The organism is Ancylobacter defluvii, assembly GCF_018390605.1.
GTDB classification, from domain to species: domain Bacteria; phylum Pseudomonadota; class Alphaproteobacteria; order Rhizobiales; family Xanthobacteraceae; genus Ancylobacter; species Ancylobacter defluvii.
Genome location: NZ_JAHBGD010000024.1, coordinates 905,609 through 951,910 on the forward strand (window position 1 = coordinate 905,609; position 46,302 = coordinate 951,910).

Consider the following 46,302-nt stretch of genomic DNA (forward strand, 5'->3'; position numbering starts at 1 on the left):
CGGCATCCCCCACATCGAGCCGGGCGGCCCGCCATCGTCGGCCAGGTCGAGCCGCACCAGGCCGAGCGGCGCCAGCACCGCGTCGTAGAAAACCGTCAGGCGCGGCAGGTCGCGCGCGCCGAGAATAATATGGGTGAACATGCCGCCTCCTCGTCGCCGGGGCCGATCATCGCACCCATCGAGACCGCAGATCCGGCCTGCGCAAGGCGCAGCACGGAAATGTCACGGACTTCTCGACAGCGGCGGCGATGCGCAGTAAACCCCGCCGCAGAGAATTACATGGCTTCCGGTTTGTTTGGAAGTTTTCACAAGAACGGTTCGTAAATGAGCAACCTGCATCACGAGCGCGTCCTGTCGGTGCACCACTGGACCGACAACCTGTTCACCTTCACCACCACGCGCGATCCGGCGCTGCGCTTCAAGAACGGCCAGTTCGTGATGATCGGCCTGCCGGTGAACGGCAAGCCGCTGCTGCGTGCCTATTCCATCGCCAGCGCCAATTACGAGGAGACGCTGGAGTTCTTCTCGATCAAGGTGCCGAACGGCCCGCTCACCTCGCGGCTGAAGGACCTGAAGATCGGCGACGAGGTCATCGTCGGCCGCAAGCCGACCGGCACGCTGCTGGTGGATTATCTGGTGCCCGGCCGCCGGCTCTATCTGCTGTCCACCGGCACCGGCCTCGCGCCGTTCATGAGCCTGATCAAGGACCCGGATACCTACGAGAACTACGACAAGGTGATCCTGGTGCACGGCGTGCGCACGGTGGCCGAGCTCGCCTATCAGGACTTCATCGAGAAGGAGCTGCCGGACAACGAGTATTTCGGCGAGCTGGTGCGCGAGAAGCTGGTCTACTACCCGACGGTGACGCGCGAGCCCTATCGCAACCAGGGCCGCATCACCGACCTGATCACCTCCGGCAAGCTGTTCGAGGAGCTCGGCCTGCCGACGCTCGACAAGGAGGACGACCGCGTCATGCTGTGCGGCAGCCCGCAGCTGCTCGACGACATGCGCGTCATCCTCAAGGATCGCGGTTTCGAGGAGGGTTCGACGACCGAGCCCGGTGATTTCGTGATCGAGAAGGCTTTTGTCGAGAAGTAAGGGCCTTGATCAGCAGCTCGATGAGCTGCAATCCGGCACGAACCAGCGCTCCGACCATTCCCATTCCCGTCCCTCAGCGTAGCCGGCCGGGATCGCGATTGATGTCGCGGTCCCGCGCGGCTTCCTCGGGCGAGAGTACACGATACTCGGCATCGATCACCGTGGTATCGGCGGCGGAGCGGCGCGGTTTGACGCCGAACAGCTTGTAGGCGAGGCCGGCGATCAGCAGGACCGGCGCCACGACGAGGAACACGCTTGCCGCCACCAGCGCCAGAGCCGTGCCGACCGCCAGCGCTACGGCGACGACGATCGCCACCTGCCACCAGCTTACCCGCCGCACGCTAAACCGCATCTGGCCGAACGGATCGTTCGCGTTCATTCCTGTCCCTTCCCTGGCTCACGGTCGCCCCGTGCCCCGGTGATATGGGATGAAACCGCGTCGGTTCCAGACGAGTGCGCGCGAATTTCCCGCCGGCGCGACATTGCGCGCCGGGGCGAAGCCGCGATAGACCGTCGGCGGTGGCGCCGTGCCCGGCCGTGGATCGCGGCGCCGGAAGTGAAGGAATCTTCATGCTGCTTCGCCATGCGGAGGAGCGCGACCTTGTCGGCATCCTCGACATATATAATCGCGCCGTCCTCACCTCGACCGCCATCTGGAACGACACCCTCGTCGACCTCGCCAACCGCCGCGCCTGGCTCGCCGACCGCATCTCCAAGCGTTATCCAGTGATGGTGGCGGTGGAGGAGGACGAGGACGGCGCGGTGCTCGGCTATGCCAGCTTCGGCGATTTCCGTCCCTTCGACGGCTACCGCATCAGCGTCGAGCATTCGGTCTATGTGGCAGAGGACGCGCGGGGCCGCGGCATTGGCGGCCAGCTGGTCGGCACGCTGTTCGAGCCGGCGCGCGCGCTCGGCAAGAAAGTGATGATCGGCGGCATCACCGCCGGCAACGCCGCCTCCATCGCCCTGCACAGGAAGCTCGGCTTCGAGGAGAGCGGCCATATGCGCGGCATCGGCATCAAGTTCGGCCAGCGGCTCGATCTGGTGCTGATGCAGAAGGAACTCTGACCGCGGGCGAAGTGCAGGGCCTCCTGCGGCGCGTGCCATCGGAACGTCGTCCTCCTGAGGTGCCCGGCTGATAGTGGCGGGCATGCGCGATGAAGACGCTCTTCTTCTCCCTCTCCGCGTCGGGGAGAGGGGCTGGGGTGAGGGGTCTTCGATGCCTCGCAATGGTGGCGCCCCTCACCGACCCGCCGCGCGGGCCACCTCTCCCCAGACGGCAGAGGAAACTGCGGGTCAGGGCTCTCGGCATGGCGGGCTCACGAAAGAAGGTAGGCGCCCCACCCGGCTGGCAGTCACGCCGTCGCCCCACACCGGCCGCTCCGCAAGACCGCGACGCAGCGAAACGACAATGGCCGGGACGAGCCCGGCCATTGCGCATTTGGTTCCGAGCCGGCGCCGCGCGGCGCCTTGGCTCAATAGCGGTAGTGATCCGCCTTGAACGGCCCGTCGACGGTCACGCCGATATAGTCGGCCTGCTCGGGGGAGAGCTTGGTCAGCTTCACGCCCAGCTTTTCGAGATGCAGCGCCGCCACCTTCTCGTCGAGCACCTTCGGCAGCGTGTAGACCTTGTTGTCGTACTTGCCGGGGTTCACCCACAGGTCGATCTGCGCCAGCGTCTGGTTGGAGAACGACGACGACATCACGAAGGACGGGTGGCCCATGGCGTTGCCGAGGTTCACCAGCCGGCCTTCCGACAGCAGGATGATGCGGTTGCCGGACGGGAACTCGATCTCGTCGACCTGCGGCTTGATGTTGGTCCACTTGAAGTTGCGCAGGCCGGCGACCTGGATCTCGTTGTCGAAGTGGCCGATGTTGCAGACGATGGCCCGGTCCTTCATCTGCCGCATGTGGTCGACGGTGATGATGTCCTTGTTGCCGGTGCAGGTGACGTAGATGTCGGCGCGCGAGAAGGCGTCCTCGATGGTCGCCACCTCATAGCCTTCCATCGAGGCCTGCAGCGCGCAGATCGGGTCGACTTCCGAGACGATGACGCGGGCGCCGGCCTGGCGCAGCGAGGCGGCCGAGCCCTTGCCGACATCGCCGAAGCCGGCGACGAAGGCGACCTTGCCGGCCAGCATCACGTCGGTGCCGCGGCGGATGGCATCGACCAGCGATTCACGGCAGCCATAGAGGTTGTCGAACTTCGACTTGGTGACCGAGTCGTTGACGTTGATCGCCGGGAACAGCAGCTTGCCCTGCTCGGCCAGCTTGTAGAGGCGGTGCACGCCCGTCGTGGTCTCTTCCGACACGCCCTTGATCGACTTGGCGACCTCGGCGAACCAGCCCTTCGGCTTCTCGGCGAGCAGCTTCTTGATCAGCGCGAAGAAGATTTCCTCTTCCTCGGAGCCGGGGGTGTCGAGGAAGCCGGTGTCGCCCTGCTCGGCCTTGAGGCCGTAATGCACCAGCATGGTGGCGTCGCCGCCATCGTCGAGGATCAGGTTGGGCACCAGAATCTCGCCGTCCTTCTCGCCGTGCCAGTCGAACAGCTTGGCGGTGTAGTCCCAGTACTCGGTCAGCGTCTCGCCCTTATAGGCGAACACCGGTACGCCGGCCTGCGCGATGGCGGCGGCGGCGTGGTCCTGCGTCGAGAAGATGTTGCACGACACCCAGCGGACGTCGGCGCCGAGCGCGACCAGCGTCTCGATCAGCACCGCGGTCTGGATGGTCATGTGCAGCGAGCCGGCGATGCGCGCGCCCTTCAGCGGCTGCGACGGACCGTATTCGGCGCGGATGGCCATCAGGCCGGGCATTTCGGTCTCGGCGAGATCGATCTCCTTGCGGCCGAAGCCGGCAAGGCCGATGTCCTTGACGATGTAGTCGCTGGCGAGGGCCATGGTCGGGTTCCTTGTGCCTGAGGGGCCGCCCGTCGTCCCGTGTCAGCGGACAGGGGGCGGGGCGGCCCCGGTCCGATGGATCGAAGCTCGCCGGGTTGATAGCAGCCCCAGCCACAGGTTTCAATAACGATATAAAGATGTCTTTATATGAATGGATCTGGCTAGCATACAATTAAAAATTGTATCATCATAAAAACTCTACCCAAGAGGGACATAGCCATGATGAAACGTGCCAAAGCGTGCGCAGTGTGGACCGTGCCTCTCCTGCTGATCGGATCATCGGCTTTCGCGCAGACCGCGGTGCCGTCCTGGAGCGTGCCCGGAACCGGTGGCAATGTGGTGTTGAATCCGGTGACGCCACCGGCGGGCAATCCGGGAAACGCCACCACCATCTCGCCCGGGTGGGTTGGCCCGGCACCGAATCCCGGCGCCAGCAACCCCAGTCAGGCCTCGCCGCCGCAATCGCCGGGCGTGTTCGTGACCATCCCGATACCCTGATCTATTCGCACGCCGATCTATTCGCCCTCGCCGAAGCGGTCGCCCACCAGCGCCGACAGCGCTTCCAGCGCCGCCTCCGCCTCCCGGCCCTCCGTCTCCACCAGGATTGAGGTGCCGGGGGCGGCGGCAAGCATCATCAGCCCCATGATCGAGGTGCCGCTCACGGTCTCGCCGCAGCGCGTCACCCGCACCTCGGCGTCGAAGCGCTCCACCGTCTGCACGAATTTGGCCGAGGCGCGGGCATGCAGGCCGCGCTTGTTCAGGATGGGAAGCTCGCGCCGCAGCGTCGCGGAGGTGCCGGCGGCGCTCATTTCCCTGCGAGGACCCGGCTGGCGATGTTGATGTATTTGCGCCCGGCCTCCTGCGCCTGGGCGACCGCGACATCCATCGGCACCTCGCCGCGCACGGTGGCGAGCTTCACCAGCATCGGCAGATTGATGCCGGCGACCACCTCGATGTCCGGCTCGGTCATCACCGAAATGGCGAGATTGGACGGCGTGCCGCCGAACATGTCGGTGAGGATCACCACGCCCTGGCCGGAATTCACCGCCTTCACCGACGCGACAATGTCGAGGCGGCGCTGCTCGATGTCGTCATCGGGGCCGATGGTGACGGCCTCGATCTGGGACTGCGGCCCCATCACATGTTCCAACGCGGCACGGAACTCGCTGGCGAGGCGTCCGTGGGTGACGAGTACAAGCCCTATCATTCTGCTCCGCCGTGCGGCTGGCCGGCACGAACCCCGGCGCGTCGGTCCGACGTCGCCCAAGGCTTCCGAGGCAAGCGGGTTCGCCCGCTCCCGTGGGGGAAACATCATCGTTGCGCTGCACACAAATGGCAAGTACGCCGCGCGAAAGCCTGGGGATGACCGCGCGGCCACCGGCGCAGCGCTCCGCATCGGCTAAGCAACAGAAAATGCAGGAGATTCAGCAAATCTGCGCGTGAATTCCCGGCGAGGCGCCGGTAATTTCCGTCGAATATGCTTTAACTTTCCTGAAGTCCGGCCTGGGTCGAGAGCATCGCCAGCACCTGATGCACCGCATCACCGCGGTCATAGACCGGCAGGCGGGCGAGCGCGACGCCGCCGATCGCGATGCGGCAATCCTCCCGGCGCGGCAGCCGGGCGCCGTCGGCGCTGGCGAGATCGACCACCAGCGCCACCTCGGCTTCCTCGACATGCGGCACCCGGCGCAGGCCGGCGCCGCGCACCTCGATGAGGCCGGCGAGCACCGGCACCGGGGCGGCGATCAGCCGCTCCCCGCGCCGCTCCAGCACCAGGCGGTCGTCGCCGACCAGCACGGTCTCGGGGATCAGGCCGGTGCGTCCGGCAAGGATCAGCGCGAAGGCGAGATGCGATTTGCCGGCGCCGGAGGGGCCGCGGATCAGCACCCCCGCCTCGCCCACCCGCACGCAGGAAGCGTGGTGGGTAGAGCTGAAATGCGCCCCGGCGATGCGTTCGTCGTCCGCCATCCTCATGCCTCACATGCAAGGCAGCCGCACGATGAAGCGCGCCCCGCCGCTTGCCCCCTTCTTGGTCGCCCGGCGGCGCTTGCGCGGTGCCCCGTCGGCGGCAGGCTCCGGTTCCGGCAGCGGCGCCGGCGGGCGGTTCTCCGCCCAGATGCGGCCGCCATGCGCCTCGACGATCTGCTGGGAGATCGACAGGCCGAGGCCGGAATTCTGCCCGAAGCCCTGCTCCTCCGGCCGGTCGGTGTAGAAGCGCTCGAAGATGCGGCCGAGCGCGTGTTCGGGAATGCCCGGCCCGTCATCATCGATGATGATCTCGACGCCGCCGCCCTTCACCTTGCGGCAGTTCACGCGCACCTCCCCGCCCTTGGGCGAGAAGGAGCGGGCATTGTCGATGAGGTTGTTGATCACCTGGCCGAGGCGGGAATCGTGCCCGGCCACCACGAAGGCGACCGGCTTGCCGCCCTCGGTCTCGGGCTCGAAGGCGAGCTTCACCTTCACATTGTCGCCGCGCACCACGTCGTTCTGCACGCCGCAGACGGTGGTGAGCAGGCGGCGCAGGTCCACCGGCTCGGCCTCCTGCCGCTGCAATTCGGCGTCGAGGCGGCTGGCGTCGGAAATGTCGGTGATCAGCCGGTCGAGCCGCTTCACGTCGTGCTGGATCACTTCCATCAGCCGCCCGCGCGAGGTGTCGTTCTTGGCCAGTGGCAGCGTCTCCACCGCGGAGCGCAGCGAGGTCAGCGGGTTCTTCAGTTCGTGCGACACGTCGGCGGCGAAGCTTTCGATCGCCTCGATGCGGGAATACAGCGCGTCGGTCATGTCGCGCAGCGCGCCGGAGAGATGGCCGATCTCGTCCGAGCGGCTGGTGAAATCGGGGATCTCCACCCGCTGGCGGGTGCGGCGGCGCACCCGCTCGGCGGCGTCGGCAAGGCGGCGCACCGGGCCGGCGATGGTGCCGGCGAGCAGGAACGACAGCACCACCATCACCACCATGGCGACGAGGAAGACGCGCACGATAACCAGCCGCTCGGCCGCCACCGCCTCGTCGATCTCGCCGCCCTGGGTGGAGAGCAGCAGCGCGCCGAGAATGGCGCGGAAGCGCTGGATCGGCACCGCCACCGAGACGATGATCTGGCCGCGCTCATTGACCTGCACCGCGCTGGCCTTCTGGCCGAGCAGCGCCCCCACCACCTGCGGGTAGCCCTTGCCGTTATTGGGCCCGAGCTCGCGATAGAGCGGCAGGTCACCGCGCTCGAACCACATCTTCATGCTGTTCCAGCCATGCTCCATCCAGTTCGGCTGGCGCGCGGTCGGCTCCGGCAGCTCGAAGCGCAGGATTTCGCCGCGCGAATAGAGCGAGCGCGAATCCAGCAAGAGGATGCCGTCGCGGTCATAGATGCGGGCGCGGGTGCCGGTCGGCTCGACCAGCCGCTTCAGCACCGGGGCGACCCGCTCGGGGTTGATCGGGAATTCCAGCGGCGCGAAGCCCTCCTCGCCCGGCCCGTAGCTCTCGCCGGCCTGCAATTCCAAGAGCCGCTCGGGATCGATGGTGATGGCGTTGGAATCGACCTGCGCCGAGGCGGCGATGGCGCCGGCGATGATCTCGCCCTGCACCAGCAGGCTCTGCACCCGCGCGTCGATGAGGCCGGCGCGGAACTCCGACAGATAGAGGATGCCGGCCACCAGCGCGCCCATGCCGGCGAGGTTGAGCAGCACGATGCGGCGGGTGAGGCTCGATGAGCTCTTCTGCGCCACGAAATGGCGCGCCCGCCGCAGCCCGCGCACGAGGCCAGCGGCGCGCGAGGCCAGCGACCAAGCCCTGCGGCGCTCGCCTGCGGCCTCCGCGACGGCCTCCTCCTGCTCCTCGGGGTCCTCGCCCGGCGGCAGGTTCCGCGTCGATTCCGGGTCGAGCAAAAGCCGTCTACTCCTTGAAGCGATAGCCGACGCCGTAAAGGGTCTCGATCATCTCGAAATTGTCGTCCGTCACCTTGAACTTCTTGCGCAGCCGCTTGATGTGGCTGTCGATGGTGCGGTCGTCGACATAGACTTGGTCGTCATAGGCGGCGTCCATCAGCGCGTTGCGGCTCTTCACCACGCCGGGGCGGGTGGCGAGCGCCTGCAGGATCAGGAACTCGGTGACGGTGAGGGTGACGTTCTCGCCCTTCCAGGTGCAGGTGTGGCGCTCGGGGTCCATGCGTAAGAGGCCGCGCTCCAGCACCTTGGCGCTGTCGGTCTCGCGCGGGGCGGTGCCGTCCTTGGGGGCGACGCGGCGCAGCACCGCCTTCACCCGCTCCACCAGCAGCCGCTGCGAGAACGGCTTCTTGATGAAGTCGTCGGCGCCCATCTTCAGGCCGAAGAGCTCGTCGATCTCGTCGTCCTTGGAGGTGAGGAAGATCACCGGCATGTCGCTCTTCTGGCGCAGGCGGCGCAGCAGCTCCATGCCGTCCATGCGCGGCATCTTGATGTCGAAGATGGCGAGGTCCGGCGGGTTGCTCTTGAAGCCGTCCAGCGCGGTGGCGCCGTCGGTATAGGTCTGGATGCGGTAACCTTCGGATTCGAGGGCGATCGAGACGGAAGTCAGGATATTGCGGTCGTCGTCGACGAGAGCGATGGTCGGCATCTACATGTTCCTGTTCGGCGGCGGATGTCGCCCCCGGCGGTGAACCGTGCCGGCGTGGCCAGAATGTGACACGCAAGCAGACTCAGATAGAAATAGCGCGTTTCGAGGCAGTTAGCCAATGCGTCGCCCGCCGACAGATGGGGATGACGGCGTCTGCGGCCATTTGCGACCGGGCAACGGCGCCGTCGCGCCCCCGCCGCCATCTGCCGCACTTGACGCTGCCGGCCGGCTTCGCCACTGAGACAACCGGCCGGGACAGCCAAGCGGGAGACCATCCCATGAACGACATGAACGCCTCCGGTTTCGACGCCGCCGCCACGGTAAAGCGCCTCCTGCGCGAGACCCGCACCGGCGCGCTCGCCAGTCTCGACCGCGACGGCTGGCCCTATGCCTCGCTGGTGCAGGTGGCCACCCTGCATGACGGGGCGCCGATATTGCTGCTCTCGCAGCTCGCCCGCCACACCCGCAACATCGCCGGCGACCGGCGCGTCAGCCTTCTGGTCGACGAACGCCGCGAGGGCGATGAATTGCAGGGCGCGCGGGCCAGCCTCAAGGGGCACATCTTCCGTGTCGAGGGCGAGGCGGACATCGCCACCGCCAGGCGCCGCTTCCTCGCCCGCCACGCCGATTCGGCCGGCTTCGCGGATTTCGCCGACTTCGCCTTCTACCGGATCGAGCTGGAGAGCGCGCATCTCGTCGCCGGCTTCGGCCGCATCGCCGAGGTGCCGGCCGCCGACTTCCTCACCAGCCTCGCCGGCGCCGAGGAGGCACTGGCGAGCGAGGAAGGCGCCATCGCCCACATGAACGCCGACCATGCCGACGCCATCGGCCTCTACGCCACCGCCCTCCTCGGCGCGGCGCCGGGCGCGTGGCGCATGACCGGCATCGATCCCGAAGGCTGCGACCTGATGTCCGGCCACGCGGCACGCCGCCTGCCCTTCGGCCGGCGCATGGCCAGCGCCCACGACGTCCACCGCATCCTGGTCGAGCTGGCGGTCAAGGCGCGCGAGATTGCCGGCGTTCCGGCGCCGCGCCGCGACAAGGGCGATGCCGGGCAAGACGACCGGCACGACCACCAGCACGATCATCACTGACGTCGAAACAGTATCCGGCTAGGGGCGGGTCGCCACGGCGGCGACCCGGTTTCGCCACGGTTTCGACCCTGTATGACAGACAAATGGCCCGAGTGCTCCGTCAGTTTGCCGCCTCGGCGGGTACACGAGAAGGAGTATCACATGCTGGAGACCGGCATGCGCAACCCGGAGAACGCCGCCGCTGCGGCGGGTCTTTCCGGTTCGGGCAAGGTGTTTTGGAATCTTGCCGGCCCCACCCTCTATGAGCGCGCCATAGCTCGCGGCGAGGCGCGGCTTTCCGCCACCGGTGCGCTGGTGGTGGAGAGCGGCACGGCGGCCGGCGCGGCACCCTTGCCGCGCCATCTGGTCGGCGAGGCGAGCGAAACGGACGCCGCCCCGGAAGGCAGCCTCTTTCTCGACCGCGATTCGTTCGAGCGGCTGAGGCAGGAAATGCTGGCCCATGCTGCCGGCCGCACCCTGTTCGCGCAGGATCTCCATGTCGCGACCGCCTCCGGCCAGTCCCGCCGGCTGCGCGTCTTCACCGAGCATGCCTGGCAGGCGCTCGCCATCCGCAACCTGATGCAGTCGCCGGCACGCGAGGCGATTGACGGCTTCGTGCCGGACATCACCCTGTTCTGCCTGCCGCATTTCCGGCTGGATGCCGACCGCCACGGCATTGCCGGTCCGGGGGTGGTCGCCGAGGATGCCGGCGCCGGCCTGATCCTCGTCGGCGGCACGCTCGATCTCGGCCATGTCGAGCAGGCGCTGGTCGCCCATCTCGACGACCTGCTGGCCGGCAGCGGCACGCTGACGCTGAACGGCGCCGCCACCCTCGACGCCGAGAGCGGCCCGGCGCTGTTCCTCGGTCCGCCGGACAGCGGCAAGAGCGCGCTCGCCGGCGCCTTCGCCGCCGATCCGCGCTTCACGCTGGTGGCCGATGGCCCGCTCGGCTGGAATCGCGACGGCGTGTTCGGGCTGTTCGCCGGCCGCCGCCGGCGGGTGCATGAGCTCGACGCCAGGGGCGGCTTCGGCACCGTGCTGGAAAACGTGCCGCTGGATTTCGACAGCCGCGAGCCGGACCTCGCCGGCGCCCAGGCCGCCCGCGCCGTGCTGCCCGGCGACACCTCCGGCCGCGCCGGCGTGCCGCACACGCTGATCCTCGCCAGTTGCGACGGCTTCGGCGTGCTGCCGCCCATTGCCCGGCTCACCCCCGAGCAGGCCGTCTATCATCTGCTGTCGGGCTATACCGCCCCGGCGAACGATGACGGGGCGCCGCAGCCGCGCTTCGCCTCCGGCCATCGTTCGCCGGCCGGAGCGCATCTGCTGCGCGAACTCATCGCCGATGGCGAGACCCATTGCTGGCTGGTCAATACCGGCTGGAGCGGCGATCAGGCCGGGCACGGCGCGCGCATCCTGCCGGAGGCGACGCACCGGCTGGTCGCCGCCGCGCTCGACGGCTCGCTGGCGGCGGGCGCGTTCCGTGCCGATCCGCATTTCGGCTTCGAGGTGCCGGTCGAGGTGGAAGGCGTCGATGCCAGCCTGCTCGATCCCGCCGAGGCCTGGGCCGACCATCGTGACCATGCGGTGGCGGCGAAGCGGCTGGTCGAGATGTTCGCGGAGAACTTCGCGCGCTTCGAGGCCGCGGTCGATCCCGAGGTCCGCGAGGCGCAGCCGCGCATGGCCATCGCCGCCGAATGATGGCAGGCTGTCCCCTGCCCGCCCCGCTGTCCGCCGGCGCGCCCGAGAGTGGCGCGCCCTGATCCGACCGGGGATGCGGCCGGAGGACTGTCGATGCGCCCATCCCGCATTGTCGCCCTGGGGTTACTGGCGGCGCTGGTCGCCGCCGGCCCCGCGATCGCTGCGTCGCCCGCATCGCCGCCTGCGGCGGCGCGGGTGAATTTCGTCGCGCCGCAAAGCTATGTCGACGGCAATCTCGAATGGTCGAGCGTCGATCAGCGCCTCACCTTCGAGGGGCTGACGCGCATCTTCTCGGCCGAGGCCCGCCGCGCCCTGCCGCCCGGCACGACGATCGAGATCGACATCCTCGCCCTCGACCTCGCCGGCAAGATCAATCCCCTCGCCTCGCGCACCGGCGAACTGCGGGTGATGCGTGAGGACACCTGGCCCTCGCTCACCCTGCGCTACCGGCTGGTCCGCGACGGGCGGACGGTGGCGCGCGGCGAGGAGACCCTGCGCGCGATGAACTATCTGATGAACCCGCGTGCCGCCCGTTCCGGCGCGCCGCTGCGCTATGAGCGGGCGATGATCGCCGCGTGGTTCCGCACCCGCTTCGGGTCTTCGGCTTCCTGACAATCAACGTCGCCCTCAGCTGCGCCCATGCCCCCTCACCCCATCGAGGAGAGGGATGGGGTGAGGGGCCGTCGCTCAGCGGAAATACAGGAAGGTGAGCAGCGCGAAGCAGGGCAGCAGAAAGATGCCCGACCACGCCATGTAGCCGAAGAAGCTCGGCATCTTCACGCCGCGGCTCTTGGCGATCGCCAGCACCATGAAGTTCGGCGCGTTGCCGATATAGGTCAGCGCGCCCATGAACACCGCGCCGGCCGAGATCGCTTCCAGCGTCACCGCATGGGTGGTCATCAGCGCCTGCGCATCGCCACCGGCGAGGTTGAAGAACACCAGATAGGTCGGCGCATTGTCGAGGAAGCCGGACAGGATGCCAGTCATCCAGAAATAGCCGGCATTCACCGGCCCGCCATTGGCGTCGGTCACCAGCGCCACCAGCGGCGCGAGCGCGCCGTCCGCCCCGGCCTTCAATATGGCGATCACCGGGATGATGGTGAGGAAGATCGCCGCGAACAGCTTCGCCACCTCGCGGATCGGCTCCCAGTCGAAGCCATTGCGCTCGCGGATGAAGGCCGGGGTGATCCGGATCGAGACCGCCGCCAGCCCGAGCAGGATCAGGTCGCGCGCCACCGAGGGCAACGGCAGATGGGTGCCGGCGATGTTGAACTCGATATCCGGCTTCCACAGCGCGCTCATCAGGATGGCGGCGACGACGCCGGCCAGCAGCGGCAGGTTGGCGAGGCCGCGCAGGCCGATGCCCTCGGTGTCGGGCGTCGGGTCGAACTTGGGCGGCCGGGCCTCTTCGCGGGCGTGGAACCAGCGGTCGAGCAGGTAGTAGGCGGCGAGCAGCAGGATCACCACCACCGCGGTGTCGTGGAACAGATGGGTGGTGGTCCAGAAGAAGCTCACCCCCTTGAGGAAACCGAGGAACAGCGGCGGATCGCCGAGCGGGGTCAGCGAGCCGCCGATATTCGACACCAGGAAGATGAAGAACACCACGGTGTGGACGTTGTGGCGCCGCCCGTCATTGGCGCGCAGCAGCGGGCGGATCAGCACCATCGAGGCGCCGGTGGTGCCGATCAGGCTGGCCAGCACCGTGCCGATCGCCAGCAGCGCGGTGTTCACCGCCGGGCTGCCGTGCAGATTTCCGGTGACGAGGATGCCGCCGGAAATGGTGAACAGCGTGAACAGCAGGATGATGAACGGGATGTATTCCAGCAGCGCCGCGTGCGTCACCTCGTAGACGGTGACGCCGGTGCCGAGCAGCAGAACGAACGGCACCAGCACCGCCAGCCCCCAGAACAGCGCCACCTTGCCGTAATGGTGGTGCCAGAAATGCCCGGCGACCAGCGGGATGATGGCGATGGAGAGCAGCATGCCGGCGAAAGGGATGCCCCAGGCCAGCGACAGGCTGGCCCCGTCGATGCCGGCCCCCTCGGCGGCGGCGGCCGGACCGGCCGTGACCAGGGCGAGCAGCAGCACCGTCACCGGCCCCAACAGCTTCGTCATTGCGTTCCCCCGCTGGAATCGGCTTCTTGGATCGACACGTCGAAGATGGCATCCCGGTTAGCAATCCGTCCTTGCGCTGTCGAGGAAATCCGGGCCTGCCCCCGCCGATTTTACCCCCGCGTCAGGCGCGGCCGCGCTGAGCCCGATATGGCCCGGCAGGGAGAAGCTCACGCTGCGAAAGGGTTGCACGACGACGCGGCGCCGGCCTAATCATCGGGGTCACCTTCAGGAGGATGCTTCATGGCGCGCGCCGTTGCCGGCCCCGAGATCGAGCGGCTCGTCCAGCTCCTGGCCCGCGTGCCGGGCCTCGGCCCGCGCTCGGCACGCCGCGCCGCGCTGCAATTGATCAAGAAGCGCGAATCGCTGATGGCGCCGCTGGCCGGCGCCATGGAGGAGGTGCTCGGCAAGATCGAGACCTGCCCGGTCTGCGGCAATCTCGACGTGCGCAGCCCCTGCCTCGTCTGCTCCGACCCGACCCGCGACCCCACCCTGATCATCGTCGTCGCCGACGTGTCGGATCTATGGGCGCTGGAGCGTTCCGGGGCGATGAACGCGCGCTATCACGTGCTCGGCGGCACGCTGTCCCCGCTCGACGGCATCGGCCCGGACGACCTCAACATCGCCAGCCTGATCGGCCGGGTGCGCGCCGGGGACGGCGGCGTGGTCGGCGAGGTGCTGCTGGCGCTGCCGGCCACGGTGGACGGGCAGACCACCGCGCATTTCGTCACCGAGCTCCTGCGCGAGACCGGGGTGAAGGTCACCCGCCTCGCCCATGGCGTGCCGGTGGGCGGCGAGCTCGATTATCTCGACGAGGGCACGCTGTCGGCGGCGATCCGCGCCCGCACCACGCTGTAGAGCGTTTTCACGCGGAATCGGTACCTGTTCGCGCGAAGAAATGCGTCGAACGAGGACCGGGAACCGCTACCGCCCGGCGCGCGCCAGACCGTGCGCCACCAGCCGGTCGATGAGCTCGGGATAGCTCACCCCGCTCGCCGCCATCGCCTTGGGATACATGCTGATATTGGTGAAGCCGGGAATGGTGTTCAGTTCGTTGACGAGGATGCGATTATCCTCCGTCACGAAGAAGTCGGCCCGCGCCATGCCGTCACAGCCCAGCGCGCGGAAGGCATCGGCCGCCATCGCCTGCAACTGCGCCTCAATTTCGGCCGGCAGCTGCGCCGGCACGATGATCGCCGCGCCGTCGGCGTCGATATATTTGGCGTCGTAGCTGTAGAAGCCGTGGCTCTCGGCCGGGCGGATCTCGCCGGGGCGCGAGACGAACAGCCCGCCCTCCGGCTCCTCCAGCACGCTCAATTCGATCTCGCGGCCGCGGATGAACTCCTCGGCCAGCAGCTTGCGGTCGTGGCGGAAGCCCTCGGCCAGCGCCGCCGCGTATTCCTGTTCGCTCGCCACCTTGCTCACCCCGACCGAGGAGCCCTGCCGCGCCGGCTTGATGAACACCGGCAGCCCGAGCGCCGCCGTCAGTTCGGCAAAGCTCGGCTCGGCGCCGGGATGGATGGTGACGGCGCGGGCAGTCGCCAGCCCGGCCTCGAGATAGAGCCGCTTGGCGATGTCCTTGTCGAGCGCGGTGGCCGAGCCGAGGATGCCGCAGCCGACCAGCGCCACCCCCGCCACATCCGCCAGCCCCTGCACCGAGCCGTCCTCGCCGGGCAGGCCGTGCAGCACCGGGAAGAGCAGGTCGATCGCCGGCAGTTCGTGCGGCACGCCGGCGGCCGGCAGCGCCAGCAGACGGCCCTTGCCGCCGGGAAGCAGGCACAGCTCGGTGCCACTCTCGGGCGTCTCCAGCTCGCCATGCTCGAAGCGGCTGGCGAGCCAGCGCCCGTCGCGGGTGATGAACACCGGGACGGCGTCGTATTTTTCCGGGTCCAGCGCCCGCATGACATTGGTGCCCGACATCACCGAGACGTCGTGCTCGGCGGAGCGCCCGCCGAAAAGCACCGCAATGCGCAGGCGGGTCGGGGAAAGGGTCACGGCAGGCTCCGATGGGTGCGGGCGGAAGGCCCGGAAAACGACGCACGCCCGGCGCGCTACGGAGAATCGCCATCGGCGCGTTGCGGGTTCGGGGAACGTTCGAGCCGCCTCGGTTAACAGCGGATTAAGGCGAAGCGTGGGAGCCGCCCTCCTCCCGCCTGGCGCCGGAAAACTCCCATTGTCCCCGCCCCGGCTGTTCCCCTAGACTCCGATTCCGGCGTGCCCGCGCCTCCCCCCTCCATTCGGGAAAGCATCTTTCATGCAGGGCATTTCCACCATCGAACCATCCGTTCGGGCACGCATGAGGAGGGGTTGCGCACATGGCTCGCACAGGAGGTTCTCGATGAGACTTTCGGCCCCGCTCTATCAGCTCAAGCGCCGGGCGCGCCTGCTGTCGCGCCGCGAGGAATTGCCGCTGCATGCGGCGCTGGACCGCGTCGCGGCCGAACAGGGCTTTGCCAGCTGGAGCCTGCTGGCGGCCAAGGCGGCGATGGCGTCGCCGGCGAGCAAATTGTTCGCCCGGCTGCATCCGGGCGACCTGCTGCTGGTCGCGGCGCGTCCGGGCCACGGCAAGACGCTGCTGGCGCTCGAACTCGCGGTGGAGGCGATGACGCAAGGCCGCCCCGCCATGTTCTTCACGCTGGAATATGAGGAGCGGCAGGTCGCCGACCGTCTGCGCGCCCTCGGCGTCGAGCCGTCCCGGTTCGATGGCCTGTTCACCTGCGACTGTTCCGACGCCATCAGCGCCGGCCATGTCATGGCGGCGCTGGCCTCGGCGCCGGCCGGCACGCTGGCGGTGATCGACTATCTCCAGCTGCTCGACCAGAAACGCAGCAATCCGGAGCTGATGACCCAGATCCGCCTGCTCCGTGCGTTCGCCCGCGAACGGCAGCTGATGCTGGTCTTTCTCTCGCAGATCGATCGTTCCTACGATCCGGCGGTCAAGCCGCTGCCGGATCTCACCGATGTCCGGTTGCCCAACCCGCTCGACCTGTCGCTGTTCAGCAAGGCCTGCTTCCTGAACGACGGCGCCGTCCGCTTCCACGCGGTCGGCTGACGGACGGGACACGCCAGCGGCGCAGCGGCGGCTGGGGCCCTTTCCGATCAGGTGAAACACCTGATCGATAGGAAAGCGCCCGCGATTCAACAAGCCGGAGCCTTTTCTCTTCGCGAAAATCGATCAACTTCGCGGAAAATGCTCTAGCTTGCCGACTGTGCCGCCAGCTGGCGGAAATGCCCGCGCAGCTGCAAAAATGCCAGCAGCGCCAGCCCCGGCAGCGCCGCGAACGCCGTCAGCGCGAAGAACCATACCCAGCCGGTGTTCTGGGCGATGAACCCCGCCCCGGAGGCGAGGAAGGTCCGCCCCACCGCGGCCAGCGCGGTCAGCAGCGCATATTGCGTCGCGGTGTGCGCCCGCGCCCCGCACAGCGCCGAGATATAGGCGACGAAGATCACCGTGCCGATGGCGCCGGTGAAGTTCTCGACCACGATGGTCAGCGTCAGTGCCGCGAGGTCGACGCCGATCCAGGCCTGCCAGGAGAACACCAGGTTGGAGGCCATCTGCAAGATGCCGGCGATCCACAGGCTGCGGCCGAGCGGCAGCGCGCGGGCGATCAGCCCGCCGGCGAAGCCGCCGAGCAGCGCCGCCGCGAAGCCCACGCCCTTGACGATGCCGGCATAGGCTGCCTTGTCGAAGCCGATATCGATGACGAAGGCGCCGGTCAGCACCCCGGCAAAGGCGTCGCAGAATTTGAAGAATACCACAAACAGCAGGATGGCGACGGCGTCGCGGCGCAGCAGCATGTCGGAGAACGCGCCGACCGCGGTGTCCCAGATGCGCTTCACCACATTCGCCTCGCGCGGCACCGCCTCGCCGCCGGCAGGCTCGCGGGCAAACAGAGCGGCACCGAGCCCGACCACCACCATCGCCGCCGCTGCCGCATAGCCCCAGGTCCAGACATCGGCGCGATCGACGCCGATCGCCTCGAACCAGGCGACCAGCAGGATCACCCCGGCGCCGGAGGCGAGCATGCCGACCCGGTAGGCGGCGACATAGCCGGCCATGCCGGCGGCCTGCTCGCGGGTTTCCAGGCTCTCGACGCGGAAGGCATCGACCACGATGTCCTGCGTCGCCGAGGCCATGGCGACCAGGAAGGCGCCGAACGCCACCTGCCACGGCGCCGACACCGGGTCCTGGAAGCCGAGCCACACTATGGCGGCCACCAGCAGCAGCTGGGTGAACACCAGCCACCCCCGCCGCCGCCCGAGCAGGCGCGAGAGGATGGGGATGTCGAGCGCGTCGACCAGCGGCGCCCAGACGAACTTGAAATTGTAGGGCACGCCGACCAGGGCGAACAGGCCGATGGTGGCGAGGTTCACCTTCGCCTCCGCCATCCAGATGGTCAGCGTCGCCCCCGACAGCGCCAGCGGCAGGCCGGAGGAGAAGCCGAGCAGGATGACGATCAGCACCCGCGGCCGCAGATACACCGCGAGGCTGGCGAGGAAGCCGTCGGTCTCGTCGGCAGGCGCGGAACGGCTGGCGGTCTCGGTCATGGGCGAGGCCTCGGGTCGGCGGCGATTCAGGCGCGGCGATTCGCGATGCCGCCGGGAATGTCTAACCCGCCGCCGCCGCGCTGTCGCGCCGGCCCGGTTTTCGGCGGGAGATCGGCCGGTCAGCCGGGGTTTTCGGTCTCATCGTACACCTCACCGGCCTCATTGGCCTCGCCGGACGCCGCCGCCGCGACCATCGCGTCGGGCGTCGCTTCCGGCATCGGGATGACGTCCACGGCGACCGAGAGCTTCTGCCGGCCGGAGCCGACCAGCACCCCGCCAATGGGGGCGACATCGGTATAGTCACGGCCATTGGCCAGCACCACATGGTCGGTGGAGACGATCAGCGCATTGGTGGGATCGAGCCCGACCCACTGGATTTCGGAGCCACACCAGACACTTACCCAGGCATGGGTGGCGTCCGCCCCTTGCAGCCGCTCCTTGCCCGGCGGCGGCTCGGTGCGCAGGAAGCCGGAGACATAGGCCGCCGGCAGCCCGAGCCCGCGCAGGCCGGTGATCATGATATGCGCGAAATCCTGGCAGACGCCGCGCCGCATCTCGAACGCCTCGATGGCCGGGGTCGAGACATCGGTGGCGCGGCTGTCATAGGCGAAGTCGTCATAGATGCGGTGCATCAGCTCGAGGCACGCCTCCAGCATCGGCCGGCCGGGAGGAAAACTCTTTCTTGTCCAATCAGTTATCGGTTCCCGCAACGATACCGCCGGGCTGGGATAGACATGATGGACCGGCGAATTCGGGGTGAGATCCTCGCTATGTCCCACCGCCTCGCGCACCTCCTCCCAGCTGGGCCCGGCGGCTGGATCGTGTTCCGGCGACGGATCGACCTCCACCCGCGCCGAGGTGCGCACGGTGAAGCGGGTATGCGCGGTCTCGATGCGGATATGCGCGACCTGGTTGCCGAAGAAGTCGCGCGTCTCCACCCACTCCGCCGGCTCGGGATCGACGGCGATATGGCTGTCGGTCACCCGCTGCCCGGGCCGGCTCACCGGCACCATGCGCACGATATGTCGTGCCACCGGCACCGGCGAGGCATAGAGGTATGCGGTGGTCTGGTGAATGTCGTATTTCATGGCGGCTGCTCAGCCCGCGTTCACGCCAGGAGGTCCCATGGCGTCTCGACCGGCGAGCGATGAATGAAGTAGCGCTCGGCGATGTCGTTCGACAACTCCATCAGCTGCATTTCCACCTCGGTAAGCCGGGCGTCGTCGAACTCGTTGGCGCCAAAGGCTTTCATCGAGGCGAGCAGCCGCGCGGCGAGACGCTCCTCCGGCAGCGGCGGCTCGTCGCCGTGATGAGCCGGCAGTTGGTCGAGATGCTCGGCGATGGCATCGATCTGATAGGCGAGCGAGCGCGGATTGACCGGGTCCAGCAGCACCATGTCGAGCACCGGCGCCCGGCTCTCGGTCATCACATAGCGCGAGCGATAGGTGATCTGGCTGTCGCAAAGCTCCAGCAGCACATCGAGCGTCGAGGCGCTCACCGTCTCGCCCACCAGCGTGCGGGCGATGCGGGCGGTGGAGATGCCGCGCTCGATGCGCCGGCCGAGATCGAGAAACCGCCAGCCGGCCTGCCGGTTCATGTTCTCCGAGGCGAGGCCGGAAAAGGCGGAGAGCGAACGCAGCGCCCGCTCCAGCCTTTCATGCGATTCCGCCTCCGCTCCCTTGGCCGGCACCGGCTCGGCGAGCATCAGCGCCAGATCGGCCAGCGTGCGCCACGCATCGGGCGACAGGCGGTCGCGGATCACCGAGGCGGTCTGGCGGGTGGCCTCGACGATGCTCGGCAGCGCGCCGGAGAGGTCGCGGCGGGACAATGTGGCAAAGGCCTGGCGTGTGGTGCGGGCATGGGCGAGGTCGGCCGGCACCGCACCCCAGGTCTTCAGCAGATGGGTGAGCTTGGTCACCGAGGCGCTGTCCCCCTCGATGGTCGAGGACAACCGCCCGACCAGCGTGCGCAGGAGGCGCAGAGTAAGTTCGGCCCGCTCCACATAGCGGCCGAGCCAGAAGAAATTGTCGGCGGCGCGGCTCGGCAGCGGCCCGACCTGCCGGCGCACCTCGGCGGCGCCCGGCGCCGGCAGCAGCGTCGTCTGGTCCACCGGACCGGCGCCGAGCACCCAGACATCGGCCGAGCGCCCGCCGCGCTGCATGGTGACGGCACGGGAATCCCGGCTGTCGGAGACGCGGCAGAAGCCGCCGGGCATTACCTGCCATCCCTTCTCGGTGGCGGCGACGAACAGCCGCAGGATGAAGGGGCGCGGCTCCAGCTGGCCATTGCGCCACACCGGCATGGTGGAGAGCCGCACCGCCTCCTGGGCGATGAAATCCACCCCGCGGGTCTGGATCGCCTTGAGAACCGCCTCGCGCCGGGCCGGCGTGAGGTCGGCGCCGATCACCGGCCCGTCGTCGAGCAGGCCCGGCAGGGTGCGGCCGAAGGCCGGGGCGATGACGAGGTCGTCGAAGCTGTCCAGCACCCGCTCCCGTTCGGCCTCCTGGCCGCACCACCAGGTGGCGACGTTGGGCAGCAGCAGATCCTCGCCGAGGATGCGCGGGCCGATCTTGGGCAGGAAGCTCATCATCAGCGGCGCCTCGATCAGCCCGGCGCCCAGCGCATTGGCAAGCGCCACCCCGCCGGCGCGCACGGCCTGTACCAGTCCGGGAATACCGAGCCGCGAGCGTGGATTGAGCTCCAGCGGGTCGGCAAAGTCGGAATCGAGGCGGCGCAGCAGCACGTCGACCCGCTTCAGCCCGGCGACGGTGCGCACATAGACGGCATTGTCGCGCACCGTGAGGTCCTCGCCCTCCAGCAGCACGAAGCCGAGATAGCGGGCGAGATAGGCGTGCTCGAAATAGGTCTCGTTGAGCGGGCCGGGGGTCAGCAGCCCCACCCGCCCCTCGCCGGAACGGTCGAGCTTGGTCAGCCCGGCGCGCAGCCCCTGAAAATAGCCGGCCAGCCGCACGACATTCATCGAGCGCGACAGGTCCGGCAGCGAGCGGGAGATGGCGATGCGGTTCTCCAGCGCGTAGCCGGCGCCGGAGGGCGACTGGGTGCGATCGGACAGCACCCACCAGTGCCCGTCCGGCCCGCGGCCGAGATCGGCGGCATAGAGGCGCAGGAAGCTGCCGCCATGCGGATCGACACCAACCAATGGGCGCAGGAATTCCGGGCTACCGGCCACCGCCGCCGCCGGCAGGGCGCCGGAGCGCACCAGTTCGCCGTCGCCATAAATGTCCGCCAGCACGGATTCCAGCATCTGTGCCCGCTGGATCAGGCCACGCGACAGCGCCTGCCATTCGGTGTCGTCGATGAGGAAGGGCAGATGCGCGAGCGGCCAGGGGCGTTCGCCGCCGCCGGCATCGTCATAGACGCGGTAGAACACGCCGGAGCGGTAGAGATAGCGGTCGGCGGCGGTGAAGAGGCGGTTGACCTCCTCCACCCCCATCTCGGCGAGCCCGGCCAGCAGCGGCCCCCATTGCGGACGCAGCTTGCCCTCGGCGTCGACGAGTTCGTCATGCACACCGGGCAGCGGCCGATAACTGGCCAGCAGCGAATCCGCCGCTTCGGCCTCGAAGCGGCGCGTCAACGCCTGCAGCTCGCTCCCTCCCGCCATGGCCTCCTCGATTCAGGACCCCCACCCGCCTTACACGCCATCGCGATAGCCGGCGAGCCGCTTGCCCCCGACAAGGCGTCAGATTCGCGCCGGCCTCCTCAGGTCGAGGGTCGCGGGGAATTCCGACGTCGGCTCCTCCGGCGGCACGAACAGATAGCCGGGAGTGTGGCCGTAATCCTGGAAGCGCGCCAGACGCCGGGCCTGTGCCTCGTAGGAATTCACCGGAAAAGTCTCGTAATTGCGCCCGCCGGGATGTGCGACATGATAGACGCAACCGCCGAGCGAACGGCTCGACCAGAGATCGACGATGTCGAAGGTGAGCGGCGCGTGCACCGGAATCGTCGGGTGCAGGCCGGATGCCGGCTGCCACGCCTTGAAGCGCACGCCGGCGACATATTCGCCGAAGCGGCCGGTGGGAATCAGCGGCAGGCGACGACCGTTGCAGGTGATGACGTGACGGGCGGGATTGAGACCCTCCACCCGCGCCTGTAGCCGCTCGACCGAGGAATCCACGAAGCGCACCGTGCCACCGACCGCCCCCTCCTCGCCCAGCACATGCCACGGCTCCAGCGCCTGGCGGATCTCCAACTGCACCCCGCTGTGCTCGACCTGGCCGAAATAGGGGAAGCGGAACTCGCGCTGCGCCTCGAACCAAGCCGGATCGACATGATAGCCGGCACGGCTGAGGTCGCCGAGCACGTCCATGAAGTCGGTCCAGACGAAATGCGGCAGCATGAAGCGATCGGCGAGCGCAGTGCCCCAGCGGGTCAGCGCGCCCTCCTGCGGCTCCCTCCAGAACCAGGCGATGAGCGCACGCAGCAGCAATTGCTGCGCGAGGCTCATGCGCCAGTCCGGCGGCATTTCGAAGGAGCGGAACTCGACCAGCCCGAGCCGTCCGGTCGGGCCATCCGGCGAGAACAGCTTGTCGATGCAGATCTCGGAGCGGTGGGTATTGCCGGTGACGTCGGTAAGCAGGTTGCGGAACAGCCGGTCGACCAGCCAGGGCGGCGGCGCCTGACCCTTGCCCGGCGCCGGCACGTTGGCGAGGGCGATTTCCAGTTCATAGAGGCTGTCGTTCCGCGCCTCGTCAATGCGCGGCGCCTGGCTGGTCGGCCCGATGAACAGGCCGGAGAACAGGTACGACAGCGAAGGGTGGCGCTGCCAGTACAGCACCAGGCTCTTGAGCAGGTCCGGCCGGCGCAGGAACGGGCTGTCGGCCGGCGTGGCGCCGCCCACCACCACATGGTTGCCGCCGCCAGTGCCGGTATGGCGGCCGTCCACCATGAACTTCTCGGTGCCGAGCCGGGTCTGGCGGGCATCCTCATAAAGATCGCGGGTGATCTCGACGCAGGTCTTCCAGTTCACCGCCGGATGGACGTTCACCTCGATCACGCCCGGATCGGGGGCGACGCGGATGACATTGAGACGCGGATCGACCGGCGGCGCGTAGCCCTCGATATGCACCGGCAACTTCAGCTCGGCGGCGGTGACTTCGATAGCGGCGAGCAGTTCGAGATAATCCTCTAGCCGCTCGGTCGGCGGCATGAACACGCAGAGCCGGCCGTCGCGCGGCTCGACGGAAAGCGCCGTTCGCACCGAGCCGGTGCCGGTGAGGATCTGGTCGACCTTTTCCTGATGCCCCTCCTCACTCTCCACCCGCCGGTAGCGCTGGTGCAGTACCTCGGCGTCCGGCAATTCGCCCGTAATGGTCATCGGGTCGGCGGGGTTCACATAGGGGTAGAGCGCCGGCGGCACCCAGGGCAGGCTGGCGAGCGGCAGCCGGTAGCCGACCGGGCTGTCGCCCGGCACCAGCAGCAGCTTGCCGCGCCGGAACTGCCAGAGCTCGCTGATCCAGCCGAGCTGGCCACGCGCCTGCCAGCGCTGGACCGGCAGCACATAGCCGCTCGGCTTGCCGAGGCCGCGCGAAAACACCCGGGCGAGCCGGGCACGCTCTTCGGGATCCTCCAGCTTGGAATCGAGCGTGTCGACGTTTTCCGGCAGCTCGCCTTCCTTGACGATCCAGTGCGCGGCGTCCTCATAGGCCGGCTGGGCATAGGCTGAAGCGAGGCCGAGCCGCTCGGCAAGGTTCTCGGTGAACGCCTTGGCTTCGCCGATCGCGGCGCCGGTGTAGCTCTCGGCGGCGACGAGGGCGGGGTCGCGCCAGATCGGCTTGCCGTCCTTGCGCCAGTAAAGTGAAAAGGTCCAGCGCGGCAGGCTCTCGCCGGGATACCACTTGCCCTGGCCGTAATGCATCATGCCGCCGGGGGCGAAACGCTTGCGCAGGCGGCGGATCAGGTCGTCCGCCCGCATGCGCTTGGTCGGCCCGACTGCCGCGGTGTTCCACTCGGCACTTTGATAGTCGTCGATGGAGATGAAGGTCGGCTCGCCGCCCATGGTGAGGCGCACATCCTGCGCAGCGAGATCGGCATCCACCTTGTCGCCGAGCGCGTCGAGCGAGGACCAGGCATTCTCCGAGAAGGGCAGCGTGACACGCGGCTTCTCGGCGACGCGCGTGACCTTCATGTCAAAGTCGAACTCGGTCCTGGTGCCCTCCTCGGCGTTGAAGCCACCGGAAATCGGCGCGGCCGAGCGGTAGCTCGGCGTGGCGCACAGCGGCAGATGGCTCTCGCCGCAGAGGAGGCCGGAGGTCGGATCGAGGCCGATCCAGCCGGCACCGGGCAGATACACCTCGCACCAGGCATGCAGATCAGTGAAATCGACCTCGGTGCCGGTGGGCCCGTCCAATGCCTTCACGTCGGGCTTGAGCTGGATGAGATAGCCGGAGACGAAGCGGGCGGCGAGGCCGAGCCGACGCAGAATCTGCACCAGCAGCCAGCCGGAATCGCGGCAGGAGCCGGCGGCGATGCTCAGCGTCTCATCCGGCGTCTGCACGCCGGGTTCCATGCGGATGAGATAGTTGACGTCGGACTGGAGCTGCTGGTTGAGCTGCACCAGATAGTCGACGGTCGGCTCGCCATCCTTCGGTCGCACCTTTTCGACATAGGCATCAAGCCGCGGCCCGCCCTCCTCGGCCTCGAGATAGGGGATCAGTTCCTTGGCGAGGTCGGGCGTGTAGGTGAAAGGCAGCTTCTCGGCATATTCCTCGACGAAGAAGTCGAAGGGATTGTAGACGGTCATGTCGGCGATGAGGTCGACCTCGACGCGGAACTCCGTCGTCGGCTCCGGGAAGACGAAGCGGGCCATCCAGTTGCCGAACGGGTCCTGCTGCCAGTTCACGAAATGATTCGAAGGCGTGACCTTGAGCGAATAGCTCTTCACCGGCGTGCGGCAATGCGGGGCCGGGCGCAGCCTGATGATCTGGGGGCCCAGCGTGACCGGGCGATCATACTGATAGGCCGTGACGTGATGCAGGCTCGCGAAAATGGTCATGGCACCAACTGAAACTTAACAACGCGGACACGGGACGCCAGCCTACGCCGACGCGCCACCACCCCGGAAGGGGCAAGCGGTCTCCGTGGCATGGTCAACGCAGGAATCATGCCGCGCCCATTCTGGCGCTGCGGCAGGCGGCGGCGCGATCGAGGCGGGCCGACGCTCAGGGAATCGCCAATGCCATGCCTGTTATCGAGGCAGGAGAAGCGCCCCGGAAACGCCGGGCAACTGCCTCGCGTCTCAGGCGACCGGCTTGGCCTCGCCTTCGCCGCCCTCGGGGCCGGTCGCCGCTTCCGGCACCGCACCGCCCGGCTTGACCTTGCGCTTGCCGCGTTCCTCAAAGCGCTGCAGCACCGCGTAGAAGGACGGCACGAACAGCACGGCGAGACAGGTCGAGGCGAGCATGCCGGAGAACACCGCGATGCCGATCGACTTACGCGAATTGGCACCGGCGCCGGTGGCGAGCACCAGCGGCAGCACGCCGAGGATGAAGGCGAAGGAGGTCATCAGGATCGGCCGGAATCGCAGCCGCGCCGCCTCCACCGCTGCGTCCATGATCTCCATGCCCTCGGCCCGCTTTTCGCGCGCGAACTCGACGATGAGGATGGCGTTCTTCGCCGACAGCGCGATCAGCAGGATCAGGCCGATCTGTGTGTAGAGATTGTTGGCAATGCCGAGACCCGTCAGCGCGGCCACCGTGCCGAGCAAGGCGAGCGGCACTGCGAGCAGCACCGAAAGCGGCTGGACCCAGCTCTCATACTGGCCGGCTAGCACGAAATAGACCAGCAGGATGGCCAGCCCGAACACGAAGTAGATCTCGTTGCCGACCACCACCTCCTGATAGGACATGGCGCTCCAGTTGAAGCCCATGCCGGGAGGCAGCGTATCGTCGGCGACCTGCTTCATGATGTCGAGCGCCTGGCCGGACGAGAACCCGGCAGACTGCACGCCGACGATGGTCGAGGCGGGGTACAGATTATAGAGCGTGATCAACGACGGGCCGAACACCGGCTTGATGGTCGCCAGCGTGCCGATCGGCACCATCTCGCCGGACGGCGTCTTGATCTTCATGCCGAGGATCTGGTCCGGCGTGCGGCGGAACTCGCTTTCCGACTGCACATAGGCCTGGAAGGTCTGGCCGAACTGGTTGAACTGGGTGACGTAGCTCGACCCGACATAGCCCTGGATAGTGGAGAACACCTGCCCGACCGTGACGCCGAGCGTCTCGGCCTTCACCCGGTCGATGCTCATGAACAGCTGAGGCACGTTTGCGCGGAACGAGGTGCTCAGATGCTGGATCGCCGATTGCGAGCCGGCGTTCTCGGTGATCTGCTGGGTCACGCTCTGCAGCTTGGGGAAGTCGAAGCTGCCGTCGCGCGATTCCACCATCATGGTGAAGCCGGAGGCATTGCCGATGCCCTGGATCGGCGGGGGCACCAGCACGAAGGTCGTCGCTTCCTGGATCTGCTGCAATTCGCGGTTCAGCGAGGTGTAGATCTCCAGCAGTCCCTGCCCAGCCTTGTCGCGTACGTCCCAGTCCTTGAGCATCACATAGGCGACGCCGGCATTCGGGAGGGTGGCGTTGTTGTCGAGGACCGAGACGCCCGAGATGGCGATGACATTCTCCACCCCCGGCGTATCACCGGCGATCTTGGAGACCTTCTGCATCACCGCCTGGGTGCGCTCGAGGGAGGCGGCATCCGGCAGCTGGGCGCCGATCAGCACATAACCCTGGTCCTCGGTCGGCAGGAAGCCGGTGGGCACCCGCGTGATGCCCCAGATCGAGACGCCGATCAGCACCAGCCCCACGAAGGTGGTGAGATAGCTCACCTTCACCATGCGGCGGATGAGGGCCGCATACCAGTGCTCGGCCCAGTCATAGACGGCGTTGAAGCCGCGATAGAAGAAATTGCGCTTCTCGGGGGGCACCGGCTTGCGCAGCCAAAGCGCGCATTGCGTGGGCTTCAGCGTCATCGCGTTGATCGCCGAGATGAAGGCGGTAGCGGCGATGACGAGGGCGAATTGCTGGTACAGCTGGCCGGTAAGGCCCGGCATGAACGCCGCGGGGATGAACACTGACATCAGCACCAGAGTGATGCCGATGATCGGCCCGAACAGCTCGTCCATCGCCTTCTCGGCCGCCTCCCGGCCTGACAGGCCGCGCTCGATATGGCGCGAGACGCCCTCGACGATGACGATGGCATCGTCGACCACGATGCCGATGGCCAGCACGATGGCGAACAGGGTGGAGAGATTCACCGTGAAGCCCATCGCCGCCATGGCAGCGAAGGTGCCGATAATGGTGACCGGCACGGTGGTGGCCGGCACCAGCGTCGCCCGCCAGTCCTGCAGGAAGACGAGGATGACGATCAGCACGAGCACGCCGGCCTCGAACAGCGTCTTGTAGACCTCGGTCACCGAGGCATTGACGAACACCGTGGTATCGAAGGGCACGGCATAGGAGAGACCGGGCGGGAAGTTCTTGGCGAGTTCGACCATCTTGGCGCGCACTTCCGTCGCCACCTGCAGCGAGTTGGCCTCGGGAAGCTGGTAAATGCCGAGCGACGCGGCGGGCTGGCCGTTATAGGTGAAGATCTGGCTGTAGGTCTGGGCGCCGATCTCGACGCGGGCGACGTCGCGCAGACGGGTGATCTGCCCGCCATTGGCATTATCGACCTTAACGATGATGTTCTCATAGTCGGCGGCATTGTTGAGCCGCCCGGCGATGTTGAGGGTGAACTGGAAATTCTGCCCCTTGGGCACCGGCGGCATGCCGATCACGCCCGAGGCGACCTCCTGGCTCTCCTGCTGGATGGCCGACATCACCTGATCGGGCGTCAGGCTGCGCGCCTGCAGTTGATTGGGGTCCAGCCAGACACGCATGGCATATTGGCCGGAGCCGAAGATGCTGACATTGCCGACGCCGGGCAGGCGGGCGATCTCGTCCTGCAGATTGATGATGCCGTAATTGGCGAGGAACAGGCTGTCATAGCGCCCGTCCGGCGAATACAACGCCACGAATTGCAGGATGGAGGTGGATTTCTTCTGCGTCGTAACGCCCTGCACCTGCACCGCCTGCGGCAGCGATGCCATGGCGATGGCGACGCGGTTCTGCACCAGAACCTGCGCGAAGTCCGGATCGGTGCCGATGGCGAAGGTGATGGTCAGCGTGTAGGTGCCGTCCGAGGCACTGGTCGACTGCATGTAGAGCATGCCTTCGACACCGTTTACCTGCTGCTCGATGGGCAGGGCAACGGTATCGACCAGGGTACGGGCGCTGGCGCCGGGATAGAGCGTCGTCACCTGGACGGTAGGCGGCACCACATTGGGATATTGCGCTACCGGCAGCTTCAGAAGCGCCACCGCGCCGATCAGCACCAGGACCAGCGCGAGAACGTTCGACAGAACCGGCCGTTCGATGAAGAAGCGGGAGATCATGGCACGGGCCTCGGTTGCAGGTCTGCCGGTATCAACTTCAGGCTCCGCACGGAATCGGGCGGAGGGCGCGCCGCGGCCCGGTCAGGGCTTGGCCGCGGGGGCGGCAGGCGAAGGCGCGGCAGGCGGTGGAGGTGCCGCTGGCGCCACCTCTTCCGGATCGACCTTCGAACCGGGCACCGCGCGCTGGATGCCGCCCACCACCACCTTGTCGCCGGCGGCAAGCCCACTCTCGATCACCCGATACGAGCCGACGAGCTGACCGGTGGTCACAACCTTCTGCTCGACCACATCATCCTTGCCGACCACCAGCACATAGCTGCCCTGCTGGGCGGCGCCGATGGCGGTATCGGCCACCAGCAGCGCCTTGGGCAGTCGCTGCACCGGCACCCTCACCCGGGCGAACAGCCCCGGCAGCAGGGAAAGATCCTTGTTGTCGAACAAGGCGCGAACCAGCAGCGTGCCGGTCGACGGATCGACCTCCGGCGAGACATAGTCCAGCCGCCCCTTATGCGGGTAGCCGTCCTCGTTCTGCAGGCCGATGTCGATCTCGATTTCCTTGACCTGCTCGATGGTGCGACCCGATTCGGCCAGCGCCTGCTTGATGCGTAGCACCTGATTTTCGCTCAGGTTGAAGTACACATAGATCGGATCCATCTGCACGATGGTGGCGAGCTTGGTCGGCTCGCTATGGCCGACCAGCTGCCCGACATCGGCGAGATGGCGGGTGACGATGCCGTCGAACGGTGCCACCACCGTGGTGTAGCCGAGATTGATGGTGGCGACCTCGAGATTTGCCTTCGCCGAATCCACCGCCGCCTGCGCCTGGTCGCGCGCGGCGCGCGCCTTGTCGACCACGGCTTGCGACGAGAAGTCCTGCTGGCCGAGCGTCGACTGACGCTGGTATTCGGCCTGGGCATTGGTGAGCTGAGCGTTAGCCGAGGCGAGCGAGGCCTTCGACTGGTCGAGATTGGCCTGGTAGGTGTCCTGCTGGATGAGGAACAGCCGGTCGCCCTTCTTTACCGTCGCACCGTCCTTGTAGTCGATCGACATCAGGAAGCCCTCGACGCGGGCGACGAGGTCGACGGTGTTGATGGTCGCCGTGTTGCCGGTCAATTCGAGGTAGCGGATGACCGGTTGCTCGACAGGGGCGGTCACCGTGACCTTCGGCGGCGGCGGCGGCACATACTCGTTCTTTTCCGTGCAACCCGCCATCGCGAGAGCAAGACCGATGGCGCCGATCCACGCTCGTCCCGCCATGTGCCACCTTAACGGCCTCATGGGCCACCCCCGCAAGCTATCCCCACCTGTCCGACTATATTAAGGGGATGGGTCTTGTCTAGATTAGCGAAGTTATTGAACTTTTCCGTGAAGCCCTGGTCGGCCGGCTGAAATCCGCCGCCCACCGCGGCGTGGTATTCTCTGGCATCGTCGCCGGCCAGACCTTATTGATTCCGCAGCGACGCGACGATACCCGGACGGCACCCGAACCATGAGACGCAGCATGATGATGACGAGCCTCGCCCGCACGCTATCGGTCCGACCTGCCCTCGCCCGGCATGTCCCCGCTCGACAGCACCCGGTCCGCGGCGTTCTGGTCCGGGGGCTGCTGGTCCTCGCTGCCTGTGGAGCCTGCGCGGTCCCGGCCTTGGCCGATCCGGCGCTGAAGCTGAAGCAGGGGGACATCTTCACCGATCCGGTCGGCTCGGTGATGGGCGTGTCGGTAGCGAACGAAGGGCAGACCACGATCGGCGCAGCAGTGGTCACCTGCGACTTCACGGTGTCGGGCAAGGCAGTGGGAACGGCAAGCACGACGATCTACAACATCGTCGCCGGCAGTACCGGCAAGGATCAGGTCCACCTCATGGGCAGCGTAGCGGATGCGGCCCGCTGCGCCATCTCGTCCACAGCCCCGGCGGCGAACTGAGCCGGCAGACGCCGCGCTTTGCATATGACGGCTTGCCAAGTGGGCGGCTTCACTATATTCGGCGCCACCGTCCCCATGGGACGACGTGCATGGACCTGCGATGGTCAATGCCGGGGAGAGGTGGCCGAGTGGTTGAAGGCGCACGCCTGGAAAGTGTGTATACGGGAAACCGTATCGCGGGTTCGAATCCCGCTCTCTCCGCCAGTCTTATGTCTAATTTATTGAAATCATTCATATTTTATAGGGACTGAGATGCTGGCCCCATTTCAGGCCCCATTCCGCATGTGGGATAAGCGGGGATAGGCTGGGAGGCGCGGCGCGTTGGTTGATCACGGAGGCGAACTAGCCTGCTGCCGGTTCTGTGGACAGGAGGTTAAGCTAATTTAGCTCGCTCCTCGAACTCGACGGGGCTGAGATAGCCCGAGGTCAAGTGCCTGCGGCGACCATTGTAGAAGCGCTCGATGTAGTCGAACACATCGGCCCTGGCATAGTCCCTCGTCCTGTAGACCTTGCGGGCTGTGCGCTCGGTTTTCAGCGACGAGGAGAAGCTCTCCATCGCAGCATGGTCCCAAACGTTGCCTGACCGGCTCATCGAACAGGTGATGCCGTGGTCAGCCATCAGGCGCTGGAACTGCTCGCTCGTATATTGGCCGCCCTGGTCGCTGTGATGCAGCAGGCTGTCCGGCTTGCCGCGGCGCCAGATGGCCATGATGAGGGCATCGGTGACGAACTGTGCCATCATCTCCGCCTTCATTGCCCAGCCGACGACACGCCGTGAGAACAGGTCGACGACGGCGGCAACATACGGACGACGGTGGCAACATAGAGCCAGCCCTCCGCAGTCCAGATGTAGGTGAAGTCCGCCACCCATTTCTGGTTTGGAGCCGAGGCCTCGAAGGCACGCTCGAGCAGATTGTCCGACGCGGTGGCCCGCAAGCCGACATCCTTCGGCAGCGCGACCGGGATCCATGTCTGATCGATCGTTGCCACATCGGTAACGAAGGGACCGATAAAGGTATAGACGGCAAAGATGCTGGCCACGCCGAGCGCCGCGACGAGCATCATGGTCCAAACGGCCGGCCGGCGCAGCGAGACCAGTTCCTGCATCACAGGCCCGCCGTGAAGCGCCTCGGTTCGAGGCACCCAGGCCCACAAGGCGAGGAAGGCTAGGCCGCCTACCGCAGCGACGGTGAAATAGGTGTTACGCCATCCCACGGTCTGGCCTAGGAAGGTCGCCAGCGGCGAGCCGATGATCGTCGCGACCGTCAGCCCGGTCATGACCAGCGCGAACGCCTTTCCCGCATGACCGGGGCCGACGATGTAAGACGCCACAACGGCGCCGGCTCCGAAATAGGCCCCTTGCGGCAGGCCGCTGACGAAGCGGGCCAGGGCGAACATGCCGAGGTCGGTGGCGACCGCCGACAGGACATTGCCAAGGATGAACAGGCCCATCAGGCACAGAAGAAGCGTTCGCCGGTTCAGCCGCGCCGCCGCCAGCGTCAAGAGAGGAGCGCCGATCACCACGCCGAAGGCATAGGCCGCAATCGCATTCGTCGCTGCGGGGATATCGATGCCGAGGCTGGCCGAGAACAGCTGGAGAATCCCCATGCTGGCAAACTCGGATGTCCCGATGCAGAAGCTGCCGAGCGCCAGAGCGAACAGTGTGAGGCCGCGGTTGCGCCGCTCCACTTCGTTCGTGCAATGCACTTTCACGGCGGCGCATTGGCCGCGATAGGCCTTGTCCAGCATCTGTGCCTCCATTCGCGATGGCTATGCGGATCGTGCTGATGCGGTGGGCAGCGATCCGCCCAAACGTGCTGTCGTCCGATCAGGCCCTAGTCGGGAGGTCCCGCGAGGACGAGCGGTCATACCGCTTGGCATCGGCCACGCGGCAGAGTTCATCCCGGCATGGCGTCGAATTGCGGCACATCGAGAGGAACGGCCCAGGCGAGCCGGCGATTGGTAAACATTTCCAGCACGGGCTTTATGCCTTCGGGATTGTCGAGGCTGCCGATCGTAACGAAGACCATGCCCGGATAGCTTTCCGCGTTGCGGGTGAACAGTCGTGCGCCGCATGCGGGACAGAAATTCCGGTCCAGCCCCTTTCCCGAAGGAGCAGTGTAGTGAAAAGCCTTGGGTTGGCCGCTTAGGAGCGTGAAATCTTCTTCAGCTACGCCGAGAAGTGTCACCGCTTCGCCGCCCGATGCCCTCTTGCAGTCGAGGCAATGGCAGACTGCAACAAAGTCGGGATCGATGTCGAACCCAAATCTCACCGCGCCGCATGCGCATTGACCGGTATGTTTCTTGATCATTGCAATGTACCTCGACTATAAGATAGCGATCGCAACGGCGTGCGTGGGCGGCCCGCTATCGCAGAACGACCCGTGAAAGGTGAGCTGGCCAGACCCATAGGGAAACAGCGGAGCATCGATGAGGTCTCCGATGAATCCAGTATCGGCATAGCGTCAGTACTGATCACCAACACAGCACGACCGTCATGCCTCCTCAGTCTGGACAGGGCTGCCCGGCAGCTCCCCATAGAGCCATGTCTTTGACATGATCCTCGAAGGTTCCTGGTGGAGTCGTGCGGCCGGCGCCGGGCTCCCATCCCCTGGGGATGAATCCGTTTAGCGATGCATCGTGCCTCAAATGCTCAAGGAGGCCGACAGCGTCGCGACCACCATTCCGCTTGGAATCCTTAAGTTGGGCGCAGATCTCAGCGCCACTCTTGCCAAACCAGATGAATTCTACGGGTGCAAGCTGCCAGTCGATGCCGGCATGCAAGGGCGCCGGTGCTGGGGGATTCGGCAATGTTGAAGTGACATGACACGTCGAACACGGAACTGTCTCTGCTCCAATGCGGCTTTTTCCGCCGTGGATGTTCATGCCGTGTACTCGGGATTTGCTTTCACCGGCCGGCGTCCAGATCGGCACAGCCTTCGCATCGACATGGCAATTCGCGCAGCGCGGATGCGTCACCACTGCCTCAATTCTCTTCCAGGCCTGCAGCCCCTCGGTCCGGCTGATGCTGCCCGACGGCAACGCATCTTTCGACTCTTCCTTGGCCAAAACAAAGCCCGTCAGGGCGACGATTGACGAACTGGCAAATGCGAGCGCAATCAAAGATATCCTTCTCATGGCCTGCCCTCACGCGAAGTCGACGAATTTGTTGAAAGGCATTTCTCGGATGCGTTTGCCCGTCGCGGCGAAGATGGCATTGGCTAGCGCCGGCGCCGCAGGTGGCACGGGTGGCTCCCCGATGCCCCTGACCGTGAAGTCGTTCTCCAGACCGCGCACCTCGATCACCGGGCATTGATACATGCGCATGGATTCGTGATGGTTGTAATTCGTCTGCTGTACGGCCCCCTTGGCATAGGTGAGTTCGCAGTTCATGGCGTGGCCAAGGCCCCAGACGACACCGCCCTGGACGAGATTCTGGAAGTTGACAGGATCCACGATCTTGCCGACATCGGCTGCCACCCAGACCTTGTCGATCCTGATGCCCGCGTCGGTCATAGTCACTTCGACGATCTCGGCGACGGCCGTTCCGAACGACTCGACAAACGCAACGCCACGGCCCTTTCCGCGTCCCAGCGGGCCTTTCCACTCCGCCATCTCGCCAACGGTTTCCAGGAGCTTCCGGTAGATTGGAATCCTGCACATCTCGATGCGCGCCGTGAGCGGGTCGAGCCCCGCGGCGTGAATCAATTCGTCGATGAAACTCTCGGTAAAGAATCCATTGGCGGACGCCCCTACGGACCGCCAGGTCGTGGACGGTGACAGTCCTTGCACTTCGAAGCTCGTCGCCTGATAATTTGGGATGTCGTAGTAAACGTTCCAGATTCCAACCCCGAGCTGGCCATCGGGGTCCTTCGAGGGCGAGCCCATCCTCGCCAAGAGTTCCTTGAACGGCGCTGTCGCGGCCACCTTCAAATCAGCCGCGACGATCCTTCCATCCTTCACGCTTCCCCTGCACCGGCCCATCGCGATCTGCCGGGGAATGTCCTGCAGGAAGTCCTCCTCCCGCGAGAAGACGAGCTTCACCGGTGTCCCGCGCATCTGGTTCGCGATCTCGGCAAGCACTCTGATATTCTCGAATTCGAGCCGATGCCCGAAGCTCCCACCCATCCACTCGTTATGAAAGGTCACTTGTTCCGGCTTCATGCCGATCGCCGTAGCCGCGATGTACTGCACGGATTGCGGCGTTTGATGCCCGACCCAGATTTCCATTCCCTTGTCGGTAACGATGCCTATGCCGTTGAGTGGCTCGAGCGGCTGATGCCCCACATAGGGTGCGCGGTATTCCGCCTCGATCAGTGTCCCATCTTTCAGTCCGGTGTCGATATTCCCGTCGTTGCGCCATTCCTTGGCGAGGAACTGCGGAGTGAAGGACGAGGCCACGGTCTTCCAGTGGTCGGCCTGCTCGGCCGGATATTTGCTCGGCTCCCACACGCAGTCGACAAGCTCGGCCGCCTGCATCGCGTACCAGCTGTTCGTCGCGATCACCGCGATGCCATTCGATACCTTAAGGATCTTCTGGACCCCTGGCATCGACTGAGCTTTGCTTGCGTCGTAGGACTTGATCGGCTGCCCCTTGTTGGGGTTGAGCTTGACGGCCGCGTACACCATGCCGTCCATCGTCCGGTCGATACCGAACTTCATCTCGCCGGTGACTTTCGAGCGGATGTCGAGGCGCTCCATCGGCTTGCCGAGAATTCGCCATTGCGATGGATCGCGGAGCTTGTCGACTGAAACCGGCGTGATCTTCGCCGCATCGGCCGAAAGCGCGACGTAGGGGATCTTCGTCCCGTTCGGCAGGATCACGTTTCCGGCCTCGGTGCGAAGGTCGGCGGCCGGGACGCCACTGCGCGTGGCTGCGGCCGCCTTCAGCGTTTCGCGTGCAATCGCGCCGGCCATGCGCAGCTTCTCGTAGGTATCGGGAATCGCACTGGAGCCCCCGGTCATCTGCAGACCGGCCTTTCTCAGCCATTCCAGCGCGGCCGCGCGAGCTTTCTCGGCTTCGGGGCTCTGGTCCGGCGCCATAAAGGGCGCAAGTTCGTGGGCAAAGCCGGTGTTGAAATAGGCGGGACTAGGTCCGGCGAACCGAATCTCGAATTGGTTGGGTTCGAGGTCCAGTTCCTCAGCGATCATGAGAGGTTGGATAGAACCAACGCCCTGGCCCTTGTCGGCATGCTGGGCAATCAGCGTGATTTTTTCCGGACTGATCTCGACCCACGGATTGAATGTAACCGACTGCGGACCGAGATCCGCCATCAGCGGATTCGTCGCGGCAGCGGAAGAAGGTGCCTGTTGCGCCTGACCATACTGACCGAAGGCCACACCGCCAGCGACCGCGACGGAGCCGAAAACGAAGGTGCGTCGCGAAAGACCTGGCATCTCGCCCATGTCATTTCCCCCCCATCTTCTCGGCGGCCGCGTGGATCGCAACGCGAATGCGCTCATAGGTGCCGCATCGGCAGAGATTTCCCGACATGACCTCGTTGATGTCCTCATCGGTCGGCTTGGGAATCGCTTTGAGCAGTGAAATCGCCTGAATGATCTGGCCGGTCTGACAGTAGCCGCATTGCGGTACCTGATGCTCGATCCAGGCTTCCTGCACCGGGTGCAGCTTTCCGTTGCCGACCGCTTCGATGGTGGTTATCGCCTTGCCTGCGACATCCGCCGTACGCGCCTGACACGAGCGAACGGCTGCTCCGTCAATCTGTACTGTACACGCGCCGCACTGAGCTATTCCGCAGCCATATTTGGGGCTTGTAATGCCAAGCTCATCGCGCAAAACCCAGAGCAAAGGCATCTCCGGGACGACGTTTACCTGGTGCTTGGTTCCATTGACGGTTAGTTCGATCATACCGACGCCTTTCCTCAGTAGACGTTGCTGTTCGTTGCCGCGAACACGGCCTTCTACGAGTCCGTGCTCTGGCTGATGGCCGCGGCCGCCGCCTCGGCCACCGCAATGTCCTGTTCGACCGAACCCGCACTGGTGCCGACCGCGCCGACGATCTGGTCGTCGACCTTCACCGGCAGGCCGCCGCCAAAGATCACGACATTGCCGCCATTGCTCCGCTCGATCCCGAACAGTGGCGCCCCGGGCTGAGCCAACTCGGCGAGATAATCCGTCGTCTTGTCGAACATGCGCGCCGTCTTCGCCTTACCGATCGCGAGATCGATGCTTCCAGCGAGAGCGCCGTCCTGGCGTGTGAAGGCGATGAGGGCACCGCCAGCGTCAACCACCGCAATATTGTAGGGAATGCCGAGGCTCGCTGCCTTGGCCTCGCCGGCCTCGAGCATCTGCTTTGCATCCACTAGCGTCAGTGTATCGAGCGTGCGAGGCATGCATCCCCTTTCTCTCGATCCGATTTCCATTCTGCTGGCCGACACGAACGCGACGAAAGGCAGCCACCAATAGCTATCGGCAGCCGGGTCCCAACCGAACGATTACTATCGTGGCGGCCGGCTTTCATCCGGGTCGGCCGCATTCGCCGTTCCGTATTGCCTAGGAAAACAGTTAGCATCGAGGCGCCGGGAGCCGCGGTTAAAAGATGTAAATTCAAAACTGGTGCATTGTTCGCCTCGGCCCAGCTCGCCATAGGCAGGAAAACCGCCGAAGTTCTCGAGGCCGTCATGGACATTTTCGAACCGGGTTGCCGATAGCGAGAACGATGCCGGCGATCGATCTCGTGGCCCATCGTGGTCGGCGTTGGGGTATCGGCGCATTTTTTGGAAATGGCCGTCCACGAGTTGGACATCGGTTCGGCATATGCCTCATGCTTTGACCTTGACCAGTCTCATCGGCCTAGGATGTCGGAAACCGGGAGGTCCTCCAGGACCGGAGCCTTCCCTATTCGTGCAGGCGTGCTGCTTTCGTGGTCTCCTTTCTATCGTCGTCTGCAACGTGTCGTCTTGCGGAGCTAAACTCACTGGTGGGTAGCGCCGGCGTAAAAAGAGGTTAAATTCGCCAACACATCAAAGTTCATCACATTGAGACTTGGGTACGTTCCGCAAGATTCGGTTCGGCGCAACTCGCCAACAGCGCGTTCACGACGGAGTCATTCGAGAGCACATGCAACGATCCGACAGACCAAGCGGCAAGACATATTGCTTCGGTGACCATCGGTTCATTCCAGACCGTCAATTGTTGATGCTTGGCGATAACCCGTTGCGTGTAGGAAGCCGAGCTCTCGATCTGCTTAACTTACTGGTCAGCCACGCGGGGGAAGTCGTCGGCAAGGATGAGCTGATGCGTTTCGTCTGGCCGGACACCTTCGTCCACGAGAGCAATCTTAAGGTCAATATCGCCGCGTTGCGCCGTGCTCTTCCACGAACGGCCTCAGGCCTGTCGTGCATTGCCACTGTGACCGGGCGCGGCTACCGCTTCGTCGCGCCGCTACGCATCTATGGAGACGATCAGCCGCAACTCTATTCCGGAGCGGCCAAGGCCCCTGTCCGGGAACTGCCTCGCCTCGCGGAAGTCATTGGTCGCGATGACGTCATTGCGGACCTTGCCGACAGGCTTCCGGAGCGTCGATTCCTGACGGTTGTCGGACCGGCGGGAGTCGGCAAGACGACTGTCGCCATCGCCGCGGCAAAACGCCTTCTGGACCGGCATCGGGACGGCGTATGTTTCGTGGATCTCGCCGTCATCGGCGACCCCCAACTCGTGGACGCGACGATAGCGGCATCGCTCGGCATCGGCGGCAAATGGACGAATATGCTTGCCGGCATAGTCGAAGCACTGCGCAATCACGAAATGCTGCTCGTGCTCGACAATTGCGAGCATGTCCTCAGCACCGCTTCGGCGATCGCGGAACATCTGACGATGGCGCTTCCGGGTCTTCACATCATCGCCACAAGCCGGGAGCCGCTTCGATCACGGTCGGAGAGCGTCTATCGCTTGTCTCCGCTCCTGTATCCGGACGAGAACGGAGGCGAAAACCCGATTGACGCCCTGACCTTCCCCGCTGTCCAGCTCTTTGTAAGACGCGGAAACGAGGCGTACGGCTGCCGGCTCGACGATGCGGACACGCCCGTCGTTGCAGCCATATGCCGGCGCCTCGATGGAATCCCGCTTGCAATCGAACTCGCCGCATCGCGGCTGCCGGTTTCAAGACCGTCGGTCTTGCTCGGTCTTCTCGAGCACAGTTTCGAGCCGCTTGTCGCCGGTTCCGAGGGAACTCCGCCGCGGCACCAGACCCTGCTCGCAACGCTCGACTGGAGCTACCAGCTCCTTTCCAGGGATGAGGCCCGACTTCTGCGTCTCCTGTCGGTTTTTTCGGCGAGCTTCTCTCTCTCCGATGTCATCGGCGTGGCCGAGCACGTCGACCGAGGCATCGAGGAGATCGCGGCGTGCACGGAAAGCCTGGCAGCGAAATCGCTTCTGTCGACCGCGCACAATGCCGCCGGGCCGCGCTATCGGCTGCTCGACAGTACCCGCAGCTTCGCGGCCGAACGGCTGGCGGAGACTGGAGAAGCCGCCGACGCCCGATCCAGCCACGCGCGCTATCTTCTCCTGGTGTTCGAGCACGCCGAGGCGGAGTGGCAATGGCGGCCGAGGAACGAATGGACCGCCTCCTACGAGCCGCGAACGAACGACCTGTGCAAGGCGATCGACTGGACTTTCGGCGATGGCGCGCACCCCGAGGTCGGCGTGCGTCTCACCGCCGCCGCAATACCGTTCTGGGACGAACTGTCTACCGTCGCCGAAAGCCGGCGACGTGTCGAACGGGCGCTGCAATCCGCCGAAGCCCTATCGCGCTGCGACCCCACCGTCAGGATGAAGCTCATAGCGTCCCATGCCTCGGGTCTCAATTTCTCCGGCCATCTCGGTCCGGAAGCCGATGCGGCGTGGATGGAGGGCAACCGCCTGGCGCACGAGATCGGCAATGTCGATTACCAGCTCCGCACCTTGTGGGGCCTTGGCATACTGCAAAGCTTCACCGGGCGGCACCCACAGGCGATCGCCACGCTCAGGCAGTTCGCCGAACTTGCCGGCCAGGAAGACGAGAGGCAGGTAGTCGCGGAGGGAGAGCGCGTCAGGCTGACGGCCATCTTCTACTGCGGCGAGGTCCGGCGAGCGCACGATGAGCTGAAACGGCTCGTGCGGGAGCATGCGACCACCGCCAAGCGCTCGGGCATCGCTCGCTTCCAGATAGACCGGTTCGTATCGATTCGGGTGGCGCTGGCGATGACGGCCTGGGTAGCGGGAGATCGCCGCACAGCGACGGCGGCGCTCCGGGACGCGCTCGACCATAGTCTTGCGCGTGACCATATGGTCTCGCTTTGCAACGCCCTTGCTCAGGCGGCGCTTCCTCTCGCTTTCTGGTCAGGTGAGACGGAGATTGCACGCCAACATCTTGCGACGCTTGCCCACAATCTTACCTTGCGCGAAATCGCAATCTGGCGGCCTGTCTGTCGTTTCTATGACGGCGCCGTGGGAAGCATGGACGGCGACGCCGAAGGCGTCGACACGATGCGCCTGGCGATCGAGCAACTCGTCGCCAACAACTTTCTCGTTCGGGTGCCAGTCTATCTCGCCATCCTCGCCGAAGCCGCGTTGCGTCACGGGCGCATCGCGCTCGCCCGCGACAGCCTGAGCGCCGCTTTCGACCGTGCCGACCGGCAGGGTGAGCATTGGTCCAGGCCGGAACTGCTGCGCGTGCGCGCGCTTCTGCAGCGACTGGACGGTGACCTGTCCGGTGCCTCTGAAACGCTGCTGCTCGCTGCGGAGACCGCTAGGGAAAGCGGCGCACTTTTCTTCCGGCTCCGTGCCTCGACAGCCCTGGCGGAACTGTGGGTGGAAACCGACCGGCATGTGGCGGCAGCCGAACTGCTGTCACCCGTCTGCGCGGAATTTGATGACGTAGTACCTTGCGTGAACGTGGCGAAGGCGCGTCGACTGCTGGAATCTCTCGGGCAGCGGGACACGGCCCTGCGCACCAGCGCATCCTGAACTAGCCGTTCTTGTTCGCCACCAGAGCAGGATCGAGGACGAAGGCGCTCCGCTCGGCGAGGTCGGGTATTTTCGTCAGGTAGTTCTTGTAGTGCGGCGTCTCGCGGTGCGCCGCCACCGAGGCATTGTCGACATAGAGTTCATCGAGAATATAGCGGTCGGCTTTCGCCTGATCCCGCCAGACATCCCACCGCAGATTGCCTGGCTCCGTTCTGCAGTGGGGCGCCATGCCGAAGAGCAATGCCTCAAGTTCCCCGGCCTTGCCCGGCTTGGCAAGCAAAGTGGCTATGGTCTTGACGTGCGGCATGATCAGACTCCGCTATTTATCCGCAGTCTCGATGAAGGCTGCGACCTCTTTGGGATGCGAGAGCATCACGGCATGGCTGCTGTCGATCTCGACGGTTACAGCGTCGGCCCGTTTAGCGAATCTCCGCTGGAACGTCGGAGGGATCATCATGTCTTTCGTGGTGACCAGGAAATGCGAGGGCTTGGCCTTCCAAGCGACTTTGCTGTTCGGAGTCTGCACCGCCTCCAGACCCCACGGGACCTGGGCCGCAGCCGTGAAGCCTGTAATCGAGACGTCGACATCGGCTGCAAATGCATTCGGGAATTTCGACGGGTCGACCAGCAGGTAGCCGTCACTGGGTGGCAACAGCGGTGCGGCCGATTCTCCAGCTGGAACCGGCTGTTCCGCAAGCGATGCCACCGACTCCCCGGAGTCGGGCGCAAAGGCCGCGATATAGACCAGGCTCTGCACCTTAGGGTTATTGCCCGCCTCGGTAACAACCATGCCGCCATAGGAATGGCCGACGAGGATCACCGGGTGTTTCGCCGCGGCGACAACGCGCTCCGTGGCCGCGACGTCACCGCTGAGGCTGATGGTCGGGTTCTGGACGACCAGCACCTCATACCCGCCGTTGGTCAGAGTGTCGAACACGGCCCGCCAGCCGGAGCCGTCGACGAACGCGCCATGCACCAAGACGATTGAAACGGGCTTGTCGGCGGCACGGAGGCGACTGGAGAAATAGCGATCATGGCGGCGAGCGATACCCAGATTGAGCGTTTCATCGTTTCAAGCTCCCGAACACTTCCGGTCCAACGCGGCGATCAGGGCCAAGGCGATCGGATGATCCGAGCGCGGATTCTGCCCGGTGATCAGTTCGCGATCCTCGACCACGTGAGGCTCGAAATCCGGACCGACCGTTGTTTTGGCGCCTGCCAGGTCCAGAGTTTCGGGCATATGGAAATAGAGCTCGCCGTGTAGGATGTTGTCCTCGATGGGCTTCTCCTCGCTGCCCGAATAGACTGTCATCCGGTAGCCGGCATACTGCCATCCCTTCGCAAGTTCGGCTGCCTTGGCTCGGTCGCCCTGAATCAGCGCCGCGCGAAACTCTTTCGCCCCATGCAAAGCGGAGATCGAGACGATCGGGCCGTGGCAGAGCAGCGCGGTGGGCTTTCCGGCCGCATGGAAATGCCGAAGTATCTCGCCCGCGTCGGGATCCTGCATCAGATCGACGACAGGGCCTTGGCCTCCCGGAGCGAACACGCCTGCATAGTTGTTCAGCCCCTCCTCGACCACCGATCGCAAGCTGCGGCCCTGGTTCGTCGATGGATCGTTGGCGAAGAAATCCTTGCCACGCCGATAGGCCGCCTCGTCGCCGCCGAAATGCTGGACCGCATCGGACGCCGGGTCGATATAGGGCTTGGCGCCCGAAGGGGTAGCGAGCAGAACTTCATAACCTGCCCCGACAAGCGCCATCATCGGCACCACCGTCTCGTTGAGATACTGTCCCGTGGGTCCCGTGCCGCCTCCCTGAATTTCGATACGTGTGGCGTTCGAGCCCAGCACCACCACTTTTCCCTTGCTCATGAAAGCCTCCTGATGCTTCGCGGTGGGTGGCGGACCGAAGCCGGCCGTCCGGGAACTGCGGAGACGATATCGCGGCGACTGCAGGACGGCTGGTTAAAAGAGGTAAAAGCCGAAGCGGGTCGTTGCGGATCGGCCCGGCGACGTTACGCGGAGGCCTCGGTTTTCCGGACCGGATAAGGCCCCAGGAAAAGAACCGTTGCCGCGCCACCGATGAGCAGCAGCGCACAGGCTTCGAGGATTCCCGAATAGGTGCCCGTTCGATCGAACGCGTAACCGAACAGGCTGGGCCCTACGAAAGCGCCCACCACGAAGATGCCGTACAGGGTGGCGTAGGTCGTGGCATAGCTCCGCATCCCGAGATAGCGCGCGACCAGATAGGCCATCAAGTCGAATTCTATGCCGGACGTCAGGCCGAGCAGCAGAATGGCAATGCAGGCCATGGAGAAGCTCACATGGTCCAGCGAAAGGATGAGGCAGGCGACCGCGCCCAACGTCAATATGACTGTGCCCACCGCAGGCGCCCAGAAGCGATCGACCAGAATGCCGCCAAGCAGCCGGCCGGCCACGGCAGCTATTCCGACGAGCGAGGCGAGCTGGACGACCTCGAACGGCGACAGGCCAAGCGAGCGAAGTATGTTCTCGATGTTGGGAAGCGGCGCCGCGACGGCGAGCGACATCGGGATGAAGACGATAGCCAGGAGCCAGAAAGAGCGGGAGCGGAAAGCTTCGTGAGCGGTCATGCCTTCCGACGCTTTTCTCGCCGCCGGCCCTGCGCCGACATTCCTGCTTCGCAGCCCGGCAAAGCCCCAGAGAACCATCGGGCTCGCGATGAGCACCGGCATTGCGCCCACCACGAGTATAGCCACGCGCCATCCGCCCGTCTCGATCAACAACTGGGCCAATGGTTTTACGACGAAGGCGAACAGGCCTGCGCCGGACAACACGATGCCAAGGGCAAGACCTCGACGCTCTTCGAACGCGCTGTTGATCACTCGCGTGAAGACGACCGGGGTCGCTCCCAACCCGAAGATCGCGATAGCCAGCCAAGAGAGATAATATTGTCCGATCGAGCCGTTCGATGCCGCGAGCGTCATGTAGCTCAGGCCCAGGCACGGCAGAGAGACCGATGCCACCAGGCGTGCGCCGAATCTGTCGATCAATGTCGCGAAAAATGGCCCGACGATCAGAACTGAACCGGCCAACAACGACAAGCCGCCAAAAATGGTCGCGAACGACCAGCCGAATTCTTCCACGAAGATGGGCGCAAAGACGCCGATCGTATAGAACGGAATGGCGGGCATGCCCAAAGCCGTTCCGAGCAGGCCGGCCAGAACCAGCCGCCATCCGTTCGTGAACTCGGCGAACTCCGTTCCCTTCACTAAAGCACTTCCTTTGTCGGAATCGAAAATTCGCCAATCGTATCGCTGGGCAGATGCACCATTCGAAACGTATCTCTGTCTGCAACCCGCGCAAGGTTCGTGACAATCGTGGACACCGGCGAATACTGTCGGATGGACGCGGCCACCCTTGAAGACGTGCTGTCTCTCGAATGTCCGCTTTCAGGATGCGGCCGCTACCAGGTCTGACCTGAAGGGCGGCGCAAAGCGGACGTCGCTGAAAGAGGCAGCCGAGGGGCAGGTATCTATCAAGAGCGGACCACTATTGAAGCAGTTCAACACGTTGGGGCTGCCTTCAGTCATCTTCGATGGGGTTGGCGACCGGCTGGAGAGCGCTGCCCTGTATTTCGCGCAGCAGAACGGTCAGCGGGTTCTCCGCATCGCCCTGCAGCTTCAGCTTGTCGTTGAACATCCCCAGGTGGCGCGCGCCCATCTCCAGAGCCTTCGCTCGGTCGGCGAGGTGGAACTCGACGCCATCCCTGGTCTTCTTCAAACCATCGTAGAGCGGTGCAGCGAGAGGTGAATTGGTGTCGTGGACGACGACCATGCTCTCGCCGATGCCATCGCAGCGAGGGCAGTCGGGATCAGGTTCCGACAGAGCATTGTAGCCGAAGCCCCCTTCCTCGCTGGGCAGGAGATCATCGGGCTCGTTGTTGGCTTTGGCACGGGCGTGGGCAGTGCGGAACTCCCGGCGATCCCGCCACCGATAGGCATGGTCCGTGCCGTGGCAATAGCGGCAGGCACCACGGATGTGTTGGATGATGTCGTTGGGGTTGGCAGTCGCCGTCGCCCACCAACGGCCAGGACGGCATCGCCATCGATCTGCGTGCGCCGGGCGCGCTCCGCCATTGCGATACGGATAGCGGCGGCGACATCGGGATTGCGCAGGATCCGCGATGCCATGAAGCGGGCCGTATGCTCGGCGTAGCCGGCGCGTCGCGCGGCCTCGGAAGCGCTGAGATCCAGCAGGTAATGATGGACGAAGTTCTGCTCGCGCGGGGTGAGCCTGTCGAGTGCTCGCTCGAACGGATCGAGATGTTCTCGGTCGACGCGGGCGAGTTCGGTGCGATTATCCCCGATCCGGGCCATGGCCACCTCCAGTGTATAGAACGTATCCGACGATCAGCGCCCATTTCGCTGCGGCCTCCAGATAGGCGATGCCGTGGAACAGTACGTTGCGAGCGGCGTCGACATCGTCTGACTCCAGCCAGCCATCTTCATTCGCGGCTAACGCGGTGTGCACCGTTCGGGCATGGGCAAGCCCCAGCGCGAGGGCGTCATAGCCACCTTCCATGGTGATAAGTGCGACGGGGAATTCCTTGGACATGAGTCCTCCTCCGTCGGTCGCGCAACGCGCCGGCTTGGTGTTGGATAGGTTGGAGATGAGAGGCGGCGAGCGCTCAGCGCTCGATAGCTGCGAGGTCGATCATCATCATGTGCAGACCGATCATCGCAATGCGCTCGAACTCGGTCGGCACGACACCTTCGCTGGAACGGGCGTACTCCATGACGACGCGCAGTTTGTCACCGATGCAGTCAATCGTGGGAGCTGCGGCCGTGACCACGGCGAATGCGAGCTCAAACTTCTCGGCATCCGCCCGTCGCGATTCCTCGGCGGGCACGGACGGGTCATTGTAGGGCAATCGATTTCGATCCCAAGCCGCTCGGGCGAGATCGAAGGACTCACGGGAAAAGAGCTTGGGGTTCGACATGGCCGGAGGCTGCTCACCAGCAGGCAAAGCAGTGGCGTCGGCCGGAACGGTGGGGTTCGGCATGGCAACTCGCCTCTTGAGAAATTATCAAGTAAGTTTTCGTTAACGCAACTGCGCATCGCATCAACCGTGCTTGAGAAAATATCGTCTAGAGACTACAAAACCTCATGATCACACCTCAGCAAATCCGCGGAGCGCGAGCGATGCTTGGCATGACCCAAGCTGCCCTGGCTGCAGCTGCCGGGATCTCAACGACGGCTCTGAATAACATCGAACGCGGCGCCGCCGATCCGAAGGCCTCGACCCTCACCGCGATCCAGCGCGCCCTCGAATCCGCCGGGGTGATCTTCGTCGCGGAGAATGGCGAGGGGCCAGGGGTGCGGCTGAGGAAGGAGTGGTCGTGATGGCTGAGGGCGCGGCGCGCCACACGGCTGTTCATGAGGCGGGACATGCCGTAGTCGCGGTGATGCTCGGATTGCCATGTAGCGGCGTGACAATCGTTGGCGACCAGGAGTCCGAGGGTCACGCCCTGATCCCCGACCATTGGTGACCTCGGATCATGCCCTCGCTGGCCAGTTGCCGATCGGCGTACGTTGCCCCTGGAGACCGCGGCGGGTCAGTAAGCGAACGGAGCTCAGTGACGACCCATATCTGACCTTCGGGAGGTAAGACATGGCTAACCATCGCCTCCACTCTCGCGGCCGTAGAGCGCACCTAGGCCTGGGCGCTGCGCAGCGGCTTGCGCAGCCCACGTTCACCTCCCGCTGGGATGAGTTTCAGATGGCGCGGCACATTACTGCGCCTCGACCACGGCGATGGCGGTCATGTTGACGATGCCGCGCGCGGTTACCGAGGGGGTGAGAATATGCACCGGCTTGGCGGTTCCCAGCAGGATCGGCCCCACCGGCAGCGCGTCACCGAACACCTTCACCATCTGGTAGGCGATGTTGGCGGCATCGAGATTCGGCATG

General features: G+C 65.6%; 41 protein-coding genes, 1 tRNA gene and 1 pseudogene (1 of these 43 running past the window's edge). 12 read left to right on the forward strand and 31 right to left on the reverse strand.

The genetic code is table 11. The annotated features are described in order from the left end of the window. A protein-coding gene (locus KHC24_RS20390) for a VOC family protein (protein WP_213365116.1) crosses the window boundary here: on the reverse strand, positions 1 to 141 show its beginning. It extends 276 nt beyond the left edge of the window; the window shows 141 of its 417 coding nt (coding positions 1-141); it begins with the start codon at positions 139 to 141; its stop codon lies beyond the left edge, outside the window. 183 nt (positions 142 to 324) lie between these two features. Between KHC24_RS20390 and KHC24_RS20395 the strand changes: the two genes are divergently transcribed. After that, positions 325 to 1,098 carry a ferredoxin--NADP reductase gene (locus tag KHC24_RS20395; protein WP_213365117.1) on the forward strand — a complete coding sequence of 258 codons (774 nt, stop codon included), beginning with the start codon at positions 325 to 327 and terminating at the stop codon, positions 1,096 to 1,098. Positions 1,099 to 1,171: 73 nt separating this feature from the next. Here KHC24_RS20395 and KHC24_RS20400 read toward each other — a convergent pair whose 3' ends face one another. Then, complete coding sequence (locus KHC24_RS20400; RefSeq protein WP_213365118.1) at positions 1,172 to 1,477, reverse strand: hypothetical protein; 306 nt, start codon at positions 1,475 to 1,477, stop codon at positions 1,172 to 1,174. A 185-nt stretch (positions 1,478 to 1,662) separates the two neighbouring features. Between KHC24_RS20400 and KHC24_RS20405 the strand changes: the two genes are divergently transcribed. Then, positions 1,663 to 2,166 carry a GNAT family N-acetyltransferase gene (locus KHC24_RS20405; protein WP_271180630.1) on the forward strand — a complete coding sequence of 168 codons (504 nt, stop codon included), beginning with the start codon at positions 1,663 to 1,665 and terminating at the stop codon, positions 2,164 to 2,166. Between the two features lie 407 nt (positions 2,167 to 2,573). Here KHC24_RS20405 and ahcY read toward each other — a convergent pair whose 3' ends face one another. Then, positions 2,574 to 3,995 carry an adenosylhomocysteinase gene (gene ahcY / locus KHC24_RS20410; RefSeq protein WP_213365120.1) on the reverse strand — a complete coding sequence of 474 codons (1,422 nt, stop codon included), beginning with the start codon at positions 3,993 to 3,995 and terminating at the stop codon, positions 2,574 to 2,576. A 219-nt stretch (positions 3,996 to 4,214) separates the two neighbouring features. On the opposite strand from ahcY, the gene KHC24_RS20415 reads away from it, so the two are divergent. Further along, a complete protein-coding gene (locus tag KHC24_RS20415) occupies positions 4,215 to 4,493 on the forward strand; it encodes a hypothetical protein (RefSeq protein WP_213365121.1) in 279 nt (92 codons plus the stop codon). Between the two features lie 17 nt (positions 4,494 to 4,510). Here KHC24_RS20415 and KHC24_RS20420 read toward each other — a convergent pair whose 3' ends face one another. The 5 genes from KHC24_RS20420 to KHC24_RS20440 form a co-directional block, all read right to left on the reverse strand. Further along, complete coding sequence (locus tag KHC24_RS20420; RefSeq protein ID WP_213365122.1) at positions 4,511 to 4,804, reverse strand: HPr family phosphocarrier protein; 294 nt, start codon at positions 4,802 to 4,804, stop codon at positions 4,511 to 4,513. Continuing rightward, on the reverse strand, positions 4,801 to 5,202 hold the full coding sequence (locus KHC24_RS20425) for a PTS sugar transporter subunit IIA (protein ID WP_213365123.1): 402 nt from the start codon (positions 5,200 to 5,202) through the stop codon (positions 4,801 to 4,803). The genes KHC24_RS20420 and KHC24_RS20425 overlap by 4 nt, the downstream gene beginning before the upstream one ends. Before the next feature lie 275 nt (positions 5,203 to 5,477). Then, positions 5,478 to 5,963, reverse strand: a complete 486-nt coding sequence (locus tag KHC24_RS20430) for an HPr kinase/phosphorylase (protein ID WP_213365124.1) — start codon at positions 5,961 to 5,963, stop codon at positions 5,478 to 5,480. 9 nt (positions 5,964 to 5,972) lie between these two features. Beyond that, positions 5,973 to 7,871 carry a sensor histidine kinase gene (locus KHC24_RS20435; RefSeq protein WP_373878589.1) on the reverse strand — a complete coding sequence of 633 codons (1,899 nt, stop codon included), beginning with the start codon at positions 7,869 to 7,871 and terminating at the stop codon, positions 5,973 to 5,975. Between the two features lie 7 nt (positions 7,872 to 7,878). After that, positions 7,879 to 8,577: a response regulator transcription factor gene (locus KHC24_RS20440; protein ID WP_213365125.1), complete on the reverse strand. Its 699-nt coding sequence runs from the start codon at positions 8,575 to 8,577 to the stop codon at positions 7,879 to 7,881. Positions 8,578 to 8,855: 278 nt separating this feature from the next. Between KHC24_RS20440 and KHC24_RS20445 the strand changes: the two genes are divergently transcribed. The 3 genes from KHC24_RS20445 to KHC24_RS20455 all read left to right on the forward strand — a co-directional run bounded on the left by KHC24_RS20445 (position 8,856) and on the right by KHC24_RS20455 (position 11,960). Then, entirely contained in the window at positions 8,856 to 9,671 is an 816-nt protein-coding gene (locus tag KHC24_RS20445) for a HugZ family pyridoxamine 5'-phosphate oxidase (RefSeq protein WP_246547195.1), read from the forward strand. Positions 9,672 to 9,812: 141 nt separating this feature from the next. Then, a complete protein-coding gene (locus KHC24_RS20450) occupies positions 9,813 to 11,348 on the forward strand; it encodes a phosphoenolpyruvate carboxykinase (ATP) (RefSeq protein WP_213365126.1) in 1,536 nt (511 codons plus the stop codon). 93 nt (positions 11,349 to 11,441) lie between these two features. Beyond that, a complete protein-coding gene (locus KHC24_RS20455) occupies positions 11,442 to 11,960 on the forward strand; it encodes a DUF3016 domain-containing protein (protein WP_213365127.1) in 519 nt (172 codons plus the stop codon). A gap of 75 nt (positions 11,961 to 12,035) precedes the next feature. Here the strand turns inward: KHC24_RS20455 and KHC24_RS20460 are convergent, their stop codons facing one another. Then, positions 12,036 to 13,463 (reverse strand): sodium:proton antiporter, encoded by a 1,428-nt coding sequence (locus KHC24_RS20460; protein WP_213365128.1) that lies wholly within the window; start codon positions 13,461 to 13,463, stop codon positions 12,036 to 12,038. A 240-nt stretch (positions 13,464 to 13,703) separates the two neighbouring features. On the opposite strand from KHC24_RS20460, the gene recR reads away from it, so the two are divergent. Beyond that, positions 13,704 to 14,318, forward strand: coding sequence for a recombination mediator RecR (gene recR, locus KHC24_RS20465; RefSeq protein ID WP_213365129.1), 615 nt, complete (start codon positions 13,704 to 13,706; stop codon positions 14,316 to 14,318). 66 nt (positions 14,319 to 14,384) lie between these two features. Here recR and KHC24_RS20470 read toward each other — a convergent pair whose 3' ends face one another. Beyond that, positions 14,385 to 15,455: a D-alanine--D-alanine ligase family protein gene (locus KHC24_RS20470; RefSeq protein WP_213365130.1), complete on the reverse strand. Its 1,071-nt coding sequence runs from the start codon at positions 15,453 to 15,455 to the stop codon at positions 14,385 to 14,387. Positions 15,456 to 15,798: 343 nt separating this feature from the next. On the opposite strand from KHC24_RS20470, the gene KHC24_RS20475 reads away from it, so the two are divergent. Further along, positions 15,799 to 16,512, forward strand: a complete 714-nt coding sequence (locus tag KHC24_RS20475; RefSeq protein ID WP_213365131.1) for a DNA helicase — start codon at positions 15,799 to 15,801, stop codon at positions 16,510 to 16,512. A gap of 143 nt (positions 16,513 to 16,655) precedes the next feature. Here KHC24_RS20475 and KHC24_RS20480 read toward each other — a convergent pair whose 3' ends face one another. The 6 genes from KHC24_RS20480 to KHC24_RS20505 form a co-directional block, all read right to left on the reverse strand. After that, positions 16,656 to 18,008: an AmpG family muropeptide MFS transporter gene (locus KHC24_RS20480; protein WP_213365132.1), complete on the reverse strand. Its 1,353-nt coding sequence runs from the start codon at positions 18,006 to 18,008 to the stop codon at positions 16,656 to 16,658. A gap of 119 nt (positions 18,009 to 18,127) precedes the next feature. Then, complete coding sequence (locus tag KHC24_RS20485) at positions 18,128 to 19,096, reverse strand: transglutaminase family protein (protein WP_213365133.1); 969 nt, start codon at positions 19,094 to 19,096, stop codon at positions 18,128 to 18,130. Between the two features lie 20 nt (positions 19,097 to 19,116). After that, positions 19,117 to 21,630: a circularly permuted type 2 ATP-grasp protein gene (locus KHC24_RS20490; RefSeq protein ID WP_213365134.1), complete on the reverse strand. Its 2,514-nt coding sequence runs from the start codon at positions 21,628 to 21,630 to the stop codon at positions 19,117 to 19,119. 78 nt (positions 21,631 to 21,708) lie between these two features. Beyond that, a complete protein-coding gene (locus KHC24_RS20495) occupies positions 21,709 to 25,020 on the reverse strand; it encodes a transglutaminase family protein (protein WP_213365135.1) in 3,312 nt (1,103 codons plus the stop codon). A 243-nt stretch (positions 25,021 to 25,263) separates the two neighbouring features. Continuing rightward, entirely contained in the window at positions 25,264 to 28,461 is a 3,198-nt protein-coding gene (locus KHC24_RS20500; RefSeq protein ID WP_213365136.1) for an efflux RND transporter permease subunit, read from the reverse strand. An 81-nt stretch (positions 28,462 to 28,542) separates the two neighbouring features. Then, complete coding sequence (locus KHC24_RS20505; RefSeq protein WP_246547198.1) at positions 28,543 to 29,718, reverse strand: efflux RND transporter periplasmic adaptor subunit; 1,176 nt, start codon at positions 29,716 to 29,718, stop codon at positions 28,543 to 28,545. Between the two features lie 244 nt (positions 29,719 to 29,962). On the opposite strand from KHC24_RS20505, the gene KHC24_RS20510 reads away from it, so the two are divergent. Then, positions 29,963 to 30,385: a hypothetical protein gene (locus tag KHC24_RS20510; RefSeq protein ID WP_213365138.1), complete on the forward strand. Its 423-nt coding sequence runs from the start codon at positions 29,963 to 29,965 to the stop codon at positions 30,383 to 30,385. A 114-nt stretch (positions 30,386 to 30,499) separates the two neighbouring features. Next, positions 30,500 to 30,589, forward strand: a tRNA-Ser gene (locus KHC24_RS20515). Between the two features lie 169 nt (positions 30,590 to 30,758). Here the strand turns inward: KHC24_RS20515 and KHC24_RS25180 are convergent. The 6 genes and pseudogenes from KHC24_RS25180 to KHC24_RS20550 form a co-directional block, all read right to left on the reverse strand. Further along, a pseudogene (locus tag KHC24_RS25180) lies at positions 30,759 to 32,134 on the reverse strand (IS3 family transposase). Positions 32,135 to 32,283: 149 nt separating this feature from the next. Then, entirely contained in the window at positions 32,284 to 32,697 is a 414-nt protein-coding gene (locus tag KHC24_RS20530) for a GFA family protein (RefSeq protein WP_213365139.1), read from the reverse strand. Positions 32,698 to 32,890: 193 nt separating this feature from the next. Further along, positions 32,891 to 33,508, reverse strand: coding sequence for a hypothetical protein (locus KHC24_RS20535; protein ID WP_373878590.1), 618 nt, complete (start codon positions 33,506 to 33,508; stop codon positions 32,891 to 32,893). Between the two features lie 24 nt (positions 33,509 to 33,532). Continuing rightward, positions 33,533 to 35,791 carry a xanthine dehydrogenase family protein molybdopterin-binding subunit gene (locus KHC24_RS20540; protein ID WP_213365141.1) on the reverse strand — a complete coding sequence of 753 codons (2,259 nt, stop codon included), beginning with the start codon at positions 35,789 to 35,791 and terminating at the stop codon, positions 33,533 to 33,535. Between the two features lies 1 nt (position 35,792). Next, positions 35,793 to 36,254, reverse strand: a complete 462-nt coding sequence (locus KHC24_RS20545; RefSeq protein ID WP_213365142.1) for a (2Fe-2S)-binding protein — start codon at positions 36,252 to 36,254, stop codon at positions 35,793 to 35,795. A 53-nt stretch (positions 36,255 to 36,307) separates the two neighbouring features. Then, the gene (locus KHC24_RS20550; protein ID WP_213365143.1) at positions 36,308 to 36,739 is read right to left on the reverse strand and encodes a GlcG/HbpS family heme-binding protein; all 432 of its coding nucleotides are present in this window, start codon (positions 36,737 to 36,739) and stop codon (positions 36,308 to 36,310) included. A 727-nt stretch (positions 36,740 to 37,466) separates the two neighbouring features. Between KHC24_RS20550 and KHC24_RS20555 the strand changes: the two genes are divergently transcribed. Further along, on the forward strand, positions 37,467 to 40,352 hold the full coding sequence (locus KHC24_RS20555; RefSeq protein ID WP_213365144.1) for an ATP-binding protein: 2,886 nt from the start codon (positions 37,467 to 37,469) through the stop codon (positions 40,350 to 40,352). 1 nt (position 40,353) lies between these two features. On the opposite strand, the gene KHC24_RS20560 is transcribed toward KHC24_RS20555, so the two are convergent. The 8 genes from KHC24_RS20560 to KHC24_RS20595 all read right to left on the reverse strand — a co-directional run bounded on the left by KHC24_RS20560 (position 40,354) and on the right by KHC24_RS20595 (position 45,394). Beyond that, complete coding sequence (locus KHC24_RS20560; RefSeq protein WP_213365145.1) at positions 40,354 to 40,659, reverse strand: putative quinol monooxygenase; 306 nt, start codon at positions 40,657 to 40,659, stop codon at positions 40,354 to 40,356. 12 nt (positions 40,660 to 40,671) lie between these two features. Further along, positions 40,672 to 41,400 (reverse strand): alpha/beta fold hydrolase, encoded by a 729-nt coding sequence (locus KHC24_RS20565; RefSeq protein ID WP_213365227.1) that lies wholly within the window; start codon positions 41,398 to 41,400, stop codon positions 40,672 to 40,674. A gap of 24 nt (positions 41,401 to 41,424) precedes the next feature. After that, positions 41,425 to 42,222 carry a DJ-1/PfpI family protein gene (locus KHC24_RS20570; protein WP_213365146.1) on the reverse strand — a complete coding sequence of 266 codons (798 nt, stop codon included), beginning with the start codon at positions 42,220 to 42,222 and terminating at the stop codon, positions 41,425 to 41,427. Positions 42,223 to 42,365: 143 nt separating this feature from the next. Then, entirely contained in the window at positions 42,366 to 43,601 is a 1,236-nt protein-coding gene (locus KHC24_RS20575; RefSeq protein WP_213365147.1) for an MFS transporter, read from the reverse strand. A gap of 313 nt (positions 43,602 to 43,914) precedes the next feature. Then, positions 43,915 to 44,112, reverse strand: a complete 198-nt coding sequence (locus tag KHC24_RS20580; RefSeq protein ID WP_213365148.1) for a terminase small subunit — start codon at positions 44,110 to 44,112, stop codon at positions 43,915 to 43,917. Further along, a complete protein-coding gene (locus KHC24_RS20585; protein WP_213365149.1) occupies positions 44,109 to 44,708 on the reverse strand; it encodes a terminase small subunit in 600 nt (199 codons plus the stop codon). The genes KHC24_RS20580 and KHC24_RS20585 overlap by 4 nt, the downstream gene beginning before the upstream one ends. Further along, the gene (locus KHC24_RS20590) at positions 44,689 to 44,946 is read right to left on the reverse strand and encodes a hypothetical protein (RefSeq protein WP_213365150.1); all 258 of its coding nucleotides are present in this window, start codon (positions 44,944 to 44,946) and stop codon (positions 44,689 to 44,691) included. Before KHC24_RS20590 ends, KHC24_RS20585 begins: the two co-directional genes overlap by 20 nt. A gap of 73 nt (positions 44,947 to 45,019) precedes the next feature. Then, positions 45,020 to 45,394: a hypothetical protein gene (locus tag KHC24_RS20595; protein WP_213365151.1), complete on the reverse strand. Its 375-nt coding sequence runs from the start codon at positions 45,392 to 45,394 to the stop codon at positions 45,020 to 45,022. 104 nt (positions 45,395 to 45,498) lie between these two features. On the opposite strand from KHC24_RS20595, the gene KHC24_RS20600 reads away from it, so the two are divergent. Continuing rightward, the gene (locus KHC24_RS20600; protein ID WP_213365152.1) at positions 45,499 to 45,735 is read left to right on the forward strand and encodes a helix-turn-helix domain-containing protein; all 237 of its coding nucleotides are present in this window, start codon (positions 45,499 to 45,501) and stop codon (positions 45,733 to 45,735) included. Between the two features lie 389 nt (positions 45,736 to 46,124). Here KHC24_RS20600 and KHC24_RS20605 read toward each other — a convergent pair. Beyond that, the coding region (locus KHC24_RS20605; RefSeq protein WP_213365228.1) for a phosphate acyltransferase at positions 46,125 to 46,302 on the reverse strand (178 nt) is incomplete at its 5' end.

What these genes read in the sequence shown, in the direction of transcription:
- KHC24_RS20560 (WP_213365145.1), bottom strand. Translation starts at nt 40,659, where the DNA reads ATGCCGCACGTCAAGACCATAGCCACTTTGCTTGCCAAGCCGGGCAAG.
- KHC24_RS20485 (WP_213365133.1), bottom strand. Translation starts at nt 19,096, where the DNA reads ATGAAATACGACATTCACCAGACCACCGCATACCTCTATGCCTCGCCG.
- KHC24_RS20540 (WP_213365141.1), bottom strand. Translation starts at nt 35,791, where the DNA reads ATGGGCGAGATGCCAGGTCTTTCGCGACGCACCTTCGTTTTCGGCTCC.
- ahcY (WP_213365120.1), bottom strand. Translation starts at nt 3,995, where the DNA reads ATGGCCCTCGCCAGCGACTACATCGTCAAGGACATCGGCCTTGCCGGC.
- KHC24_RS20395 (WP_213365117.1), top strand. Translation starts at nt 325, where the DNA reads ATGAGCAACCTGCATCACGAGCGCGTCCTGTCGGTGCACCACTGGACC.
- KHC24_RS20415 (WP_213365121.1), top strand. Translation starts at nt 4,215, where the DNA reads ATGATGAAACGTGCCAAAGCGTGCGCAGTGTGGACCGTGCCTCTCCTG.
- KHC24_RS20600 (WP_213365152.1), top strand. Translation starts at nt 45,499, where the DNA reads ATGATCACACCTCAGCAAATCCGCGGAGCGCGAGCGATGCTTGGCATG.
- KHC24_RS20460 (WP_213365128.1), bottom strand. Translation starts at nt 13,463, where the DNA reads ATGACGAAGCTGTTGGGGCCGGTGACGGTGCTGCTGCTCGCCCTGGTC.
- KHC24_RS20530 (WP_213365139.1), bottom strand. Translation starts at nt 32,697, where the DNA reads ATGATCAAGAAACATACCGGTCAATGCGCATGCGGCGCGGTGAGATTT.
- KHC24_RS20555 (WP_213365144.1), top strand. Translation starts at nt 37,467, where the DNA reads ATGCAACGATCCGACAGACCAAGCGGCAAGACATATTGCTTCGGTGAC.
- KHC24_RS20590 (WP_213365150.1), bottom strand. Translation starts at nt 44,946, where the DNA reads ATGTCCAAGGAATTCCCCGTCGCACTTATCACCATGGAAGGTGGCTAT.
- KHC24_RS20450 (WP_213365126.1), top strand. Translation starts at nt 9,813, where the DNA reads ATGCTGGAGACCGGCATGCGCAACCCGGAGAACGCCGCCGCTGCGGCG.
- KHC24_RS20400 (WP_213365118.1), bottom strand. Translation starts at nt 1,477, where the DNA reads ATGAACGCGAACGATCCGTTCGGCCAGATGCGGTTTAGCGTGCGGCGG.
- KHC24_RS20550 (WP_213365143.1), bottom strand. Translation starts at nt 36,739, where the DNA reads ATGCCTCGCACGCTCGATACACTGACGCTAGTGGATGCAAAGCAGATG.
- KHC24_RS20445 (WP_246547195.1), top strand. Translation starts at nt 8,856, where the DNA reads ATGAACGACATGAACGCCTCCGGTTTCGACGCCGCCGCCACGGTAAAG.
- KHC24_RS20430 (WP_213365124.1), bottom strand. Translation starts at nt 5,963, where the DNA reads ATGGCGGACGACGAACGCATCGCCGGGGCGCATTTCAGCTCTACCCAC.
- KHC24_RS20505 (WP_246547198.1), bottom strand. Translation starts at nt 29,718, where the DNA reads ATGGCGGGACGAGCGTGGATCGGCGCCATCGGTCTTGCTCTCGCGATG.
- KHC24_RS20585 (WP_213365149.1), bottom strand. Translation starts at nt 44,708, where the DNA reads ATGGCCCGGATCGGGGATAATCGCACCGAACTCGCCCGCGTCGACCGA.
- KHC24_RS20510 (WP_213365138.1), top strand. Translation starts at nt 29,963, where the DNA reads ATGATGATGACGAGCCTCGCCCGCACGCTATCGGTCCGACCTGCCCTC.
- KHC24_RS20495 (WP_213365135.1), bottom strand. Translation starts at nt 25,020, where the DNA reads ATGACCATTTTCGCGAGCCTGCATCACGTCACGGCCTATCAGTATGAT.
- KHC24_RS20490 (WP_213365134.1), bottom strand. Translation starts at nt 21,630, where the DNA reads ATGGCGGGAGGGAGCGAGCTGCAGGCGTTGACGCGCCGCTTCGAGGCC.
- KHC24_RS20420 (WP_213365122.1), bottom strand. Translation starts at nt 4,804, where the DNA reads ATGAGCGCCGCCGGCACCTCCGCGACGCTGCGGCGCGAGCTTCCCATC.
- KHC24_RS20500 (WP_213365136.1), bottom strand. Translation starts at nt 28,461, where the DNA reads ATGATCTCCCGCTTCTTCATCGAACGGCCGGTTCTGTCGAACGTTCTC.
- KHC24_RS20480 (WP_213365132.1), bottom strand. Translation starts at nt 18,008, where the DNA reads ATGACCGAGACCGCCAGCCGTTCCGCGCCTGCCGACGAGACCGACGGC.
- KHC24_RS20475 (WP_213365131.1), top strand. Translation starts at nt 15,799, where the DNA reads ATGAGACTTTCGGCCCCGCTCTATCAGCTCAAGCGCCGGGCGCGCCTG.
- KHC24_RS20570 (WP_213365146.1), bottom strand. Translation starts at nt 42,222, where the DNA reads ATGAGCAAGGGAAAAGTGGTGGTGCTGGGCTCGAACGCCACACGTATC.
- KHC24_RS20595 (WP_213365151.1), bottom strand. Translation starts at nt 45,394, where the DNA reads ATGCCGAACCCCACCGTTCCGGCCGACGCCACTGCTTTGCCTGCTGGT.
- KHC24_RS20545 (WP_213365142.1), bottom strand. Translation starts at nt 36,254, where the DNA reads ATGATCGAACTAACCGTCAATGGAACCAAGCACCAGGTAAACGTCGTC.
- recR (WP_213365129.1), top strand. Translation starts at nt 13,704, where the DNA reads ATGGCGCGCGCCGTTGCCGGCCCCGAGATCGAGCGGCTCGTCCAGCTC.
- KHC24_RS20440 (WP_213365125.1), bottom strand. Translation starts at nt 8,577, where the DNA reads ATGCCGACCATCGCTCTCGTCGACGACGACCGCAATATCCTGACTTCC.
- KHC24_RS20425 (WP_213365123.1), bottom strand. Translation starts at nt 5,202, where the DNA reads ATGATAGGGCTTGTACTCGTCACCCACGGACGCCTCGCCAGCGAGTTC.
- KHC24_RS20455 (WP_213365127.1), top strand. Translation starts at nt 11,442, where the DNA reads ATGCGCCCATCCCGCATTGTCGCCCTGGGGTTACTGGCGGCGCTGGTC.